General features: G+C 67.1%; 56 protein-coding genes and 3 tRNA genes (1 of these 59 running past the window's edge). 11 read left to right on the top strand and 48 right to left on the bottom strand.

Translation table 11 applies throughout. The annotated features are described in order from the left end of the window. Positions 1–103: the 5' end (the start) of an FAD-dependent oxidoreductase gene (locus tag LCL87_RS10520; protein WP_225019973.1), read on the bottom strand. 1109 nt of this gene lie to the left of the window's left edge; 103 of the gene's 1212 nt are visible here — the first part of the coding sequence; the start codon lies at positions 101–103; its stop codon lies beyond the left edge, outside the window. A 181-nt stretch (positions 104–284) separates the two neighbouring features. Between LCL87_RS10520 and LCL87_RS10515 the strand changes: the two genes are divergently transcribed. The 6 genes from LCL87_RS10515 to LCL87_RS10490 are packed head-to-tail and all read left to right on the top strand — an operon-like array spanning position 285 to position 3451. Then, a complete protein-coding gene (locus tag LCL87_RS10515; RefSeq protein WP_225019359.1) occupies positions 285–764 on the top strand; it encodes an Asp23/Gls24 family envelope stress response protein in 480 nt (159 codons plus the stop codon). Continuing rightward, positions 761–1081 carry an Asp23/Gls24 family envelope stress response protein gene (locus LCL87_RS10510; protein ID WP_225019357.1) on the top strand — a complete coding sequence of 107 codons (321 nt, stop codon included), beginning with the start codon at positions 761–763 and terminating at the stop codon, positions 1079–1081. Before LCL87_RS10515 ends, LCL87_RS10510 begins: the two co-directional genes overlap by 4 nt. Next, entirely contained in the window at positions 1078–1257 is a 180-nt protein-coding gene (locus LCL87_RS10505; protein ID WP_005518282.1) for a hypothetical protein, read from the top strand. Before LCL87_RS10510 ends, LCL87_RS10505 begins: the two co-directional genes overlap by 4 nt. Beyond that, a complete protein-coding gene (locus LCL87_RS25850) occupies positions 1250–2203 on the top strand; it encodes a DUF6286 domain-containing Asp23/Gls24 family envelope stress response protein (protein WP_225019355.1) in 954 nt (317 codons plus the stop codon). The genes LCL87_RS10505 and LCL87_RS25850 overlap by 8 nt, the downstream gene beginning before the upstream one ends. Then, positions 2200–2817: a hypothetical protein gene (locus LCL87_RS10495; protein WP_225019354.1), complete on the top strand. Its 618-nt coding sequence runs from the start codon at positions 2200–2202 to the stop codon at positions 2815–2817. The genes LCL87_RS25850 and LCL87_RS10495 overlap by 4 nt, the downstream gene beginning before the upstream one ends. Before the next feature lie 4 nt (positions 2818–2821). Next, the gene (locus tag LCL87_RS10490) at positions 2822–3451 is read left to right on the top strand and encodes a pentapeptide repeat-containing protein (protein ID WP_225019352.1); all 630 of its coding nucleotides are present in this window, start codon (positions 2822–2824) and stop codon (positions 3449–3451) included. Here LCL87_RS10490 and LCL87_RS10485 read toward each other — a convergent pair. Beyond that, positions 3445–3816 (bottom strand): nuclear transport factor 2 family protein, encoded by a 372-nt coding sequence (locus LCL87_RS10485; protein ID WP_225019350.1) that lies wholly within the window; start codon positions 3814–3816, stop codon positions 3445–3447. The two genes, LCL87_RS10490 and LCL87_RS10485, sit on opposite strands and share 7 nt — an antisense overlap. Positions 3817–3918: 102 nt before the next feature. Between LCL87_RS10485 and LCL87_RS10480 the strand changes: the two genes are divergently transcribed. Then, on the top strand, positions 3919–4800 hold the full coding sequence (locus LCL87_RS10480) for a LysR family transcriptional regulator (protein ID WP_225019349.1): 882 nt from the start codon (positions 3919–3921) through the stop codon (positions 4798–4800). 72 nt (positions 4801–4872) lie between these two features. Continuing rightward, entirely contained in the window at positions 4873–5352 is a 480-nt protein-coding gene (locus tag LCL87_RS10475; RefSeq protein ID WP_225019347.1) for an ester cyclase, read from the top strand. Between the two features lie 13 nt (positions 5353–5365). Here LCL87_RS10475 and LCL87_RS10470 read toward each other — a convergent pair whose 3' ends face one another. The 8 genes from LCL87_RS10470 to LCL87_RS10435 form a co-directional block, all read right to left on the bottom strand. Further along, a complete protein-coding gene (locus tag LCL87_RS10470) occupies positions 5366–6850 on the bottom strand; it encodes an FAD-dependent monooxygenase (RefSeq protein ID WP_225019345.1) in 1485 nt (494 codons plus the stop codon). A 130-nt stretch (positions 6851–6980) separates the two neighbouring features. Continuing rightward, positions 6981–8171, bottom strand: a complete 1191-nt coding sequence (gene tuf, locus LCL87_RS10465; RefSeq protein WP_225019343.1) for an elongation factor Tu — start codon at positions 8169–8171, stop codon at positions 6981–6983. 89 nt (positions 8172–8260) lie between these two features. Beyond that, the gene (gene fusA / locus LCL87_RS10460) at positions 8261–10363 is read right to left on the bottom strand and encodes an elongation factor G (RefSeq protein WP_225019341.1); all 2103 of its coding nucleotides are present in this window, start codon (positions 10361–10363) and stop codon (positions 8261–8263) included. A 153-nt stretch (positions 10364–10516) separates the two neighbouring features. Beyond that, positions 10517–10987, bottom strand: a complete 471-nt coding sequence (gene rpsG, locus LCL87_RS10455; RefSeq protein WP_050065722.1) for a 30S ribosomal protein S7 — start codon at positions 10985–10987, stop codon at positions 10517–10519. Then, positions 10987–11361 (bottom strand): 30S ribosomal protein S12, encoded by a 375-nt coding sequence (gene rpsL / locus LCL87_RS10450; protein WP_114718788.1) that lies wholly within the window; start codon positions 11359–11361, stop codon positions 10987–10989. Before rpsL ends, rpsG begins: the two co-directional genes overlap by 1 nt. A gap of 297 nt (positions 11362–11658) precedes the next feature. Continuing rightward, positions 11659–12213 carry a DUF3558 domain-containing protein gene (locus LCL87_RS10445; RefSeq protein WP_225019339.1) on the bottom strand — a complete coding sequence of 185 codons (555 nt, stop codon included), beginning with the start codon at positions 12211–12213 and terminating at the stop codon, positions 11659–11661. A gap of 1 nt (position 12214) precedes the next feature. Further along, positions 12215–12745, bottom strand: coding sequence for a DUF3558 domain-containing protein (locus LCL87_RS10440; RefSeq protein WP_225019337.1), 531 nt, complete (start codon positions 12743–12745; stop codon positions 12215–12217). Positions 12746–12786: 41 nt separating this feature from the next. Beyond that, a complete protein-coding gene (locus LCL87_RS10435) occupies positions 12787–13401 on the bottom strand; it encodes a TetR/AcrR family transcriptional regulator (protein ID WP_225019335.1) in 615 nt (204 codons plus the stop codon). Positions 13402–13610: 209 nt separating this feature from the next. Here LCL87_RS10435 and LCL87_RS25845 point away from each other — a divergent pair, with 209 nt between their 5' ends. Next, positions 13611–13742 carry a hypothetical protein gene (locus tag LCL87_RS25845; protein ID WP_510850736.1) on the top strand — a complete coding sequence of 44 codons (132 nt, stop codon included), beginning with the start codon at positions 13611–13613 and terminating at the stop codon, positions 13740–13742. 64 nt (positions 13743–13806) lie between these two features. Here LCL87_RS25845 and LCL87_RS10430 read toward each other — a convergent pair whose 3' ends face one another. The 12 genes from LCL87_RS10430 to LCL87_RS10375 all read right to left on the bottom strand — a co-directional run bounded on the left by LCL87_RS10430 (position 13807) and on the right by LCL87_RS10375 (position 28546). After that, on the bottom strand, positions 13807–14595 hold the full coding sequence (locus LCL87_RS10430; RefSeq protein WP_225019334.1) for an enoyl-CoA hydratase family protein: 789 nt from the start codon (positions 14593–14595) through the stop codon (positions 13807–13809). A gap of 13 nt (positions 14596–14608) precedes the next feature. Continuing rightward, complete coding sequence (locus LCL87_RS10425) at positions 14609–15772, bottom strand: acyl-CoA dehydrogenase family protein (protein WP_225019333.1); 1164 nt, start codon at positions 15770–15772, stop codon at positions 14609–14611. After that, positions 15769–17790, bottom strand: coding sequence for an ATP-binding protein (locus tag LCL87_RS10420; RefSeq protein WP_225019332.1), 2022 nt, complete (start codon positions 17788–17790; stop codon positions 15769–15771). Before LCL87_RS10420 ends, LCL87_RS10425 begins: the two co-directional genes overlap by 4 nt. Positions 17791–17800: 10 nt before the next feature. Next, positions 17801–19399 (bottom strand): carboxyl transferase domain-containing protein, encoded by a 1599-nt coding sequence (locus tag LCL87_RS10415; protein ID WP_225019331.1) that lies wholly within the window; start codon positions 19397–19399, stop codon positions 17801–17803. Then, on the bottom strand, positions 19396–20544 hold the full coding sequence (locus LCL87_RS10410; protein ID WP_225019330.1) for an acyl-CoA dehydrogenase family protein: 1149 nt from the start codon (positions 20542–20544) through the stop codon (positions 19396–19398). Before LCL87_RS10410 ends, LCL87_RS10415 begins: the two co-directional genes overlap by 4 nt. Next, positions 20541–22289 (bottom strand): acyclic terpene utilization AtuA family protein, encoded by a 1749-nt coding sequence (locus tag LCL87_RS10405; protein ID WP_225019329.1) that lies wholly within the window; start codon positions 22287–22289, stop codon positions 20541–20543. The genes LCL87_RS10410 and LCL87_RS10405 overlap by 4 nt, the downstream gene beginning before the upstream one ends. After that, positions 22286–23077: a TIGR03084 family metal-binding protein gene (locus LCL87_RS10400; protein ID WP_225019328.1), complete on the bottom strand. Its 792-nt coding sequence runs from the start codon at positions 23075–23077 to the stop codon at positions 22286–22288. The genes LCL87_RS10405 and LCL87_RS10400 overlap by 4 nt, the downstream gene beginning before the upstream one ends. Positions 23078–23185: 108 nt before the next feature. Next, a complete protein-coding gene (locus LCL87_RS10395) occupies positions 23186–23539 on the bottom strand; it encodes a hypothetical protein (RefSeq protein ID WP_225019326.1) in 354 nt (117 codons plus the stop codon). A gap of 145 nt (positions 23540–23684) precedes the next feature. After that, positions 23685–25196: a DHA2 family efflux MFS transporter permease subunit gene (locus tag LCL87_RS10390; protein ID WP_225019324.1), complete on the bottom strand. Its 1512-nt coding sequence runs from the start codon at positions 25194–25196 to the stop codon at positions 23685–23687. Beyond that, on the bottom strand, positions 25193–25663 hold the full coding sequence (locus tag LCL87_RS10385) for a MarR family winged helix-turn-helix transcriptional regulator (RefSeq protein WP_225019322.1): 471 nt from the start codon (positions 25661–25663) through the stop codon (positions 25193–25195). The genes LCL87_RS10390 and LCL87_RS10385 overlap by 4 nt, the downstream gene beginning before the upstream one ends. 152 nt (positions 25664–25815) lie before the next feature. After that, complete coding sequence (locus LCL87_RS10380) at positions 25816–26781, bottom strand: NADPH:quinone oxidoreductase family protein (RefSeq protein WP_225019320.1); 966 nt, start codon at positions 26779–26781, stop codon at positions 25816–25818. 70 nt (positions 26782–26851) lie between these two features. After that, on the bottom strand, positions 26852–28546 hold the full coding sequence (locus LCL87_RS10375) for an FAD-dependent oxidoreductase (RefSeq protein WP_225019318.1): 1695 nt from the start codon (positions 28544–28546) through the stop codon (positions 26852–26854). Positions 28547–28771: 225 nt separating this feature from the next. Here LCL87_RS10375 and LCL87_RS10370 point away from each other — a divergent pair, with 225 nt between their 5' ends. After that, positions 28772–29578, top strand: coding sequence for an acyl-ACP thioesterase domain-containing protein (locus LCL87_RS10370; protein WP_225019316.1), 807 nt, complete (start codon positions 28772–28774; stop codon positions 29576–29578). Here LCL87_RS10370 and LCL87_RS10365 read toward each other — a convergent pair. From LCL87_RS10365 to rplJ, 16 genes are all read right to left on the bottom strand, one after another. Beyond that, on the bottom strand, positions 29575–29775 hold the full coding sequence (locus tag LCL87_RS10365) for a hypothetical protein (RefSeq protein ID WP_225019314.1): 201 nt from the start codon (positions 29773–29775) through the stop codon (positions 29575–29577). The genes LCL87_RS10370 and LCL87_RS10365 overlap by 4 nt on opposite strands. A gap of 117 nt (positions 29776–29892) precedes the next feature. Next, entirely contained in the window at positions 29893–33852 is a 3960-nt protein-coding gene (locus tag LCL87_RS10360) for a DNA-directed RNA polymerase subunit beta' (RefSeq protein ID WP_225019312.1), read from the bottom strand. A 121-nt stretch (positions 33853–33973) separates the two neighbouring features. Continuing rightward, the gene (gene rpoB / locus LCL87_RS10355) at positions 33974–37480 is read right to left on the bottom strand and encodes a DNA-directed RNA polymerase subunit beta (protein WP_225019310.1); all 3507 of its coding nucleotides are present in this window, start codon (positions 37478–37480) and stop codon (positions 33974–33976) included. Positions 37481–37870: 390 nt separating this feature from the next. Further along, a complete protein-coding gene (locus tag LCL87_RS10350; protein ID WP_225019308.1) occupies positions 37871–38620 on the bottom strand; it encodes a mammalian cell entry protein in 750 nt (249 codons plus the stop codon). 69 nt (positions 38621–38689) lie between these two features. Beyond that, entirely contained in the window at positions 38690–39310 is a 621-nt protein-coding gene (locus LCL87_RS10345) for a mammalian cell entry protein (RefSeq protein WP_225019306.1), read from the bottom strand. Positions 39311–39350: 40 nt separating this feature from the next. Further along, positions 39351–40601, bottom strand: coding sequence for an MCE family protein (locus LCL87_RS10340; RefSeq protein ID WP_225019304.1), 1251 nt, complete (start codon positions 40599–40601; stop codon positions 39351–39353). Further along, positions 40601–41830 (bottom strand): MCE family protein, encoded by a 1230-nt coding sequence (locus LCL87_RS10335; RefSeq protein ID WP_225019970.1) that lies wholly within the window; start codon positions 41828–41830, stop codon positions 40601–40603. Before LCL87_RS10335 ends, LCL87_RS10340 begins: the two co-directional genes overlap by 1 nt. An 11-nt stretch (positions 41831–41841) precedes the next feature. Then, on the bottom strand, positions 41842–43089 hold the full coding sequence (locus tag LCL87_RS10330) for an MCE family protein (protein WP_225019302.1): 1248 nt from the start codon (positions 43087–43089) through the stop codon (positions 41842–41844). A 1-nt stretch (position 43090) separates the two neighbouring features. Continuing rightward, positions 43091–44086, bottom strand: a complete 996-nt coding sequence (locus tag LCL87_RS10325) for an MCE family protein (RefSeq protein ID WP_225019301.1) — start codon at positions 44084–44086, stop codon at positions 43091–43093. After that, a complete protein-coding gene (locus tag LCL87_RS10320; RefSeq protein WP_225019968.1) occupies positions 44083–45150 on the bottom strand; it encodes an MlaD family protein in 1068 nt (355 codons plus the stop codon). Before LCL87_RS10320 ends, LCL87_RS10325 begins: the two co-directional genes overlap by 4 nt. A gap of 8 nt (positions 45151–45158) precedes the next feature. Then, complete coding sequence (locus LCL87_RS10315) at positions 45159–46490, bottom strand: MCE family protein (RefSeq protein WP_225019299.1); 1332 nt, start codon at positions 46488–46490, stop codon at positions 45159–45161. Further along, a complete protein-coding gene (locus LCL87_RS10310) occupies positions 46487–47347 on the bottom strand; it encodes an ABC transporter permease (RefSeq protein ID WP_225019297.1) in 861 nt (286 codons plus the stop codon). Before LCL87_RS10310 ends, LCL87_RS10315 begins: the two co-directional genes overlap by 4 nt. Before the next feature lie 4 nt (positions 47348–47351). Beyond that, on the bottom strand, positions 47352–48146 hold the full coding sequence (locus LCL87_RS10305) for an MlaE family ABC transporter permease (protein ID WP_005518234.1): 795 nt from the start codon (positions 48144–48146) through the stop codon (positions 47352–47354). An 11-nt stretch (positions 48147–48157) separates the two neighbouring features. Then, entirely contained in the window at positions 48158–49207 is a 1050-nt protein-coding gene (locus tag LCL87_RS10300) for an ATP-binding cassette domain-containing protein (protein ID WP_237692017.1), read from the bottom strand. 230 nt (positions 49208–49437) lie between these two features. Beyond that, entirely contained in the window at positions 49438–49824 is a 387-nt protein-coding gene (rplL, locus tag LCL87_RS10295; RefSeq protein WP_225019293.1) for a 50S ribosomal protein L7/L12, read from the bottom strand. An 84-nt stretch (positions 49825–49908) separates the two neighbouring features. Further along, positions 49909–50466, bottom strand: coding sequence for a 50S ribosomal protein L10 (gene rplJ / locus LCL87_RS10290; protein WP_225019291.1), 558 nt, complete (start codon positions 50464–50466; stop codon positions 49909–49911). Positions 50467–50882: 416 nt separating this feature from the next. On the opposite strand from rplJ, the gene LCL87_RS10285 reads away from it, so the two are divergent. Then, positions 50883–52496, top strand: a complete 1614-nt coding sequence (locus tag LCL87_RS10285) for an MFS transporter (RefSeq protein WP_225019290.1) — start codon at positions 50883–50885, stop codon at positions 52494–52496. Positions 52497–52576: 80 nt separating this feature from the next. Here the strand turns inward: LCL87_RS10285 and rplA are convergent, their stop codons facing one another. The 10 genes from rplA to LCL87_RS10235 form a co-directional block, all read right to left on the bottom strand. Beyond that, on the bottom strand, positions 52577–53290 hold the full coding sequence (rplA, locus tag LCL87_RS10280) for a 50S ribosomal protein L1 (RefSeq protein WP_225019288.1): 714 nt from the start codon (positions 53288–53290) through the stop codon (positions 52577–52579). A 128-nt stretch (positions 53291–53418) separates the two neighbouring features. Beyond that, positions 53419–53853 carry a 50S ribosomal protein L11 gene (gene rplK, locus LCL87_RS10275; RefSeq protein ID WP_225019287.1) on the bottom strand — a complete coding sequence of 145 codons (435 nt, stop codon included), beginning with the start codon at positions 53851–53853 and terminating at the stop codon, positions 53419–53421. Between the two features lie 77 nt (positions 53854–53930). Continuing rightward, the gene (nusG, locus tag LCL87_RS10270; protein WP_225019286.1) at positions 53931–54728 is read right to left on the bottom strand and encodes a transcription termination/antitermination protein NusG; all 798 of its coding nucleotides are present in this window, start codon (positions 54726–54728) and stop codon (positions 53931–53933) included. Between the two features lie 60 nt (positions 54729–54788). Further along, positions 54789–55277, bottom strand: coding sequence for a preprotein translocase subunit SecE (secE, locus tag LCL87_RS10265; protein ID WP_225019285.1), 489 nt, complete (start codon positions 55275–55277; stop codon positions 54789–54791). Positions 55278–55307: 30 nt separating this feature from the next. Then, positions 55308–55380: transfer RNA gene (locus tag LCL87_RS10260), tRNA-Trp, on the bottom strand. Between the two features lie 163 nt (positions 55381–55543). Further along, positions 55544–55969 carry a (3R)-hydroxyacyl-ACP dehydratase subunit HadB gene (gene hadB / locus LCL87_RS10255; protein ID WP_005518222.1) on the bottom strand — a complete coding sequence of 142 codons (426 nt, stop codon included), beginning with the start codon at positions 55967–55969 and terminating at the stop codon, positions 55544–55546. Beyond that, positions 55956–56441, bottom strand: coding sequence for a (3R)-hydroxyacyl-ACP dehydratase subunit HadA (hadA, locus tag LCL87_RS10250; protein ID WP_237692034.1), 486 nt, complete (start codon positions 56439–56441; stop codon positions 55956–55958). Before hadA ends, hadB begins: the two co-directional genes overlap by 14 nt. Positions 56442–56591: 150 nt before the next feature. Next, positions 56592–56759, bottom strand: a complete 168-nt coding sequence (gene rpmG / locus LCL87_RS10245) for a 50S ribosomal protein L33 (RefSeq protein ID WP_003941903.1) — start codon at positions 56757–56759, stop codon at positions 56592–56594. A gap of 63 nt (positions 56760–56822) precedes the next feature. Continuing rightward, a tRNA-Met gene (locus LCL87_RS10240) sits at positions 56823–56895 on the bottom strand. Positions 56896–56940: 45 nt separating this feature from the next. Beyond that, a tRNA-Thr gene (locus LCL87_RS10235) sits at positions 56941–57013 on the bottom strand. Positions 57014–57260: the final 247 nt, after the last annotated feature.

The following is a 57260-nucleotide window of genomic DNA, read 5'->3' as shown; positions in this document are numbered from 1 at the left end:
ACCCGGACTGGCGCAGTTCCTCCGCCGCGCGGACGGCGGCCAGCCCGGCCCCGACGATCACGACCGGACCGACGATCTTCTCGGTGCTGCTCATCCCTGCCATCCCCTCGGACTGCTCGGACCACTCCGACCACTCGAACACAACTAGAACATGTTCTACCAAATCGCCGGGATGCGCGACACCCCGTCGCCCGGCGCCGGCATCTCCGGCGTCACGCCACCCCAGTCACTACAGTTGATTTCGACCGGCGCCGCATCGGGAGGGCGCCGGAAGAGGAGCGACGATGACCACTGATCCGGGATCCCCCACGTCGAGCACGGGCAGCGCTCCGGTGCAGTTCGGGGCGGGCCCGTCATCCGACCTGATCAGCTCGCAGGGCCGGACGATCATCGCGGACGCCGTCGTCGCGAAGATCGCCGGAATCGCGACCCGCGAGATCGACGGCGTCTACGACGTCGGCGGCGGCACCGCCCGCGTCGTCGGCGCGCTGCGCGACCGCATCCCCGGTGCGCGCGTCAACCACGGACAGGGCGTCGCCGTCGAGGTCGGCGAGAAGCAGGCGGCGATCGACATCGGCATCGTCGCCGAGTACGGCGTCGCGCTGCACGAACTCGCGGCCGGGATCCGCCGCAACGTCATCGCGGCCGTGGAGAACATGACCGGGCTCGAGGTCACCGAGGTCAACATCACCGTCTTCGACGTGGTCCTGTTCGACGAGAACGATCCCGGCGCCGAGGCGGACGCCAAGCCGAGGGTCCAGTGACCGATACCGGCGTCCGGGCACCCGAGGTTGCGGAACTCGCCGCCGCGGCCGCGCTCGCGGTGCCCGGGGTGTCGGGCCTGCACGGCGGCGAGTTCGGCTCGGTCGCGACGTATCTCCCCGGACGGCGGGTCACCGGGATCAGCATCGGGGACGACGCCTGCGCCGTCCACGTGACCCTGCGCTACCCGGCCGACCTGATCGCTACCGCCGACCGCGTCCGCGACGCCGTCCGCGCGATAGTCGGAGTCCCCGTGGACGTGACCATCGAGGACCTGACGGACGAACTCCCCCACGACGAGACAGGACCACGGACATGAGCAGCACGGGCATGGGACTGATCGCAGGCCTACTCCTCGCCCTCGCCGGAATCCTCGGCGGTTTCAGCGGATTCGTCTTCGCGGTACTGCTCGGCGCCGTCGGCATGGCGATCGGAGCGCACCGCGACGGACACCTCGACCTCGGTGCCCTGCTCCGGTCCCGCGGTCGTGGCTGAATCCGGCGCCGACGATCCCGGCACGCGCGGACGGCTCGTCATCAAGGATCGGGCCTACGAGAAGATCGCGACCACCGCGGCACTCCAGGTGCCCGGCGTCGTCGCGCAGGGCGGCGGGCTGACCCGCTTCACCGGACGCGATCTGCCGCGCGCCGACGTCTCGACCGCAGACGCGTCCGTGGCACTGAACCTACATCTCGGCGTCCGCTGGCCGTGCGACGTCGCGGAACTGACCCGCCGGGTCCACCGCGAGGTCGGCAAGCAGATCGAGGACCTCACCGGCCGACCGCTGCACCGCCTCGAAGTTCTCGTCGCGGGCACCGAAGCCCTGCCCTCCGACGAGTCCGACGTCGTCGCGTGCCCGACGCCCGCGCCCGCCGACACCGTGACGCCGCCGCGTCCGCCGACCGCCGCGCCGGCGGCCGTCCCCGCCGCCGTCGTGATCGCGATCGGACTGCTCGGACTGGCCGCCGTCGCCGCCCGCGAACTGCTGATCGCCCGCGGCGCTTTCGGTGGCGCCCCCTGGCTGCGGAACACGTTCGAGTGGATCGGCCGCCTGCACTGGGAGCAGTGGCTCGTCCCGGCCGCCATCGCTTCGCTCGCCGTCGGGATCCTGTGCGTCCTGCTGGCGCTCGCTCCGCGGACCCGCACCCACGTCGCGCTCCGGACGGCCACCGGCGCCCCGACCACGTGGATGCGCCCGGTCGACGTCGCCCGCATGTGCAGTGCGCGGGCGAGCACCGTGCCCGGGGTGGCCGTCGCGCACACGACGGTCGATCGGCGGCGGTCCACCGTCCACGTCCGACCGGACGACGCCGTCACCGGGCCGGCCGTGCCGGCGCTCGAGCAGGCCGTCGCCGACGCCGTCCGCGCGAGCCTCGAGGTCCTCGACCGCCCGCTGAAACTTCGGGTGAAAATCCGCGCGCGTGACCGGCGGCGGACGTGAAGCGCGGACCGGCGGCGCTCAACCGCCTCCTCGTCCTCGTGATCGGTCTCGTCCTCGCCGGCGTCGGAGCGACGGCCCTCGCGTGGGATCGCGGCGTCCCGACGGTGCGCGACGCCGTCGGCCGTCTCGACCGCGATCGCATCGGCGCCGTCCCCGACGAGCCGTGGTGGCACTGGGCGCTCGGCGCGACGATCGGCGTCTGCCTCGTGCTCGGGCTCGTCGTCCTGGTCGTCGATCTGAGCCGCCGCAGGGCCGCGCCCACCGGGATGCTCGAGTCCGCCACCGACACCCCCGTGTCGATCGACCTGGGTCCGATCGCAACCGGCGTCGCGGCGGAACTGGGCCGACAGCCCGGAGTTCGGCGCGCCCGCGGCCGAGCGCTGTCGGATCGGGGCCTGGCCACGATCCAGATCACCGTCGAGGCCGATCCGCGCACCGACATCTCGGGCCTGGCCGACGCCGCGGAACGGGTGGCCGCGACCACGACGGCGGCCCTCGGTGGCTCGACGATCGCGGACGTCGCGGTGCGTGTACTGCTTCATCTGGACCGAACCGACCAACCGCCGGCACCCGCCCCTCGAACGCAGCCCGACGTCGAGGCTGGAGGAGACTGACACCATGCGCGACACGGATTCCGAACTCTCGACCGACGATGCCTACTTCGAGGGGGAAGACTTCTCCGACGCGGAGTTTTCCGGCGAGACCTGGCAGCACCGCTCCTACGTGGGCTGTCTCTTCCGGGACACCGACCTGTCGGGGCTGGTCACCGAATCGGTGACCTTCACCGACTGCGACTTCACCGGCGCCGACCTCACCGGTTCGCAGCACAGCGGATCCGCGTTCCGGAACTGCCACTTCGAGTACACCCGGATGTGGGACAGCACGTTCCGCCACTCGAGCTTCCTCGGATCGGTGATCCGCGACTCCCGGATCCGTCCGCTCACCCTCGAGGAAGTCGACTTCACGCTCGCCTCGCTCGGCGAGATCGACCTGCGGGGCGTCGACCTGTCGGGTTGTCGGCTGCGGGAAGCGAACCTCGTCAAGGCCGACCTGCGCAAGGCGATCCTCCGCGGCGCCGACCTCACCGGGGCCCGCACCGGCGAGCTCCGCCTCGACGACGCCGACCTCGAGGGTGCCCGCGTGGACCCCGCGCTGTGGACGTCGGCGAAGCTCACCGGCGCCCGGATCGAGATGAACCAGGCCGTGAGCTACGCGGCCGCGCAGGGGCTGCGCGTCGCCGGCTACTGACTCGGCCGCACGAACTCCGGTTGATCGAGTACCCGCAACCAACTGCCGTCGGGCTGACGTCGGACGACTTGCGCGCGAGCGCCGGCCCCGTCGCGCGGCGGCGTCGACGTCAGCGCGAGATCGCCACTGACGAGGGTCGGCAGGGGCGACTCCGGCACGAAGCGTGGCGCGTGCTCGAGCACCTGAGCCCACAGGTCCCTGATCGCCGAGCGGCCCACCGTGAACGAGCCCGGCGGGTAGGCCATGACCGCGTCCTCCTCGTAGAGTGCGGCGACACCGTCCGCGTCTCCGGCGTTCGATCGCTCGACGAACAAGCGGGTGAGGTCCTCGGGGGTCATCGCCTTCTCGACGTGTGCTTTCGTCATCGTTCCGTCCTCGCGGGTGTGTCTGAACCGTCACCACGAGCCTCGACCACATCCGATCAGAACTCCAACAGATAGTTCTTCTCGAAACTAGAATCCAGAGTTATGGAACTGCGCCAGCTCGAATACTTCGTGGCGGTCGCCGAGGAAGCCAACTTCACCCGGGCCGCCGCGCGCGTACACGTCAGCCAGTCGGGCATCAGCGCGCAGATCCGCCAGCTCGAGAACGACCTGGGCGCTCCCCTGTTCGACCGCTCGACGCGCATCGCAACGCTCACGGTGGCCGGTGAGGCCGCACTCGCACACGCCCGTGCCGCGCTGCTCGCCGTCCGTGCCGTCCGCGACGCGGTCGACGACGTCAATCACCTGATCCGGGGCCGACTCGAAGTCGGCATGGTCACGGCCTGCACCGTGACACCGCTCTTCGACGCCCTGTCCGCGTTTCACCGGGCGCATCCGGGCATCGACGTGAACCTGAGGGAGGACAACTCCGATCGGCTCGTCGACGGCGTCCGTAGCGGCACCATCGACCTCGCGCTCGTCGGGGTCGCGGGTGACGTGCCCGCCGATCTCGCCTCCTCCACGCTCGTGCGTGAACGACTGGTCGCGGCGGCGCCCGCGGGTCATCGCCTGACCCGACAGTCGTCGGTGACGCTTGCCGAGGTGTGCGCGCATCCTCTGATCGCACTGCCGCCCGGCACCGGTATCCGCGCCGTCCTCGACCGGGGGTGCGCGGAACAGGCGTGCCGGCCCGACGTCGCGCTGCAGGCCAGTGCCCCGGATGCCGTTGCAGACCTCGCGGCCCGAGGACTGGGCGTCGCGATCCTGAGCGAGTCCATGGCCGCGTCGTACCCGGACCTGGAATCGCGGGTGATCACCGACGTCACCGTCGACGCAGTGCTGGCGCTCGTGTGGAAGCAGGAGGCCTCGCCTGCGCTGCGCGAACTCCTGACGCACACCCGCAGTGCATTCGAGGTCCACCCGTAAGCCCCGAGCGCTGAAGCCTGCTCGCTTTATCGTGAGGGTGTGTGACTCGCACGCTCGGTGAGGAGCAGATCCATGGCCGACACCCCGGCTTCCACGGACCCCCAGGACGTGGTCGACTTCCAGTTCGAGGAGGTCGTCAACAATCGGCGCCACGATCTGGCACCTCTCGTATTCCATCCCCGGATGGCGATCCACCGGATGGGTGTTCAGGGCGCGGTCCGGCACCTGCTGACGTCCGGATCCGACGACCCGGACGTCGTGCTGGAGGGATCCGAAGCCGGATTCGACAACGTCGGCGCAATCCTCGAGTCCGCCTTCCCCGACTTCAGGCTCGTCGTGCGCGATCGGATCGTCCAAGGGGACGTCGTGGTCACCCACGCCACCTTCGTGGCCACCCACACGGGCGACTTCCTCGGGATTCCCGCGACGGGCCGCCGGATCGAGTTCGACGAGGTCCTGATCATGAGGGTTCGCGACGGCCTGATCACCGAAGTGTGGGCGCTCGCGGACGAACTGTCCCTCCTCGGGCAACTCGGCGCGATCGGCCGCTAGCAAGGCTGCGACGTCACGGACGTCCGGTCCAGGCACGGTGAGCGGTGGCCCAGCCGGACGGACCGCGGTCCTGGACGCTCGGACCGGCCCACGCGATGTATCCGTCCGGCCGGACGAGCAGCGCGGGGCCCCGGTCCGTGCGTCGGGCCTGCACGAGGTGGTCGGCCGCACCGGTGTGCACGGCGGGAGCGTCGTTCTCCCGGATCAGGACGAAGCCCGGGCGTTCCCGCTGGACCGTGGTCAGGCGCCCCTCGTGCAGAGGTATCTCGGTGGCGCGCGTGCCGACCAGTCGGTGTCGGCCTCTACGGCAGGGATACCGGAGCGTCACGCCGGAGAAGCTGCCCGCGACCACGTTCCGGCTCGGCGGGAATTTCAGGACCAGCGGGGCGACGACGGCGCGCAGCGCCCGCGCCGGAGCGGGCCGCAGGGTGGCGGCGCGCAGCATGAGCCCACTCTGCAGCAGTACCCGCTTCCCTATCGGATGCCGCTCGCGGTGGTAGGTCCGCAGGATGCCAGGGTCGGCGCCGCCCAATACAGCGTCCAGCTTCCAGGCCAGGTTGGCGGCGTCCTGGATGCCGGTGTTCATGCCCTGACCTCCCATCGGGGAGTGCACGTGTGCGGCGTCGCCTGCCAGGAACACCCGCCCGTGCCGGTAGTCGGCGACCTGCCGCTCGTCACAGTGGAAGCGGGACGACCACGCGAACTCCTCGACCCCGACATCGCGTCCCATGGCCCGAGCGAGGTCGGCGATCACCTCGGTCTCGTCCACGGGTTCGGTGTCGGGCAACTGACGTGCCCGATTCCACGTCATCGACCGGAACCAGTTGGGCCTCGCGCTGCCGTAAGGGGCGAGGAAGCCGAAGCAGTCCTCGGTGACGCCGAGTCGGAGTCCCGATCCGGCCGGCGGCCGGCTCAGCCTCACATCTGTGAGGGCCACGGACGACAGCACCGTCTCACCCGGGAAATCGACCCCGAGGAGGCCGCGCACCGTGCTGTGCGCGCCGTCCGCCCCGACGACGTACCGGGCGCGCCACAGGTCGCTGTCGACGCCGCCCTTGGGCCGCGTCGTGACCGTCACACCGTCGGTGTCCTGGTCCAGAGCGGTGACCTCCGTGCCGCGCCGCACCGTCGCCCCCTGGGCTTCGGCGTACCGCGCGAGGACTCGGTCGACATTGGTCTGCGGGGTGATCGCCACGAACCGGTACCGCGAGGGAAGGTGGCTCAGATCGAGCGCCGCGCCGGCGAACAGGTTGATGCGCGAAGCGGTGCCGGCGCCCGCGAGCACTTCGTCGGCCAGGCCACGACTGTCCAGCACCTCGAGGGTCCGGGGCATCGTGACAAAGGCCCGGCTCGACGGATTGATCGACGGCCACCGCTCCAGAACGACGACCCGGCGGCCGGCGCGAGCGAGGTCCCCCGCAACGGTCATACCGGTGGGTCCTCCCCCGACCACCAGTACGTCGGTCTCGTGCGTGTTCAACGATTTTCGAGAGGCCATCGCCATTCCTCGTCCGACACCGACTGGGTCGGACCGAATGCTACGCCGCCGAAAATCGTCTGCCCCTGCAAACGCCGAAGGGCGCCCACTCCCGAAGGAGTGGACGCCCCAGGCGTCAGTGAGAACTAGCTCACTTGATGATCTTCGTGACGCGACCGGCGCCGACGGTGCGGCCACCCTCACGGATCGCGAAGCGCAGGCCCTCGTCCATGGCGACCGGCTGGATCAGCACGACGGACATCTCGGTGTTGTCACCGGGCATGACCATCTCGGTGCCCTCGGGCAGGGTCACAACGCCCGTCACGTCAGTCGTACGGAAGTAGAACTGCGGACGGTAGTTGTTGAAGAACGGGGTGTGGCGGCCGCCCTCGTCCTTCGACAGGATGTACGCCTGGCCCTCGAACTCCGTGTGGGGAGTCGTGGTGCCCGGCTTGACGACAACCTGGCCGCGCTCGACATCTTCGCGCTTGATGCCACGAACCAGCAGACCGACGTTGTCGCCGGCCTGGCCCTGGTCGAGCAGCTTGCGGAACATCTCGATGCCGGTGACCGTGGTCTTGGTCGAGGTCGGGCGGATGCCGACGATCTCGACCTCTTCGTTCACGTTGACAACGCCACGCTCGATACGACCGGTGACGACGGTGCCACGACCGGTGATCGTGAAGACGTCCTCGACGGGCATCAGGAAGGGCTTCTCGGTCTCACGGACCGGGTCCGGGATCGACTCGTCGACCGCGTCCATCAGATCCTCGATGGACTTGACCCACTTGGCGTCGCCCTCGAGAGCCTTCAGAGCCGAGATCGGGATGACCGGAGCATCCTCGTCGAACTCCTGGCCGGCCAGCAGCTCGCGGACCTCCATCTCGACGAGCTCGAGGATTTCCTCGTCGTCGACCATGTCGGCCTTGTTCAGTGCGACGAGGATGTAGGGCACGCCGACCTGGCGAGCGAGCAGCACGTGCTCGCGCGTCTGCGGCATCGGGCCGTCGGTGGCGGCCACGACCAGGATCGCGCCGTCCATCTGGGCTGCGCCGGTGATCATGTTCTTGATGTAGTCGGCGTGACCCGGGGCATCGACGTGAGCGTAGTGACGCTTCTCCGTCTGGTACTCAACATGCGAGATGTTGATCGTGATGCCGCGAGCCTTCTCCTCGGGAGCCTTGTCGATCTGGTCGAACGCGAAGCTCTCGTTGAGGTCCGGGTACTTGTCAGCGAGCACCTTGGTGATGGCCGCGGTCGTCGTGGTCTTGCCGTGGTCGACGTGACCGATGGTGCCGATGTTCACGTGCGGCTTGGTCCGCTCGAACTTCGCCTTCGCCACTGGATGTCCTCCTGGACTGATTGTGCTTGCGGTATGCAGCAGTGCGGTTGGTTATTACGTTGGTCGTGCTTCGGCCGACGAAACCGAGGTTACTCGCCGGTCGCCTTGGCGATGATTTCCTTCGAGACGTTCGAGGGAACCTCTGCGTAGGAATCGAACACCATGGAGAAGTTCGCGCGACCCTGGGTCTTCGACCGCAGGTCACCGATGTAACCGAACATCTCCGAGAGCGGAACCAGCGCCTTCACGACACGGGCACCACTGCGTTCCTCCATGGCCTGGATCTGGCCACGGCGGGAGTTGAGGTCGCCGATCACTTCACCCATGTAATCCTCGGGCGTGGTGACCTCGACAGCCATGAGGGGCTCGAGAATGACCGGGCCGGCCTTGCGGGCGGCTTCCTTCAGCGCCTGCGAACCGGCGACCTTGAAGGCCATTTCCGAGGAGTCGACGTCGTGGTACGCGCCGTCGAGCAGGGTCAGCTTCAGGTTCACGAGCGGGTAGCCGGCGAGAACACCGTACTGCATCGCGTCCTGCGCACCGGCGTCGACCGAGGGGATGTACTCGCGCGGAACGCGGCCACCGGAGACCTTGTTCTCGAACTCGTAGCTCGCACCGTCTTCGCCGATGAAGGGCTCGAGGGCGATGATGACCTTTGCGAACTGGCCCGAACCACCCGTCTGCTTCTTGTGGGTGAACTCGTGCTTCTCGACCGGACGGGTGATCGTCTCACGGTACGCGACCTGCGGCTTGCCGACGTTGGCCTCGACCTTGAACTCGCGACGCATACGGTCGACGAGGATGTCGAGGTGGAGCTCGCCCATGCCGCCGATGACGGTCTGGCCGGTCTCCTCGTCCAGCTCGACCGAGAAGGTCGGGTCCTCTTCCGCGAGCTTCTGGATCGCGGTGCCCAGCTTCTCCTGGTCGGACTTGGTCTTGGGCTCGATCGAGACCTGGATGACCGGGTCCGGGAACGTCATCGACTCGAGGACGATCGGGTTCGCCTGGTCGCACAGGGTGTCACCGGTCGTGGTGTCCTTCAGGCCGATCATCGCGTAGATGTGGCCCGCGACGGCCTCGTCGACCGGGTTCTCCTTGTTGGCGTGCATCTGGAAGAGCTTGCCGATGCGCTCCTTCTTGCCCTTGGTCGCGTTGAGGACCTGGGCACCCGGCTCGATACGACCCGAGTAGACGCGCACGAAGGTGAGCTTGCCGAAGAACGGGTGCGCAGCGATCTTGAAGGCCAGAGCCGAGAACGGCTCTTCCTTGCTCGGCTTACGCGTGAGGACGGTCTCCTCGTCGTTCAGCTTGTGGCCCTCGACCTCACCGATGTCCAGCGGGTTCGGGAGGTAGTCGATGACCGCGTCGAGCATGGGCTGAACGCCCTTGTTCTTGAACGCGGAGCCACACAGCACCGGGTACAGCTCGGAGTTGACCGTCATCTTGCGGATGGCGCCCTTGATCTCCTCGACCGTGAGCTCCTCGCCGCCGAAGTACTTCTCCATGAGAGCTTCGTCGGACTCGGCAACGGTCTCGAGCAGCTTCTCGCGGTACTCGGCAGCCTTGTCGGCCAGATCCGCGGGGATCTCCTCGATGGTGGGCTCAGCACCGGTCGGCACGACGCCGCGCCACGTGATGGCCTTCATCTCGACGAGGTCGACGACACCGTCGAAGTCGTCCTCGGCACCGATCGGCAGCTGGAGAACCAGCGGCTTCGCGCCGAGACGGTCGATGATGGTCTGCACGGTGAAGTAGAAGTCCGCGCCCATCTTGTCCATCTTGTTGACGAAGCAGATGCGCGGAACGTCGTACTTGGCAGCCTGGCGCCAGACCTGCTCGGACTGGGGCTCGACGCCCTCCTTGCCGTCGAACACTGCGACAGCGCCATCGAGGACGCGCAGCGAACGCTCGACCTCGACCGTGAAGTCGACGTGGCCGGGGGTGTCGATGATGTTGATCTGGTTGTTGTTCCAGAAACAGGTGACAGCAGCGGAGGTGATGGTGATACCACGCTCCTTCTCCTGCTCCATCCAGTCGGTGGTCGACGCACCGTCGTGGGTCTCACCGATCTTGTAGTTCACACCGGTGTAGAAGAGGATGCGCTCGGTCGTGGTGGTCTTGCCGGCATCGATGTGCGCCATGATGCCGATGTTGCGGACCTTGTTCAGGTCGGTCAGCACTTCCTGTGCCACAGGATTCTTCCCCGCTCGTTGCTCGTGTCGGTCCGGGTCTGGACCTCGTCTTTTTGTGTTGTCAGCCGGCCCGGGTGACGGAACCGACACAGTAGTGACAACGCCAGGCCGAGGGATTCGGTGCCGGTGAGGCTCCCTCGGCCTGGCGTGGTGTCACCAGCGGTAGTGCGCGAACGCCTTGTTGGCTTCAGCCATCTTGTGGGTGTCCTCGCGACGCTTCACGGCTGCACCGAGGCCATTGCTGGCATCCATGAGCTCGTTGGCGAGACGCTCGACCATGGTCTTCTCACGACGTGCACGCGAGAAGGTCACCAGCCAGCGCAGGGCCAGCGTGGTGGAACGGCCCGGGCGAACCTCGACCGGAACCTGGTAGGTGGCGCCACCGACGCGACGGCTGCGAACCTCGAGGGCGGGCTTGACGTTGTCGAGCGCGCGCTTGAGGGTGACGACCGGATCGGTGCCGGTCTTCTCGCGAGCCTGCTCGAGGGCACCGTAGACGATGCGCTCGGCGGTGGACTTCTTACCGTCCAGCAGGATCTTGTTGACGAGCTGGGTGACCAGCGGCGAACCGTAGACCGGATCCGCGACGAGCGGCCGCTTGGGAGCGGGACCCTTACGAGGCATCAGCCCTTCTCCTTCTTCGCGCCGTAGCGGCTACGCGCCTGCTTGCGGTTCTTGACGCCCTGGGTGTCGAGCGAGCCACGGATGATCTTGTAGCGCACACCCGGGAGGTCCTTCACACGACCGCCGCGGACGAGCACCATCGAGTGCTCCTGCAGGTTGTGGCCCTCACCCGGGATGTAAGCGGTGACCTCGACGGAGCTGGTCAGGCGCACACGGGCGACCTTCCGCAGCGCGGAGTTCGGCTTCTTCGGGGTGGTGGTGTACACGCGAGTGCACACGCCACGACGCTGCGGGCTGCCCTTCAGGGCCGCGGTCTTGACCTTGGCGGTCTTGTCGCGGCGGCCCTTGCGGACCAGCTGGTTGATGGTTGGCATGTACCGGCTTTCTTTCTTCGGTTCCAGTCTGCTCTGTCGAGCAACCCTGGCTGTTCTGAAATTAGGGATCCATCGGTTGGGGCAAGAAAGCAACTGCCCCGCACCCATCCTCGTGCACACGAGGTCGGGCGTGTCGCGTACCCCCACACAGGCAGCCGGATGCTCGCAACTGCAGAAACCGCAGAATTGCGTGCACGGCAATGCCCCGCATAGGCACACAGATCGGCCCGATCACGTCGGACACGACCCCCAACGATACCCGGCGGCGCTGTTGGAGGTCAAAGCGGGTCGGACATGCTATGCCGCGAGGTTCAGTGTGGACTCGACCAGCGCCGATGCGGCCGCGCACGGATCGGCTCCGCCACCGGCCCGGTACTGGACCCACCATCCGACGACACCACCCGCCGGGAATCCCGCCGTGACACCGCAACTGGCAGGATCCGCGGGCGGCCGTGAGAGCACGGCGCGCCGGCCGCCGACGGTGATGTCCTCCACCTCGTACCCGAGCCGTTCGGACGTCTCCGCCTCGACTGCGAGGGTTCCGGTCTCGAACCAACTGAACGTCACCCGGACCGGGCCGGTGGCGCCGCTGACCGTCCAGCGGCAGATCGCGCCCAGGAATCCGCGCTCGATTGTTTCCCCGCCGACGATCTCCGCGATCCGGTCGGGAGCGACGACGTCGCACTCGGTGAGCAGGGACGCGTAGTCCGACGAGTCGCCGGCGCCGAAGCCCTGCGGCACCGGTGTGCCCGTCACGGCCTCACCGCATCCACCGAGCAGAAGGACGGCCGCCGACGCGACGACCCCCGTCCGCGCGACGCGCCCGAATCTCGGTATCTCGGCTAGCCCCATCTCACTGCCCCCTCGTCACGGTCAACTCGGCGAGATGCCGGGCCGCGGCACACGGATCAGCGGTGGGGTCGGACTTCCCGTAGGAGATCGACCAATGCACGAAGTCGTCCCCGAACTGGACTCCCAGTTCGCACAGCCGGCTCGACAGCGACGACTCGAACCCCGGATGCCCGCCGATATCGATGTCCGCGGCGGGGCGTCCGATCATTTCGCTGCCCGCTCGCTCGCGACCGATCGGGCTGCCCCGATACCAGGAGAACGAGAAGTGTGGCGCGTTCCTGTCCTGGTCCGGCGACGTCTGCCACTCGCACCCCACGGAGTTCCGGACCACGCCGGCGAAACTCGGGACCCCGACAGCCGCGGCCACTTCCTCGTCCGTGACCGAACCGCACTCACCGAAGAAGGGGCCGGCCACTACCGTGCCGGACTCCGCACCGGACGCGTCGGCGGGACCGCCCCGGCCGCAGCCGGCACCGAGCAGCGCGACCGCCACGAGAACCGCAACCGGACACCCCAGCCTTCTCGCCGCCATGACGCGGAACTGTACCGCCCGCACCCCGCCCGGATCGGGCGTCACACCACCGGATTCGCTGCCCCCAGCGGGGCGAGCGCGGCATCGAGTTGCGCGGCCCAACTGCTCACGATGTCGGCGCGGCGCCGGGAGTCGTCGGTGAGCACGTCGGCGAGGCCGAGTCCACGAGCGAGGTCGAGCGTCGCCTGCACGAGTCGCCGCACCGCGGGGTCCGAGTCGTCCACGCCGAGACTCTCGACGGCTGTGCGATGCGCGATGCGCCCGAAGCGTTCCTCGAGCGGCAGCACGCGGGCCCGCAGTTCCGGGTCGGCCGCCGCCGCGGTCCACACCTGGAGCGCGGCCTTGAACAGAGTGCCGGTGTAGTAGTCGACGAGGCGCGTCACCACGGCCTCGGTGCGCCCCTCCCCCGCCGGCAACTCGGTGACCTCACGTCGCGCCTGCTCCATCCGGCTGTCGAACATGAACTCGAGCGCGGCGGTGATGAGGTCCTCCCGCGTCGGGAAATGATGCTGTGCCGCGCCCCTCGACACCCCGGCGCGTTGCGCGACGACCGCGACCGTGGTGGCCGACCAGCCGAACTCGGCCAGGGAGTCGACGGTGGCCTCCAGAAGCCGGTGCCGTGTCAGGCGGCTTCGATCCTGTTGTGGTGCGCGCATCGGCGGGGTCCTCTCCGGTGTCTTGCGGTGTCGCTCGGGTGCGAGGCCCACCTTGTGAGTGGACACCCGCGGGAGTTCAAGTAAACACTGCGCAAATTAGGGTAACCTTCGTCACATTCGCATTGCGGAAGGGTCTCGGGCACGTTACTAATTCTCCCAAGGGAAGGGTTACCTTCCTTCCGCATCGCATCAACCCACAGGAGTGCACCATGGGATCCACCGAGATCATCGACTTCTTCGGTTTCGTCACCGACTTCGCCGACGCTGCCGGCGACCTGTTCACCGCCCTGACCTTCTTCGCGGGCTCGCTCGAGACCGTCTCGGGCTTCCTCCCGGCCTGAGGCTGATCCCAGCACCGAGCGCAACGGGGCCCGTTCCGATCACGGAACGGGCCCCGTTCGCATCTCAGCCCCCGGCCGCCCACGACGGTTGCCGCTTCTGCAGGAAAGCCGTCATGCCCTCGATGGCCTCCGGGCTGCCGAAGAGCCGGGCAGACTGCGCAGCAAGGGATTCCCCGAAGGCGTCGAAGTCCGCGAGCATCCTCGCGGTGGTGAGCTTCTTGGACTCCGACAGGCCCTGCGGCGAGCACTTCAGCAGCGTCTCGACCAACCCGGCCACCGCGTCCTCCGTGTCCTGCACCGCCTCACTGATCAGTCCGACGGCCTCCGCCTCGTGCGGACCGAACTTCTCACCGGTGAGGAAGTAGCGGCTCGCGGCACGCGACGTGAGCCGCGGAACCACGGTCAACGAGATGATCGACGCGGCCAGTCCCAGTCGCGCCTCCGTGAGTGCGAACGTACTGTCCGGTCCGGCGACGACGATGTCGCACGCACCCACGAGGCCCATGCCGCCGGCTCGGACGTGACCGTCCACGCGGCCGATCACGGGCTTCGGTAGCTGGATGATTGCTCTCAGCAGCTCCGTCATCTGCCGGGTCCGCTCCGCGGCGAGCTCGGCCGGACTCACGTCGGGGCCCACCGCGCCCGCTTCCGACAGGTCCGCGCCCGCACAGAACGTGCTCCCGGTGTGCGTGAGAACGACTGCGCGCACCCCGGCATCGGCCTGCGCGTCCGCCAGCCCCTGCCGCAGCTGAGCGACGAGCGTGCTCGAGATCGCGTTGCGGTTGTGCGGCGAGTCGAGCGTGAGCGTCGCGACACCACCAGCGACTTCGTAGCGAACTTGACGATCCGTCATCTTCGACCGCCCCCTAGTACGACTTGGGGAGGCCCAGGGAGTGCTGGGCGACGAAGTTGAGGATCATCTCGCGGCTCACCGGCGCCACGCGACCGATGCGTGCGGCGCCGAGCATCGCCGCCAGGCCGTACTCCTTGGTGAGTCCGCCGCCACCGTGCGTCTGGATCGCCTGGTCGAGCGTCTTGATAGCGGCCTCGGCCGCCGCGTACTTGGCCATGTTCGCGGCCTCTGCGGCGCCGAAGTCGTCGCCGCCGTCGTACAGCGTCGCGGCCTTCTGCATCATCAGCTTCGCCAGTTCGAGTTCGATCTTGCACTGCGCGAGCGGGTGGGCGAGTCCCTGGTGGGCACCGATCGGCGTCTTCCAGACCGTCCGCTCCTTCGCGAACTTCACGCCGGCCGCGAGCGCCCACCGCCCCATCCCGATCGCCATGGCGGCACCGAGGATGCGTTCGGGGTTCAGTCCGGCGAACAGCTGCATCAGCGCCGCGTCCTCCGACCCGACGAGCGCGTCGGCGGGCAGGCGGACGTCGTCGAGGAACAGCGTGAACTGGTGGTCCGGCTCGATGATGTCCATCTCCATCGGCGTCGCGACGAAGTTCTCGGCGTCGGTGGGCACGATGAACAGCGCGGGCTTGAGCTTGCCGGTCTTGTGGTCCTCGGTCCGCGCGACGATCAGCACCGCGTCGGCCTGGTCCACGCCGGAGATGTAGACCTTGTTGCCGCGCAGGATCCAGTCGTCTCCGTCCCTTCGCGCCGTGGTGGTGATCTGGTGCGAGTTGGAACCCGCGTCGGGCTCGGTGATGCCGAACGCCATGATCTTGGAGCCGTCGGCGAGCGCGGTGAGCCACTCCTGCTTCTGCGCGTCGGTACCGTACTTGCCGATGATCGTCCCGCAGATCGCGGGCGAGACCACCACCAGCAGCAGTCCGGCGCCCTGTGCGGCGAGTTCCTCCTGCACCAGCGCGAGTTCGTAGATGCCTGCTCCCCCGCCGCCGTACTCCTCGGGCAGGTTCACGCCCAGGAAGCCGAGCTTGCCGGCCTCGTTCCACAGTTCGGTGAGCGGTTCGCCCTTACGCGCCTTCGGCAGCACGTAGTCGACGTAGTTGAAGCGCTGGGCGAGCTTGGACACCGCCGCCCGCAGCTCCTTCTGCTCGTCGGTTTCTATGAAGCTGCTCATGCGGATTCTCCTTCTGCCCCAGCCTCGTTCGATGCCGGCGCTTCCACGACTGCGAGAACGGAACCGACGTCGACCTGCTGACCGACGACGACGGGTAGTTCGGCGAGCACGCCGGACGCGGGCGCCTTGACGGTGTGCTCCATCTTCATGGCCTCGAGCCACAAGATCGGCTGTCCGGCCTCCACACGGTCTCCTTCCGCCGCGCCGAGTCGGATGACCGCACCCGGCATCGGCGCGAGCAGCGAGCCCTCCGCGACGACGCTCGACGGGTCGACGAAGCGCGGAATCGCGGTGAGCGACACCGGCCCGAGCGGCGAGTCGACACACACGGTGTCGCCGTACCGGGCGACGTCGAAGCGGCGCTGCAGACCCGCGACGTCGAGCACGACGTGATCCGACGCCGACGACACGAGCGCCACGTCGTCGAATCCCTCGGCGTGCAACCCGGACCGAGTCAGCAGGTAGCGGACGTCGTGGTCGCCGTGGACTCCGCTGTACCGCTTGATCTGCGGCTGCGACGGCAGGTTCCGCCAGCCACTCGGCAATCCGCCGACGACGGGAGCGGTGGTCCGGTTCGCGGCGGCGTCGGCCAACGCTGCGGCCAACGCGGACAACGACTCGGCCTCCTCGTCGGCCAGAGGTCGTGCCAGCACGTCGAGCCCGTGGGTGTCGAAGAACGCGGTGTCGGTGTCGCCCGCGAGGAAGGCCGGGTGGCGGAGGACGTTGACGAGCAGGTCCCGGTTGGTCTGCAGCCCGTGCAGGCGGGTGCGGGCCAGCGCCGACGCGAGCACCTGCGCGGCCTGTGCGCGGGTGGGTGCGTACGAGATAACCTTGGCGAGCATCGGGTCGTAGAAGACGCTCACCACCGACCCGTCCTCGACACCCGAATCGAGGCGCACCCCGGTCCGGTCCAGGACCTCGAACTCGACTGCACTGCCGGGCAGTTCGATCCGTTCGACGGTGCCGCTCTGCGGACGCCAGCCGTGCGCGGGGTCCTCGGCGTAGAGCCGGACCTCGATCGAATGGCCCCGGATCGCGGGCGGCTCGGCGCGCAGTTCCGCGCCGGACGCCACCTGCAACTGCAGCTCGACGAGGTCGAGTCCGGTGGTGCACTCGGTGACCGGGTGCTCCACCTGGAGCCGGGTGTTCATCTCGAGGAAATAGAACTCACCTCGCTCGTCGGCGAGGAACTCCACGGTGCCCGCGCCCTCGTAGCCGATCGCGTTGGCCGCCAGCCGGGCCGCATCGAACAGCCTGGCGCGCATGGACGGAATGCGTTCGACAAGTGGCGACGGCGCCTCCTCCACCACCTTCTGGTGGCGACGCTGGATCGAACACTCGCGCTCGCCGATCGCCCACACGGTGCCGTGACGGTCGGCCATCACCTGCACCTCGATGTGACGTCCGGTCTCGAGGTAGCGCTCGCAGAACACCGTCGGGTCACCGAACGCGGACTGCGCCTCGCGGCGAGCGGCCTCGATCTCGCGGGGCAGCGCCGACAGTTCGCGCACGACGCGCATGCCGCGTCCGCCGCCGCCGGCCGACGCCTTGACCAGTACCGGCAGGTCGGCCTCGGTGACCGTGGCCGGGTCGAGTTCGGCGAGCACGGGGACGCCGGCCTCGTCCATGATCCGCTTGGATTCGACCTTCGAGCCCATCAGCTCGATCGACTTGACGGGCGGACCGATCCAGGTGAGCCCGGCCGCCTCGACGGCCTGCGCGAAATCGGCGTTCTCGGAGAGGAACCCGTATCCGGGGTGGACGGCGTCGGCTCCCGCCGCGTGCGCCGCGGCGATCAGGGCGTCGGCGCGCAGGTACGTCTCGGTCGGCGTCGCGCCCGGCAACCGGACCGCGGCGTCGGCCTCGGCGACGTGGGGGCTCGCCGCATCCGGGTCGGAGAACACCGCGACGGTCCCGATGCCCGAACGCCGGCACGTCGCGAAGACGCGGCGGGCGATTTCGCCGCGGTTCGCGACCAGGACGGATGTGATCGCGGAGTTGCTGACAGTGGTACTCACAGGTTCTGCCTCACATCCGGAAGACGCCGAAGTTCTCGGTGCCCTCGATCGGGGCGGTGGTGATGGCCGACAGGCACATCCCCACCACCGTGCGGGTGTCGCGCGGGTCGATGACGCCGTCGTCGTACAGGCGCCCGGACAGGAACATCGGCAGCGACTCTGCCTCGATCTGGTTCTCGATCATGGCCCGCATGCCGGCGTCGGCCTCCGCGTCGAACGCCTGCCCGCGCGCCTCCGCGGCGGCCCGGCCGACGATCGAGATGACGCCCGCCAGCTGGGCACCTCCCATGACCGCGGACTTGGAACTGGGCCACGCGAACAGGAAGCGGGGGTCGAACGCGCGTCCGCACATGCCGTAGTGGCCGGCGCCGTACGACGCGCCGAGCAGGATCGAGATGTGCGGCACGGTCGAGTTGGCGACCGCGTTGATCATCATCGATCCGTGCTTGATCATGCCGCCCTCCTCGTACTCCCTGCCCACCATGTATCCGGTGGTGTTGTGCAGGAACAGAAGTGGCGTGTTCGAGCGGTTCGCGAGCTGGATGAACTGGGTGGCCTTCTGCGACTCCTCGCTGAACAGCACGCCGCGCGCGTTGGCGAGGATGCCGATCGGGTAGCCGTGCAGTTCGGCCCAGCCCGTGACGAGCGAGGATCCGTACATCGGTTTGAACTCGTCGAAGTCGGAGCCGTCGACGATCCGGGCGATCACCTCGCGCGGGTCGAACGGGATCTTCAGATCCGCCGGCACGATGCCGATCAGTTCCTCGGGATCCTCGAGCGGTTCGATCACCTCGGCGCGCGGCGCCGGGCCCTCCTTGCGCCAGTTGAGTCGCCGGACGATGCTGCGGCCGATACGGATCGCGTCCTGCTCGTCGAGGGCGAAGTAGTCGGCCAGACCCGATGTGCGCGCGTGCATCTCGGCGCCGCCGAGCGATTCGTCGTCGGACTCCTCACCGGTCGCCATCTTCACGAGCGGCGGACCGGCCAGGAACACCTTGGAACGTTCCTTGATCATCACGACGTGGTCGGACATGCCGGGGATGTAGGCGCCGCCGGCGGTGGAGTTGCCGAACACCAGCGCGATCGTGGGGATGCCGGCCGCCGACAGCTTGGTGAGGTCGCGGAACATCCGTCCGCCGGGGATGAACACCTCCTTCTGCGTCGGCAGGTCGGCGCCCCCGGACTCGACGAGCGAGATGACGGGGAGTCGGTTCTGGACGGCGATGTCGTTGGCGCGGAAACCCTTCTTGAGGGTCCACGGGTTGGACGTGCCGCCGCGGACCGTGGGGTCGTTCGCGACGATGAGGCATTCGACGCCGCTGACCACGCCGATCCCGACGATCGTGGATGCGCCCACCGGGAACTCGGTGCCCCACGCGGCGAGCGGGGACAGTTCGAGGAACGGCGAATCCGGGTCGAGCAGCAGTTCGATGCGCTCGCGGGCCAGCAGCTTGCCCCGCTTGTGGTGCCGCTCGACATACTTTTCGCCGCCCCCGGCAAGGGCTTTCGCATGCTCGACCTCGAGTTCGGCGAGCTTGGCGGTCATCGACTCGGCCGCCGCCGCGTACTCGGGCGACTTCGTGTCGAGTGCCGACTTCAGGATTGTCACGACTGATACCCCAATCGCTTGGCCGCCAACGAGGTCAGGATCTCGGTGGTCCCGCCCCCGATTCCCAGAATGCGCATGTCCCGGTACTGCCTCTCCACTTCGCTCTCCGCCATGTAGCCCATGCCGCCGAACAACTGCACGGCTTGATTCGCCACCCATTCCCCGGCCTCGACGGCCGTGTTCTTCGCGAAGCACACCTCGGCGACGAAGTCCTCGTCCGACGTGAGCGAACGTTCGACGAGGGTGCGGGTGTAGACGCGCGCGACGTCGATGCGCCGCGTCATCTCGGTGACGGTGTTCTGCACCGCCTGCCGCGAGATCAGCGGGCGCCCGAACGTCTCGCGGTCCCGGCACCACTGCAGTGTCAGGTCCAGGCAGCGTTGCGCGCTCGCGTACGCCTGCGCCGCCAGCGCGATGCGCTCGGTGAGGAATGCCTGCGCGATCTGCACGAACCCGGAGTTCTCCTCGCCCACCAGGTTCTCCACCGGCACCCGGGCGTCGACGAACGACAACTCCGCGGTGTCCGACGCCCGCCAGCCCATCTTGTCGAGCTTGCGGGCCACCTCGAATCCCGGTGTGTCCTTGTCGATCACGAGCAGCGACACTCCGCCGGCGCCGGGGCCGCCGGTGCGCACCGCGGTGACGACGAAGTCGGCCCGAACCGCCGACGTGATGAACGTCTTGGCGCCGTTGACGACGTAGTGGTCGCCGTCGCGCACCGCGGTGGTGCGCAGGTGCCCGACGTCGGAGCCGCCGCCCGGTTCGGTAATCGCGAGCGAACCGATCTTCTCGCCCGCGAGGGTGGGCCGCACCCAGCGGTCGATCTGCCGCGGGTCACCGGCCGCGATCAGATGCGGCAACGCGATCCCGCATGTGAACAGTGACGCGAACAGTCCGCCGGACGCGCCGGCCTGGTGCATCTCCTCGCAGATCACGACCGCGTCGATCAGGTCGCCGCCGTCGCCGCCGACCGTCTCCGGGAAGCCGGCACCGAGCAGCCCCAGCGCGGCCGCCTTGCGGTGCAACTCTCGCGGGATCTCGCCGTCGCGCTCCCAGTCGTTCAGGTGCGGCAGGATCTCCTGTTCCACGAAGCCCCGGACCGTCTTGCGGAGTTGTTGCCGTTCGGGTGTGTCCCACACACTCATGCGTGTCCTTCCGAAAGCTCGTCTGCGTAGCGGGGAACGAGGGCCACCGGGATCTCGATGTGCCGCGAGCGCAACCACTCGCCGAGCCCCTTGGCCTGCGGATCGAAGCGGGCCTGCGACGCGACGCCGCGGCCGAGGATGCCCTCGATCACGAAGTTGACGGCCCGCAGGTGTGGCAGCACGTGCCGAGTCACGTTCAGGCCCTCGGCCTCCGGGAGCATTCGTCGAAGCTCCTCGACGGTCAGCGCGTGGACCAGCCACCGCCACTGCTCGTCGGTGCGCACCCACACCCCGACATTGGCGTTGCCGCCCTTGTCGCCGCTGCGGGCCGCCGCGACCGTGCCGAGCGGCACCGTGATCGCGTCGTCGACGGTGAGCGGCTGCGGCAGTGACGGTTCCGGCACGTCCGCGAGCGCACGGGTGACGGCACTCGGGGCGATGTCGACGCGACTGCCGTCGGGCAGGACCGCGACGTGCGGCACCTGACCGGCGTCGACGTAGCCGGGCGTGAACACCGCGTAGGGCTGACCGTGCGACGGCGGCGCGGTGAGCGTGAAACCTGGATAGCTCGCGAGGGCCAGTTCGACGGCCACCGACGAGAACGCCCGACCCACGACGTTCGGATCGGTGTCCCGGACCGTGCAGCGCAGCAACGCGCTCGCGGCCTCCTCGGTGTCGGCGTCCGGGTGGTCGGTCCGGGCCAGCGTCCAGTCGAGTTCCTGCGGCTTGGTCTGCAGCCACGAATCCATCTGCCGCCGAACCAGTTCGGCCTTGGCCTCGATGTCGAGACCGGTGAGCACGAACGTCGCCTCGTTGCGGAAGCCGGCGAGGGCGTTGAGCGACACCTTGTACTGCGGCGGCGGGGCCTCACCGGTGACGCCGGAGATGCGGACGCGATCCGGGCCGTCGCCGGTGAGCACCACCGAATCCATGCGGGCGGTGACGTCGGGGTTCGCGTAGCGGCCGCCGGTGATCTCGTACAGCAACTGCGCGGTGACGGTGTCGACGGTCACCGCTCCGCCGGTCCCGGCATGCTTGGTGACGACCGATGTTCCGTCGTCCTGGATCTCGGCGATCGGGAAGCCGGGTCGGGTGAGGTCGCCGATCTCGGTGAACCAGGAGTAGTTGCCGCCGGTGGCCTGGGTGCCGCACTCGATCACATGCCCGGCGACGACTGCACCGGCGAGGCGGTCGAAATCGTCACGGGCCCAGCCGAAGTGCGCGGCCGCAGGTCCGACGATCACCGAGGCGTCGGTGACGCGACCGGTGACGACGACGTCGGCGCCCGCATTCAGACACTCGACGATGCCCCACGCGCCGAGGTACGCGTTCGCGGTGAGCGGCGTCTCCGGGCCGGCCTGCCGGTCGAGCCCCAGTTCGGCGACTCGCGCGATGAGGTCGTCGCCCTCGACGTGCGCGATCCGCGCGTTCAGTCCCAGCCGGTCGGCGACCTCGCGCAGCGCGCCCGCGAGCCCGGCCGGATTGAGCCCGCCGGCGTTGGCGACGATCCGCACGCCCCGGTCGAGCGCGAGACCCAGGCAGTCCTCGGCCTGCCGCAGGAACGTCTTGGCGTAACCGCGCGCGGGGTCCTTCATCCGGTCCCGACCGAGGATCAGCATCGTGAGTTCGGCGAGGTAGTCGCCGGTCAGGTAGTCCAGCTCGCCGCCCTCGAGCATCTCGCGCATCGCCGAGATGCGGTCGCCGTAGAAGCCGGAGCAGTTGCCGATGCGCACCGGGGCGTTCACTGGGCGGCCTTCGCGTCACGGCCCGCGCCGGACGGCCCGGCGAACGCCTGCGCGATGTCGAGCCACCGCTCCGCGTCGTCGCCCGTCGCCCGCAGCGCCGTGTCGCGGCGGTGCACCCGCTGGGTGACGAGCAGGCAGAAGTCCTCGGCCGGGCCGGTCACCCGCTGGGCCGCATGCTCCGGGCCCCACGCCCAGACTCCGCCGTCCGGCGCGGTGAGTTCCACCCGGAACTCGTCGGCGGGCGGCGTCATCTCGTTGACGCTGTACGCGAAGTCCCGCGTCCGCACACCCAATCGCGCGATGTGCGCGAGCCGATCCGTCGGCTCCGACTCCGCGCCCAGCGCCGCGGCGACGTCGCGGCCGTGCGCCCACGTCTCCATCAGCCGGGCCGTGGCCATCGAGGCCGCACTCATCGGCGGCCCGTACCACGGCAGCTTGGTGCCGACCGGAACGTCGCGCAGGACCTGAGCGAGGCGGTCACGACACTCCCGCCAGTCGGCCAGCAGTTCCTTGGGCGGACGCTGCGCCTCGGCCTCGGCGCCCTCGTCGACGAAGCCGTACGGGTTCTTCCACGCCTCGGCGAGTTGCGCGGTGAAGGCGTCCTCGTCGGTGGCGGCCAGCAGCGCGGCCCGATCGGTCCACGCGAGGTGGCCGATCTGGTGCGCGACGGTCCATCCGTCGGCCGGGGTCGGCAGGGCCCATTCCTCGTCGGGCAGGTCGGCGACGAGCACATCGAGTGCCGCACCTTCCGCACACAGGTCGTCGACGATCTTGTTCAGGTCAGCCACATACCCTCCTCGGATGCTGAGATCAGCATCACACCGAGGTGATTAAAAATCAAGCATGACTGATTGTTTATTCTCGATGCACGTTCGTCCGGTACCACTCCGGACCGGTCACGCCGTCAGATGAGCCGCCACACCCCAGGCCCGCCGGCCACCACTGAGGGACCACCGCGCGTCGGGCGCCCGCGTGACGGGGTGCTGCCGTTCGACCGTGAAGTTCGTGATGGGCAGTCGCTCCACCATCACCGAGTCGGCCAGCATGTTCCCGACGATGCCCTGCTCGAACATCGAGAACGCCGTGTGATTGACCGCATGAACGGCAACCTGCAGCGCCGAGAGTGCGGTGCGGTGTGGACCGAACTCGGCGAGCGTGTGACCGCCGCCGATCGTGGTGCCGACCACCGCGTAGTAGTGCCAGTGCGAAGGATTGTCCGGGTTGTGCGTGACGCCAGGCTCTTCAGCCATGATGCGCCCCTTCCCTGCTCGAGGCTCCTGTCGTGACGATAGAACCGGCCACTGACAGGATCGGGGCGACGCGCCGACCCGAACTCGGACAACGCGAAGAGCCCCCGAGCGACGAATCGCTCGGGGGCTCTTTCGAGTGCGGATGTCAGTGCATCATCATGGGCTGAACTTCCTCGGTGGTCGCGGCAGTGCGACGACGCGGCAGGAAGAACGCCGGAATCAGCGTGACGAGGACGAGAACGAACGCCACCATGAACGTCGCGCCGAACGAGTCGGCCGAATCGTTCAGCATCTGCGCGATGCTGCTCGGGTCGGTCGGCGGGGCAGCGTCCTTGCTGAGGCCGTGAGACGTCATCTGGTTCGTCAGCACCACCGACATCGTGGCGGTACCGATCGAGCCGGCGGTCTGCTGGACGATGTTCATCAGGGTCGAACCACGGGCGATCATCTCGTGCTTGAGCGTGACCATTGCGGCCGTCATCAGCGGCATCATCGTGCAGCCCATACCGAGGCCCATCACGAACAGCGAACCCATCAGGAGCGGGTAGGACGACGTCGCGGTCAGCTGCGTGAACGTGAACATGCCCAGCGCGATCAGCGGCAGACCCGTCAGGACGATCTTGCCGGGGCCGATCTTGTCGACCAGTCGGCCGGCGATCGGCATCGTCACCATCGCGCCGATACCCTGCGGCGCCAGCAGCAGACCCGCCGCCATCGCGGACTCACCGCGCACCTGGATGAAGTAGCTCGGGAAGAGCAGGCCCGCACCCATGAACGCGATGATGAACATCGTGGTCGTGAGCACCGCGACGGTGAGCTGCCGGTTCTGGAACAGGTGCAGGTCGATCAGCGGGTGGTCCTTGCGCAGGGCGTGGAAGACGAACCCGACAATCAGCACCAGGCCGATGCCGATCGGGATCAGGACCTCCGGGGACAGCCCCTTGCCGTGCTCGGGGATCGACGAGACGCCGTACAGGAACAGCGCCAGACCGGGCGAGAGCAGCAGCATGCCGACGAAGTCGAAGGGCTGCGACGGGCTCGGCTCGTCCTTCGGCAGCAGCTTGAACGCCGCAGCCAGGGCGATGATGCCGATCGGCAGGTTGATGAGGAAGATCCAGTGCCAGCTCGCGGCGTCGATCAGCCAGCCACCGACGATGGGGCCGGCGATCGGACCGAGCAGCATCGGGATGCCCAGCACGGCCATGACGCGACCGACACGCTCGGGGCCGGCCGCGCGGGTCATGATCGTCATGCCCAGCGGCATCAGCATGCCGCCGCCCAGACCCTGGATCACGCGGAACACGATCAGCGACGTGATGTCCCACGCGAATGCACAGAGAACCGAACCGATCACGAACAGCACCAGTGCGCCGATGTACAGGCGCTTGGTGCCGAACCGGTCCGCGGCCCAACCTGTCACGGGGATGACGGTCGCGAGGGCGAGCGTGTACGCGGTCATCGTCCAGGCGACCACCGCGTAGCTGGTCTCGAACGTCTCCGCGAACGTCGGCAGCGCGACACTGACGACGGTGACGTCGAGGATGGACATGATGGCGCCGAGCACCACCACGGAGGCGATCTTGAGGACCGCACCGTCGATCTTGTCCGACTCCGGAGCCCCGGCTGGGGGTCCGGACGTCGCGTTGGGCGTCGTCATGTACAAAATTCCTGACTTCGGGCCCGCAGGGCATCGCCCGCGAGTATGGGTTGAAGGGCCTCGAGCAACCGCCGGCGGTCCGGTTGGTCCAACCGGCCCGCGAACGCTCGGAGCTCGTCACGCTTGTCCTCGAGGTGACGGGAGACCAGGCTTCGCCCGGACTCCGTCAGCGAGACCCGTTTGATCCGACGATCCCCCGGGTCCTCACGGCGCAGCACAAGTTCCTGACACACCAACTGGTCGATGTTGCGGCCTGCGGCAGCCACTGACATCCGCAGACACTCGGCGACCTCGTTGATCGCGATCGGCTCGCCGTGCTGCGCCAGCACGAAGAGCGCACGAACCTGCGAGAACGACAGATCCATCGCGATGAGGGTGTCCATCGACTCGGACTCCCCCATACCCAGGAGACGCATGATGAACTCCTCGAGCACGGTGTAGACGTCGTCCGGAGTCACATCAGCCACGGGCTCGAATAGTAGCGACCATGCAACTATTGCGGAAATGCAATTACCCCCACGGCGGCCGTGAAACCGCGACCCGTCAACGACACCACGCGGCCCCTACCTGCGGCAACAGATTTTCCGGGCAGGAAGGGGCCAGGTGACGAGGAACACAGTCAGTCCTGCACGAGGACAGCCTTTCCGAGCACCCGACCTGCCTCCAGATCCACGAGCGCCTCGGCGGCCGACGCCAGCGGGTAGCGAGCCTTCACGACGGGGCGCAATCCCGACCGCACGCGCTTCACGAGTGCAGCGTGTGTCTCCGCGAGCGCCGACGGCTCGTGCCGCAGGAACTCACCCCACGCCGCGCCGACGATGCTGATGTTCCGGAACAGGACGCGGTTCACCTTGACAGTCGGGATACCCCCGCCCGCGAAACCGATCACGACCAGACGCCCCTCCGGAGCCAGCGCGCGGACGGCGTCGTCGAACGCGTCCCCGCCGACCGGATCGACCACGACGTCGACGCCTCGGCCGTCCGTGAGCTCGCGAACCTGCGCGGCCCAGCCGTCGGACAGCCGGACCACCTCGTCGGCACCGATCTCACGCAGGAAGTCGTCGGCACCGTCCCGGCGGACGACCGCGATCACCCGGGCCCCGTGCGCCTTCGCCAACTGGATCGCCGACGTGCCGACCCCGCCGGCCGCACCGAGGATCGCCACGGTCTCCCCCGGCTGCAGCTTCGCCCGACGGCCCAGAGCGAACTCCATCGTCTGATAGTTGATGATCAGCGACGCGGCTTCCTCGAACGTCAACTCGTCCGGGATCGGGAGCACCAGATTCTGGTGGACGGCGACGCGCTCGGCGTAGCCACCGAGGCTCGACACGGCGAGGACCCGCTGTCCCGGCTCGAAGCCGCTGTCGTCGGGCGCACTGAGCACGACGCCCGCCACCTCGGTGCCGGGCACGAACGGCGGTTCGGGCCGGATCTGGTACTTGCCGTAGCTGATCAGCAGATCGGGGAAGCACACGCCGCTGGCCTTGACGTCGATGAGCACCAGCCCCGCCGCGTCCGGCTCGGCGACCTCCTCGACCACGATCGCCGACGGGCCTGCCAGGTCCGTGACCACCACTGCGCGCACTTCCCACCTCCGAATCCGCCGGGCCGGCGTCCGGTGGACGCTGCGCCCTGCGCGTGACGCTACCCCGGAGTCACCCGCCGAACAGCGCGCGACGCCTACGTCCGACCACGATCATTTCCGCGGTGTCCGTCATCTTCACCCGCGGCCGTCCCGACGCCAGTCCCCTGTCACGCTCGGCCCGGTCGATCGCCTCCCAGCCCCGGCGCGAGATCCGCTCGGGCCGGACGCGTGCCAGCAGCTTGCCGAGATCCTTCCGCCCACCGGTCGGCGCCGCGAGACGCCGAGCCTCGAAGTCCTCGACGATCCGGGCCACGGTCTCCTTGGCGCACGACTTGTTGGTCCCGATGACCCCACTCGGACCCCGCTTGATCCACCCGGTCACGTACACGCCGTCGACCGGCTCTCCCGCACCGACGACGACACGCCCGCGGTCGTTCGGAATCACCCCGCGCCGATCGTCGAACGGCACGTCGGCGACCGGACGTCCCCGGTAGCCGATCGAGCGCAGCACGAGCGAGGCGTCGACTCGCTCGGTTCGGGCGGTGGGGTGCGCCGCGAGACCACCGGCGGCGTCCTCGACCAACTCGTTCGCGACGACGGTCAGACCCTCGACACGCTCGGTGCCGAGTATCTCCGTAGGCGAGCTCAGGTACCGGAACACGATCCGCCTGTTGCCCGGGGTCGGGGTCCGCTGCGCGAATTCCTGCGCGAGGCGCACCTTCATCGCGACGGCCGGTTCGGTCTCGCCCGCGTCGACGAGCGCCTGCGAGCGGGGATCGAGTTCCACCTCCGCGGGATCGATCACGACATCGATGCCGGACAGCTCGCCCAGGGCCAGGAATTCGGGGTTGGAGTAGGCCGCCTGCGCGGGACCTCGCCGGCCCAGCAGCACGACCTCACGGATGTTGCTGCGGCGCAGCGCCTTCAGTGCGTGATCGGCGATGTCGGTCTTCGCCAGTTCGTCCGGGTCCATCGTCAGGATGCGCGCGACGTCGAGCGCGACGTTGCCGTTGCCGACGATCACCGCGCGCTCCCCGGAGAGGTCGAACTCCCGGTCCGCGTAGTCCGGGTGGCCGTTGTACCAGGCCACGAACTCGGTCGCGGCGTGGCTGCCGGGCAGGCCCTCGCCGGGCACCCCCAGCGCCCGGTCGCTCGACGCGCCCACCGCGTAGATCACCGCGTGGTGGTGCGCCAGCAGATCGGCGTGGCTGATATGCCTGCCGACCTCGACGTTGAGATGGAACTGGAACGCGTCGCGGCCGAGCGACCACTCGAACATCTCGGTCACCGCCTTTGTGCCCGGGTGATCCGGCGCGACGCCGGCGCGGACGAGCCCCCACGGGGTCGGCAACTTCTCGAACATCTCGACCTCGACGTCGGAGCGCTTGAGCAATTCCTCCGCCGCATAGCAGGCCGCGGGCCCCGCCCCGACGACCGCGACCCGCAGGGTGCCGAGGTCGCGCACGGGCAGCGTCGCCGGCGTCAGCGGAATCCAGTCCGGCTGCAGCGGGTGGCGCGTGTAGTAGTCGGCGTTGATCTCGCGGTACCGCTGCAGCGACTCGCTCAGCTGGTCCTCGGGGAAGATCGCATTCACGGGGCAGGCGTCGACGCACGCGCCGCAATCGATGCAGGCCTGCGGCTCGATGTACAGCATCTCGGTTGTCGCGAACTCCGCTTCCTCCGGCGTCGGATGGATGCAGTTCACCGGACACGCCGACACACAACTCGCATCGTTGCAGCACGCCTGGGTGATGACGTAGGCCATGTTCGATTCCCGTCTCGAGCGCCACATCGGACGTGATGCACGCCCACCGCCGTCACCGATGTGACGCCCTTCATGTGACTATGAGTTACAGTTATGGGACTGTACGCGGCGCCGGACGATCGAACAAGCACCCTCGGCCGAATCCGGTGACTCGCCGAATCCGGTGACTACAGGGCCGCGAACTGTCACAATCGCTGGCGACAACCGCCGAACCGAGGGAACACCGTGGCTTCCGAGCAGATCGCCCCCGCAACGCAGAGCGTCACGACGGCCGGCCCGCTGGCACCGGCACCCCCGCCCGAGCAGTGCTTCGAGACCTCGCGTCCGATCCGCACCGGGGACGTCGACACCGAGAATCGACTGCGGCTCGACGGCATCGCCCGCTATCTCCAGGACATCGGCTCAGACAACCTCGCGGCGTTCGGGTACGACGAAACCGACCCGCTGTGGATCGTCCGGCGCACCGTCATCGAGGTGCACCGCCCCGCCGTGTGGCCGGACCGCATGACCCTGCGCCGCTGGTGCGCCGCACATTCGACGAGATGGTCGGCGATGCGGGTCCGACTGACGAGTACCGCGGGCGCCCTGATCGAGACCGAGGGATTCTGGATCGACATCGGCGCGGACACCGGCATGCCGACCCGGATCAGCGACGGCCTGCTCGAGAGCCTGGGACGGACGACGGACGAGCATCGCCTCCGCTGGAAGCCGTGGTTGCCGGCGACGCCACCCGACGCCGACGACTGGGACGATCACGAACGGACGTTCCACCTGCGGACCACCGACATCGACCCGTTCAATCACGTCAACAACGCGACGTACTGGCACGCGGTCGAGGAATGCCTCGCCGATCGACCCGAGTTGCGGGAGGCTCCGTACCGGGCGGTGGTCGAGCACCTCAGCCCGATCTTCGCCCGAGATCACGTGCGACTCCGCACGGACGGCGACGACACCTCACTGTCGGTGTGGTTCCTCGTCGAGGGCGAGGTGCGCGCCGTCGCGCGGGTCGAGAAGCTCGAGAGCCCTGGCTAGAAGACCTTCTTGGCGACCACTGCGATGCCGGCGATCAGCAGGGTCACCAGCAGCGCCGTCCCGAAGCCGGTGAGCCACCACAGCACGCCGAAGACGACCACGGCCGGGGCCGCGACGATCGCCACGATGGCTGGACTCTCCTTGACGACCTCGAGTGCCGACTCAGCCTTGACACGGTCGATCTTCTTGCCGGCCATGATGCCCTCCACGTGTCCAATTCGTCCGGTTACAAGAACATTCTTCCTTCCCCCAGAATGCCCGAAGGTCCCGCCCCCCTGTCGGGGACGGGACCTTCGGATCGAACTCTCTACGGGCTAGCGGTAGTCGCTACCGAAGCCGTAGTCGTCCAGCGGAACCGCGGCACCGGTACCGGTGCCGAAGCCCTCCGGGCTGTAGTACTGGTCGTCGTAGGACGGAACCGCGTACGCAGCCGCACGTGCCTCCTCGGTGGGCTGAACCTGGATGTTCCGGTACCGGTTGATGCCGGTGCCGGCCGGGATCAGCTTGCCGATGATCACGTTCTCCTTGAGACCGATCAGCTTGTCCGAGCGGCAGTTGATCGCCGCATCGGTCAGCACGCGAGTGGTCTCCTGGAACGAAGCCGCCGACAGCCACGAGTCGGTCGCCAGCGACGCCTTCGTGATACCCATCAGCACCGGACGTCCGGCCGCGGGCTCGCCACCCTCGGCGACGACGCGGCGGTTGGACGCCTCGAACTCCGCACGCTCGACCAGCGAGCCGGGCAGGAACTCCGTCGAGCCCGAGTCGATGATCGTGACGCGACGCAGCATCTGGCGCACGATGACCTCGATGTGCTTGTCGTGGATCGACACACCCTGGCTCCGGTACACCTCCTGGACCTCGTTGACGAGGTGGATCTGCACCTGACGCGGGCCCATGACACGCAGCACGTCGTGCGGGTCGGCAGCGCCCTCGAGCAGCTGCTGACCGACGTCCACGTGGTCACCGTCCGACAGCAGTCGCTCGGAGCCGTCGTCGTGCTTGAAGACACGCAGACGCTGACGCTTCGACAGCTTGTCGTACACGACCTCTTCGCCACCGTCGTCCGGGACGACCGTGATCTTGTAGAAGCGATCGTCGTCGTCGAGCTGCACCCGGCCGGAGACCTCGGTGATCGGGGCCTTGCCCTTGGGGACGCGGGCCTCGAACAGCTCCTGGACACGCGGCAGACCACCGGTGATGTCGGCCGCGCCGGCCGCACCACCCTGGTGGAAGGTACGCATCGTCAGCTGGGTACCGGGCTCACCGATCGACTGTGCCGCGACGATACCGACGGCCTCGCCGATGTCGACGAGCTTGCCGGTCGCCATCGAGCGGCCGTAGCACGTTGCACACACACCCGTGGCGGTGGTGCAGGTGAGGACCGAGCGGACCTTGACCTGCGTGATACCCGCCGCGAGCAGCGCGTCGATCGCCGGATCGCCCAGGTCGTGTCCACGCTCGACGACAACGTTGCCGTTCTCGTCGACCGCGTCCGCGGCCAGGGTGCGGGCGTACGTCGAGGTCTCGACGTGCGCGTCGCGGATCATCGTGCCGTCCGCTGCCTTCTCCGCGATCGTGGTGAGGATGCCGCGCTCGGTGCCACAGTCGACCTCGCGGACGATGACGTCCTGCGAGACGTCCACCAGACGACGGGTCAGGTAACCCGAGTCGGCGGTACGCAGAGCGGTATCGGCCAGACCCTTACGAGCACCGTGCGTGTTGATGAAGTACTCGAGAACCGTCAGGCCCTCCTTGAAGGAGGACTTGATCGGACGCGGGATGAACTCACCCTTCGGGTTCGTCACCAGGCCCTTCATACCGGCGAGCGAGCGAACCTGAGTCATGTTGCCGGCGGCGCCGGACTTCACGATCATCGGGATCGGGTTGTCGTCGGGGAAGTGGGCCTCCATGGCCTTACCGACCTCGTCGGTGGCCTCGGACCAGATCTTCACCAGGGCGCTGTTGCGCTCGGTGTGGTTGAGAGCACCGCGCTGGTACTTCTTCTCGATCTGGTCGGCCTGCGCCTCGAACTGCTCCATGATCTGAGCCTTCTCCGGCGGCACGAGAACGTCGGAGATCGAGACCGTCACGCCGGACCGGGTGGCCCAGTAGAAGCCGGTGTCCTTCATCTTGTCCACCGTCTGCGCGACCACGATCATCGGGTAACGCTCGGCCAGATCGTTGATGATCGTCGCCTGACGCTTCTTCGGCATCTGCTCGTTGATGAACGGGTAGTCCGCCGGGAGCAGGTCGTTGAACATGACGCGACCGAGGGTCGTCTCGACCATCCAGCCGTCGCCGAAGCTCCAGCCCTCGGGGAACAGCTCCGCCTCGATATCGCGCGGCGGACGCTGATGCGTCAGGCGCATCTTGATTCCCGCCTGCACGGACAGCACGCCACGGTCGACGGCCATCTGAGCCTCGGCCGGCGAGCTGTAGACACCCTGCTCCGGCTGGCCGTCGGCGGCCGGCTGGTAAGCGCCGATCGCACCCTCGACCTCACGGGTCAGGTGGAACAGACCCGTCACCATGTCCAGACGCGGCATGGCGAGCGGACGACCCGACGCCGGCGACAGGATGTTGTTCGACGACAGCATCAGGATGCGGGCCTCGGCCTGCGCCTCTGCCGACAGCGGCAGGTGCACGGCCATCTGGTCACCGTCGAAGTCGGCGTTGAACGCCTCACACACGAGCGGGTGCAGCTGGATGGCCTTGCCCTCGACGAGCTGCGGCTCGAAGGCCTGGATGCCGAGGCGGTGCAGCGTAGGTGCACGGTTCAGCAGCACGGGGTGCTCGTTGATGACCTCTTCGAGGACGTCCCACACCTGCGGACGCTGACGCTCGACCATGCGCTTCGCGGACTTGATGTTCTGCGCGTGGTTGAGGTCGACCAGACGCTTCATGACGAACGGCTTGAACAGCTCGAGCGCCATGAGCTTCGGCAGACCGCACTGGTGCAGCTTGAGCTGCGGACCGACGACGATGACCGAACGGCCCGAGTAGTCGACGCGCTTACCGAGCAGGTTCTGACGGAAGCGGCCCTGCTTGCCCTTGAGCAGATCGGACAGCGACTTCAGCGGACGGTTGCCCGGGCCCGTGACGGGCCGGCCACGACGTCCGTTGTCGAACAGCGCGTCGACGGACTCCTGCAACATCCGCTTCTCGTTGTTGACGATGATCTCGGGTGCACCGAGGTCGATCAGTCGCTTGAGGCGGTTGTTGCGGTTGATGACGCGGCGGTACAGGTCGTTCAGGTCGGACGTCGCGAAACGGCCACCGTCGAGCTGGACCATCGGGCGCAGCTCCGGCGGGATCACCGGGACGGCGTCGAGGACCATGCCCATGGGCGAGTTGCCCGACTGCTGGAAGGCAGCCACGACCTTGAGGCGCTTGAGCGCACGCAGCTTCTTCTGACCCTTGCCGCTGCGGATGGTCTCGCGCAGAGACTCGGCCTCGGCCTCGATGTCGAAGTTGCGCATCAGGATCTGGATGGACTCCGCGCCCATCGCACCCGTGAAGTACTCGCCGTAGCGGTCGACCAGCTCGCGGTACAGGCCCTCGTCCACGATGAGCTGCTTGACGCTCAGCTTGGTGAACGTGGTCCAGATCTCGTCGAGACGGTCCAGCTCGCGCTGCGCACGGTCACGGAGCTGACGCATCTCGCGCTCGCCGCCGTCCTTGACCTTGCGACGGACGTCGGACTTGGCACCCTCGGCCTCGAGCTCGGCGATGTCCGCTTCGAGCTTCTGGGCGCGGGCCTCGAGATCGGCGTCGCGCTGATCGGCGACAGTCTTCTTCTCGACCTCCATCTCGGCCTCGAGCGTGGAGAGCTCGTTGTGACGCAGCTCCTCGTCGACACCGACGATGACGTAGGCAGCGAAGTAGATGATCTTCTCGAGATCCTTCGGAGCCAGGTCGAGCAGGTAACCGAGACGGCTCGGCACACCCTTGAAGTACCAGATGTGGGTGACCGGAGCGGCGAGCTCGATGTGGCCCATGCGCTCACGACGCACCTTCGCGCGGGTCACCTCGACGCCGCAGCGCTCGCAGATGATGCCCTTGAAGCGGACGCGCTTGTACTTACCGCAGTAGCACTCCCAGTCCCGGGTGGGGCCGAAGATCTTCTCGCAGAAGAGGCCGTCCTTCTCGGGCTTGAGCGTGCGGTAGTTGATGGTCTCCGGCTTCTTGACCTCGCCGTAGGACCAGTTGCGGATGTCCTCCGCGGTCGCGAGACCGATGCGGAGTTCATCGAAGAAGTTGACGTCGAGCACGTAACTTCCTTTCCCCAGAGGGATTGTGGATCAGCGGGTGAGATCCGCTTTTCCTGACTGCCAATTCAAATGTGCTCTAGCGCCCCCGGGCCGCGACGGATCGCGGCCCGGGGACCGAAAACTAGTTCGCGAGATCGTCCACGGTCGCGGCCTCGTTCCGGGACAGGTTGATGCCCAGGTTCGCGGCGGCACGCTCGAGATCCTCGTCGTCGCCGTCGGCCATCGCGATGGCTGCGCCGTCCGAGGACAGCACCTCCACGTTGAGGCAGAGCGACTGGAGCTCCTTGAGGAGAACCTTGAAGGACTCGGGGATGCCCGGCTCGGGGATGTTCTCGCCCTTGACGATGGCCTCGTACACCTTCACGCGGCCGACGACGTCGTCCGACTTGATGGTGAGCAGCTCCTGCAGGGTGTAGGCGGCGCCGTACGCCTGCATCGCCCAGCACTCCATTTCACCGAAGCGCTGGCCACCGAACTGGGCCTTACCGCCGAGCGGCTGCTGGGTGATCATCGAGTACGGACCGGTCGAACGAGCGTGGATCTTGTCGTCGACCAGGTGGTGCAGCTTGATGATGTACATGTAGCCGACCGACACCGGGTACGGGAACGGCTCGCCGGAGCGACCGTCGAACAGGGTCGCCTTGCCGTCCGGTCCGACCATGCGCTCGCCGTCACGGTTGGGCAGCGTCGAACCGAGCAGACCGGTGAGCTCGTCCTCCTTGGCACCGTCGAACACCGGGGTGGCGATGTTCGAGTCGGCCGGTGCGGACAGCATCTCCTCGGGCAGCGTCGCCGCCCAGTCCGGACGCGAACCGTCGCCCGCGATCTGGACGTTCCAGCCGGTCTTGCCGATCCAGCCGAGGTGCGTCTCGAGAACCTGGCCGATGTTCATACGACGCGGAACACCGTGGGTGTTCAGGATGATGTCGACCGGGGTGCCGTCGGGCAGGAACGGCATGTCCTCCTGCGGGAGGATCTTGCCGATGACGCCCTTGTTGCCGTGGCGGCCGGCGAGCTTGTCGCCGTCCTGGATCTTGCGCTTCTGGGCAACGTAGACGCGAACCAGCTCGTTGACGCCCGGAGGCAGATCGTCGTCGTCCTCGCGCGAGAACACGCGGATGCCGATGACCTTGCCGGACTCACCGTGCGGAACCTTGAGGGACGTGTCACGAACCTCGCGGGCCTTCTCACCGAAGATCGCGCGGAGCAGGCGCTCCTCCGGGGTCAGCTCGGTCTCACCCTTCGGGGTGACCTTGCCGACCAGGATGTCGCCGTCACGGACCTCGGCACCGATGCGGACGATGCCGCGCTCGTCGAGATCGGCCAGCACCTCGTCGGAGACGTTCGGGATGTCCCGGGTGATCTCCTCGGCACCGAGCTTGGTGTCGCGGGCATCGATCTCGTGCTCCTCGATGTGGATCGAGGTGAGGACGTCCTCCTCCACGAGGCGCTGCGACAGGATGATCGCGTCTTCGTAGTTGTGGCCCTCCCACGGCATGATCGCCACGAGCAGGTTCTTGCCGAGCGCCATCTCACCGTTCTGGGTGCAGGGGCCGTCGGCCAGGACCTGGCCCGACTCGACCCGCTGTCCCTCGTCCACGATCGGACGCTGGTTGGCGCACGTGCCCTGGTTCGAGCGCGCGAACTTGCGCAGGCGGTACGTGGTGCGGCTGCCGTCGTCGGCCATGACCGTCACGTAGTCGGAGGAGACCTCCTCGACCACACCGGTCTTCTCGGTGACGATGACGTCGCCGGCGTCGACCGCGGCGCGCAGCTCCATGCCGGTACCGACCAGCGGGGACTCGCTGCGAACCAGCGGAACCGCCTGACGCTGCATGTTCGCACCCATGAGGGCACGGTTGGCGTCGTCGTGCTCGAGGAACGGAATCATCGCGGTCGCGACGGAGACCATCTGGCGCGGCGAGACGTCCATGTAGTCGACGTCGGAGGACGAGACGAACTCGACCTCGCCGCCCTTACGACGGACGAGGACGCGCTCCTCCGTGAAGTGGCCCGACGCGTCGACCGGCGAGTTGGCCTGCGCCACGACGTGGCGGTCCTCCTCGTCCGCGGTCAGGTAGTCGACCTGGTCGGTGAGCTGGCCGTTCTCGACCTTGCGGTACGGGGTCTCGATGAAGCCGAACGGGTTGACCCGCGCGTACACCGACAGCGAGCCGATCAGACCGATGTTCGGACCCTCAGGGGTCTCGATCGGGCACATGCGGCCGTAGTGCGACGGGTGGACGTCTCGCACCTCGAGGCCGGCGCGCTCACGGGACAGACCGCCGGGGCCCAGCGCCGACAGACGACGCTTGTGGGTCAGGCCCGACAGCGGGTTGTTCTGGTCCATGAACTGCGACAGCTGGGAGGTTCCGAAGAACTCCTTGATCGCGGCGACGACCGGGCGGATGTTGATCAGGGTCTGCGGCGTGATCGCCTCGACGTCCTGAGTCGTCATGCGCTCGCGGACGACGCGCTCCATGCGGGACAGGCCCACGCGGATCTGGTTCTGGATGAGCTCGCCCACCGTGCGGAGACGACGGTTGCCGAAGTGGTCGATGTCGTCGACCTCGACGGGGACCTCGACGCCGCCCGGAGCGGTCATCATCGTGTCGCCGGCGTGCAGGCGCACCAGGTACTCGATCGTGGTGACGATGTCGTCCTCGGTGAGGGTCGACGCCTCGATCGGCAGGCCGGTGTTCAGGCCCAGCTTCTTGTTGATCTTGTAGCGGCCCACGCGAGCGAGGTCGTAGCGCTTGTCCTTGAAGAACAGGTTCTCCAGCAGGGTCTGCGCGCTCTCCTTGGTCGGCGGCTCGCCCGGACGCAGCTTGCGGTAGATGTCGAGCAGGGCCTCGTCGGTGTTCTTGGCCGGATCCTTCTCCAGGGTGGCCATCATGATCTCCGAGAAGCCGAACCGCTCGCGGATCTCCTCGTCGGTCATGCCGAGCGCCTTGAGCAGCGTCGTGACCGGCTGGCGGCGCTTGCGGTCGATGCGGACACCAACGGTGTCGCGCTTGTCGACGTCGAACTCGAGCCACGCACCGCGGCCCGGGATGACCTTGACGCTGTGCAGGGTCTTCTCGGTGCTCTTGTCGATGGTGTCGTCGAAGTACACGCCCGGCGAGCGGACCAGCTGGGACACGACGACACGCTCGGTGCCGTTGATGATGAAGGTGCCCTTGTCGGTCATCATCGGGAAATCACCCATGAAGACCGTCTGGCTCTTGATCTCACCGGTGTTGTTGTTGATGAACTCCGCGGTGACGAACAACGGCGCCGCGTAGGTCATGTCCTTGTCTTTGCACTCGTCGACCGAGGCCTTGACCTCGTCGAAGCGCGGGTCCGAGAAGGACAGCGACATGGACCCGGAGAAGTCCTCGATGGGAGAGAGCTCGGCGAGGATCTCTTCGAGACCACCGGTCACCGCTCCGTCTCGGCGTGCGGCCGCGCGCTCGCGCCAACTCGGCGAGCCGACCAACCATTCGAACGAATCGGTCTGTAGATCGAGGAGCCCTGGGACCTCGAGGGGTTCGCGAATCTTCGCGAACGAAACCCTTCGGGGGGCTCCGGGGATTCCGGCAACTGCCTTGGTCTGGCTAGAGACTGCCAAGATGCGTCCTTCCAGCACCTCACGCGGGCCGCTCTTGCTGGTGCGACCGCCGCTGTATCTGCTTCTTCTGTGGGGCGAATTCGCTGGTCACAACCCGAACGAATCCTCGCCACAGGAGCAGGAAGTAATCACTTCGCCGCAGTGAGGTCGAGAGGTGGACAGGAGGCAGCCAGCGCAACGTCCAAAAGTACACCCAAACTCAGTAGATGTCGAGTCGGGCAGCAGAAAGGACACCCGTCGGGGTGCTGCGCGCGTGTGAGACGCGTGAATGTTCACGGATAGAGTGACGCGAGATCATCGTCGCGTCAAGCCTGGGTCCCGGTGATTCGATCACGGACCGTCCGGGGGTGGCAGTACATGCGAATCGCCGGCCACAGGAGGCGCTGACCGAATCTGTGGGACGCCGGACTATTGATCCGCGATATCAGACAATAGCCACACGCCGCCCACTTTTTCCATCCGAACGATCAACGGGCCCGACGCACTGTCCTGAGCGACCCCGTTCGACTCGGCACTCACCGTCACGTTCGTGATCAATTCGGCCCGGTCACCGTCGAGGACCTTCACCCCGACGTCGGTCACCTGGACGGTCGTGGACGTGCCGCCCTGCTTCACCGCTGCCACGGTGGGATCGATCGTCTTGTCGAACTCCCCACGCATGTTCTCGGTGAGCACCTTGCGGGCCTGCTCGGGATACGCGTCGATCGTGTCGGGGCTGTAGGTGTAGAGCGTGTTGAGGGCGGAGCGCGCCGCCTCCGTCACCTCGGCGGTGCCGCCCGCATCGACGTACGCGGTGTTCGCGACCTCCGCACCCGGCTTGAAGGCCGCGATCACCGCGAATACTGCGAGCACGACAGCCGCCGCCCCGAGGACGGCCACGAGCCGCCACTTCGGGCCACCGAACCGCGATGCACCGGCGCCGGGTTCGTCCTCCCCCGGCGTCGGCGACACGCCCGGCTTCGCCAGCGACACCCCCGCCACCTTCGGACGGACCTCGTCGACGACCGCGACCCCGACCGCCGTCGCACCGTCGAGGTCCGACACGGCGTCGACCGCGGTCGGTCGAACCTCGCTCGCCGGGCGCCCGCCGCCGGCACCGGCGATCTTCGGGCGCCGTCCGGACGACGCAGGCTTGGCGTTACGGCGAATGGGAGGCATGACGCGGAACTCCTTCCGGCGGGCGGTTCGATCGCTTCCGCCCGGGATGTGCAGAGAGATTTGGGGCGACTACCGGCCGCCGGTGTCCGGCTCGGGAGCCGGAGCGGGTGCCGCGGGATCCTGTGCAGGTGCCGGGGCCGCAGGCGACTCCTCGAGCACGGCAGCGTTGCCGAGGTTGACGGACTTGGATGCCCGCCACACCCCGTCGTCGCCCTCCTCCATCGTCAGGCGCATCGTGACCCGCACCTTGCGCGATGTCTGATTGGGCCAGGACGTGGTGGTCGCGAGGACGACGATCGCGTCGGCGACACCGTCGTCGGTGTTCAGCGAGGTCAACGACGCCCCCAGCACCTCCGACTCGCTGCGCGCACCGGTCTGCTGAGTCTGCTGCGCGAGCTGGTCGCGGGTCGCGCTCAGATCGTCGACCAGGCCACCGGTGATGGACGACTCGATGTCGGCGAACGACTTGTCGAGGTTCGCGGCGTCGAACGAGTTGAGATTGATGGCTGCCTGACGGGCGTCGGACAGCGCCGACTCCCGGGCCTCGGCGGCGGGCTTGTCGGACAGCGCGGCGTGCGCCCATCCGTAGCCGAACCACACCCCCGCCACGAGCGCACCGACGAGGAGCGCGCTCACCGCAACCGTGGCCGCGACCAGGGTGTTGTTGTTCTTGGTGGTGGTGTCCGTCACACGGCAACCTTACTCTCGGGTAACGAATGCTTGCCGAACGCTACCGGACCGGCACGACGCCCATCAGCGTCGCGATCTGCGTCGCGATGGGGTTCAGGTTCAGCTTGTCCGGGTCTGTCTTGGGTGTGCTGTCCCACGGCTGCGGGGTCTCCGGATCGGCGTAGATGATGCGATCGGCGCTGCGCACACCGGTGGGGTTGCCCTGCGGGACGGTGCACGCCACATTCGGGTTGAACGGGAAGTCGTCGACCGTGTCGTCGAAGTTCGGGTTCTCCGCCTTCATCCGCGCGAGGATCTCCTGCGTGCCCTCGTAACCCTGCGTACAGGGCACCGGGTTGTTGGTCTCGAGGACGAGGCCGAAATGGATCGTTCCGTCGTTCGGCGCCACCGCCGACGCGCCCGCCGACAGCGCCGGCAGGAACTGGAAGATCGGCTGCAAAGCGATGAAGGTGGGCGACACCGTCGTCAGCGTCGTCGTCAGGTTCGTCAGATTCGTGGTGAGGTCGTCACCACTGTTCGTGACGAGCTTGCCGACGGTGTCGGTCGCATCCTTGCCGGTGCCGATCAGGCGTCGGACATCGGGATCACTCGACTTCAGCTGCGCCGCGATCTGGTCCAGGCCGTCGCTGAACGTGCGGATCGCACCCGACTGTTCGGCCTGGGTGTCGAGGACGGTCCGGCCGTCGCTGATCAGCGCGAGCGTCTCCGGCAGCGCCTCGTTCGCGGTGTCGGTGAACCGGCCCAGGGAATCGACCAGCACCTGCAGATCGCCGCCCTTGCCGGCGAACGCCTTGCCGAGTTCCACGACCGTCGTGTGCAACGAGTCCGTCGGCACCGAGCGCGCCAGACGGTCGACGCTGCCGATCAGATCCTCCACCGGGATCGGCGTCGCGGTGTTCTTCTCGAGGATCACCGACCCGTCCGTCAGGAACGGCCCCTGGTCGGTATCCGGCTGCAGGTCCACGTACTGCTCACCGATCGCCGACCGGTTGGCCACTACGGCCTTCGCCGACGCCGGAATCGCGGGGGCGCCGTCGTCGATCATGAGTGCGACCGATACGCCGTCCTCGGTCAGCGTGAGGTCACCGACCCGCCCGACGGGCACGCCCCGGTACGTCACCTCGGCGTTGGTGAAGATTCCGCCGGAGTGCGCGAACTTCGCGTCCACCTGGAACTCACCGAAACCCAGCAACGTGTCGAGCCGGACGTATTTGGCACCGACGTATCCGATGCCGAGCACCGCGACGACGACGAACGCCACCAGCTGCCACTTGGCCAGACGCGAGACCATTACTCACCCACCCCCAACTGCTTCAGGACAGCGTCGAACGGGTTGACCGGCGCCGACACCGGCGCGGTGCCCGGCGCGGGAACCGGATTGGGCACGATCGGAGGGATCGGCAGGATCGACACCGTCGGCCAACCCGGTCGCGGACCGTTGCCGTTGTAGTACGGGTTGTCCGGGTTCACCGGAACCGGCGGGCCGTACTTCGGCGGGTAGTACACCGGGTCGGGCTTGCCCACACCCAGGTTCGACAGGGTGTCGCCGATCTGCAGATCGATCGACAGGAACACGTTGGCCTGGCCGCCGTGGATGGACGGGATGATCGAGTCCGGGAACGGGAACGTCGGAACCAACGGCGCCGACGTGATGAGGTCGGGCGTCGCCGCACCGAGTTCCTGCAGCGTCGGACGCAGGGCCCGCAGATCGGCGATCAGATCGTCCTTGGACCGGTTGATCACGTCCGCGCCCACCTGTCCGAGCCGATCGACCTGGCCGAGCATCTGCACCAACTGCGGCCGCTGCTCGGACAGGATCTCCACGCCCTCGGGCAGCTCGTCGAGGATCTTCTCGAGCTTCGCCGTCTGGTCGGACACCCGGCCACTGAGCGTGTCCAGTCCGTCGAGGGCCCGGGTGATCGAGTCGCGCTGCTCATCGAGACCGGCGATCAGCGTGTTCGCCTGTTCGAGCAGCCCGCGGACCTTCGTCTCGCGACCGTCGAGCGCCAGCTCCAACTCGGACACGATCGGCTGCAATTGCGCGACACCGCCACCGTTGAGCAGCAGCGACAGCGCGCCCAGCACCTGCTCGATGTCGGTGGCGTGTCGGGTGCGGTCCACGGGGATCGTGTCACCGCTCGCCAACCGGGCGGTCGACGCGTTCTGCGGCGGGGCCGAGATCGCGATGAACTTCTCGCCGAGCAGGTTCGACTGCTGGACCTCGGCGACCGCGTTGGCCGGCAGCACCACCGAATTGTTGACCAGCGTCTCCACCTGCGCGGTCCAGCCGTCGTCGGCGACCGAGATGTTCTCGACGCGACCGACCGGGACACCGTCGACCTTGACCGTCGACTGCGGCACCAGGTCCAGCACGTCGTCGAACTCGATCTTCACCCGCATCGGATCACTGCCGATGTCGGCGCCGCCGGGCAGCGGGATCGAGTAGATGCCGTCCGAACCGCACGCGCCGACCGTCAACGCGACGACGCACACTCCTGCCGCGACCGCGGCCGTCCTCATTCGTGTCGACTTCACGGCGTGCCCCCCTGCAGTTGCGTTGCGCCGCCGAGCCGCGGTGACGGGGTACCGGGGACCGTCCCGGGAACCGGGTCGCGCTGCAGGTTGTCACCGCTCAGGATGCCGAGCGGCAGGTTGAGCGTCGGGGTCTTCTGTCCCGCGGTCAGCTGGTCCGTGATCGTCTTGCAGTTGTCGATCAGCGGCTTCATCTGCCGGCCCAGTGCCTCGAACTCCGGATCGCCCGGCTTCAGCTTGGCGATGTCGATGAGTTTGCAGCCGAGGCCGAACGGGTCCTGCAGATCGGGCAGGTCGACGCGCATCTGCAGCGTGCCGGACTCGGCGTCGTGGGTGTTGACCAGGTTGCTGATCGCGAGCGGCAACGTCACCAACGCTTCCGCGAGCGAATCCCGCTGGTCGGCGACGGTCTGGGTGACCGTGGTCAGGCCCTCGATGTTGCCCTGCAGCAACTCCCGGTTGTTCTCGACGAACCGGGCCACATCCCCCAGCGCGAGCGAAAGCTGGTTGAGCGCGAGACCGAGGTTCTCCTTCTCCCCCGCCAGGTAGCCGCTGAGATCGGCCAGCTGCGTGTTGAATTGCCGCACCTGCGTGTCGTTGTCCGCGAGAGCGCTGACGAATACCTGCAGGTTCTTGACGGTGTCGAAGATATCGGCGCGGGAATCCGACAGCGTCCGGGCCGCCGCCGAAAGTTGCGTGAACGTGTTGCCCAACGCATCGCCGTTGCCGTCCAGGTTCGCGGCGGCGGTGTCGACCAGATTCGACAGGGCGCCGTCCTTGTTCGCGCCGTTCGGTCCGAGGGCCTCGGACAACTCGGTCACGCTCGCATACAGCTGGTCGACCTCGACGGGCGTCGCCGTGCGCTCGCGGGGGATGGTTGCGTCGCTCGGCATCTTCTCGCCGCCCGTGTAGACCGGGGTGAGCTGGATGTAGCGGTCGGACACCACCGACGGGGTGACCTGGGCGGCCTTCGCGTCGGCGGGGATGTCGACGCCGCGATCCACGGTCATCGAGACCTGGACCTGATCACCCTGCGGCACCACCGAGTTCACGGTGCCGACCTTGACACCGAGGACCCGCACGTCGGAGCCCTCGTAGATGCCGACCGACTTGTCGAAGTACGCGGTGATCCTGGTCGTGCCGGCGTTCTGGAAGAGCCACCACAGAACGCCCACCGCCACGACCGCGATCGCGGCGATCAGCGCCACCGGGATCCATTTACGGGTGCCTGCCCGTGCCTCACTCATGTCAGTTCCCCTCCATGGTGCGCAGCGGCTCGCGGTAGCCGGGAATCTCAGGCAGGCCGGGCGGGGTCAGGTTGGTGACGACCGAGTCGAACCACCGACCGTTGCCGAGCACGTTCGCGTAGATCCGGTAGAACGGGGCCGCCAGTTCGAGGGACTTGCTCACGTTCTGCTGGTTGGCGTTGAGGATGTCGATGACACCCTGCAGCTGCGTGAGCGCCGGAGTGATCTGCGCTTCGTTGTCCGCGACCAGACCCGTGAGCTCACGCGACAGGGTCTGGGTGCTGGTGAGCAGTTGCCCGATCGCCTGCTGTCGCGTGTTGAGTTCCTCCAGGAGGAGGCCGCCGTTCGCGAGGATCTTCTGGAACTGATCATTGCGATCGGCGAGGATCTGCGACGTCTGCTTCGTCGCCTCGAACAGCTTCTTCAGTTCCTGATCGCGTTTGGCCACCGTCTCCGACAGCCGCGCGACGCCGTCGAGCGAACCGCGGATCTCGTCCGGAGTGCCGGCGAAGGACTGGGACAGCACCTCGAAGCTCGATGCCAACTGGGTGGTGTCGATGTCCTCGAGAGTCGTGGCCGCATCGCTGAACGCATCGATCACGTCGTAGGGCGACGTGGTCCGCTCCAGCGGGATCCGGGTGCCCGGGTCCAGGACCTCGGTGCCCCGCGGATCGAGCGCCAGATACTTCTGGCCGAGGATCGTCTTGATCTGGATCGACGCCGTCGTCTGGTCTCCGACCCACGCGTCCTTGGTCTGGAACGTCACCAGCACGCGATCACCATCGAGATCGACACCCGACACCTTGCCGACCTTCACGCCCGCGACACGCACCTCGTTGCCGGGCTTGAGTCCGGCCGCCTCGGTGAACTCGGCGGTGTACCGATTGCCGGCACCGATGATCGGGAGGCTGTCGAGGAAGAACGCCGACATCGTCGCGAGCAGGATGACGACGATGCCCAGGGCACCGGTGACCGCGGGATTGCGCCTCTTGGTCATGGCTGCTCACCGTCCGCGTAGCAGCGGGGTGCCGCGTTGGTGTAGATCGGCTGGTTGATGGTCGGCAGGTTCGTCGGCAGGTTGAGCTGCGGCGCGGTGCCCGGCCCGGCGACGATGTCGATGCCGCACAGGTAGAACTGGAACCACGAGCCGTAGCTGCCGGCCCGGCCGAGCTTCTCCATCTTCACCGGCAGGTTCGCGAGCACCTGGTTCACGTCCGTGGACCTCTCGTTGACGTGCCCGGCCAGGGTGTTGAGGCCCGCGATCGACCCCTGGATCGACGGCCGCGTCGGCACCAGCAGATCCGCGGTGGCGGTGGTCAGGTCGGACAGCGACTGCACGGACTGACCGATCACTCCGCGGTCGGCGGACAGTCCACTGACCAGGCGTTCGGTGTTCACGATCAGCTGGTCGACCTGCTCGTCGCGCTCGTTCACCGTCTCGAGGACCCGGTTGAGATTGGTGATCAGGTCGCCGATCACCTTGTCCTTGTCGGCGATCGTGTTGGTCAGTGAGGCCGTGTTGGCCACAAGTTCCTCGATGGTGCCGCCCTCCCCCTGGAACACCTGGATGATCTGGTACGACAGCTTGTTCACGTCGTCGGCGCTGAGGGTCTGGAACAGCGGCCGGAATCCGTTGAACAGTGTCGTGAGGTTCACCGCGGGCTTGGTGCGGTCGAGGGGGATGGTCTCCCCCGCGTTCATCTTGAAGCCCTGCTGCCCGGTCCCCTGTTCGAGCGCGATGTACCGCTGACCCACGAGATTGCGGAAGCGGATGGTCGCTGTCGTACTCGCCGGCAGCCAGTCGCGGTCGGTGAGCGCGAATTTCACCTGCGCCTCACGGTCGTCGACGATCTCGATCTTCGTGACCTGACCGACGCGGACACCCGCGATGCGTACCTCGTCGCCCTTGTTCAGCGACGTCACGTCGGTGAATCGGGCGCTGAACTCGGTTCCTCCCCCGGACCCCGAGTTCGCGATCGTCAGTGCCAGTGCGCCCGTGGCGAGAATCGTCACGACCGCGAAGATCAGCAGTTTGGTGAGCGGCGCAGCCACCCCTCGCAGCTGTCGCTTCACTTGACGCTCACCTCTTTTCCACGGAGCGCGGGCGCGCCGATCGTCGTCGTCCAGCCCGGCACGTCCTCCGGTGCCATCCCCGTCGCCTGGCCGTACACCACCGCGAGGGTCTCGCGTTCGATGGGCGAACCTGCCAGCGTCGCGGTGGACGCGGGCGTCACCGCGTACTGGGGCGCCGCGACCTCGGGAATGTTCTGGTCACCGGGGTTGCGGGTCGGCACCTGGTACGACCCGTCGTGGATGGCTCCGCCCGGGTACTGGCCGATGTCGGTACCCAGCGGCGGCGCCTCGTAGCAGCGCGGCCCGCGAGTATCGATCAGCCGGGGCTCGTCCTGGTTCGGCAGGTAGCGTCCGCGCGGATTGACGAGCTCGATCGTGGCGCGCGCGCCCGGGTTCGGCGAGTTCTCGCCGGTGATCGCACCACTGCGCGCCGTCACGTCCGCGAAGTTCGCGAACGTACAGCCGAAGGTCCCGGAGAACCGCGCCAGAATCTCGAGTGCCTCCCGAGAGTCGGCCGCGATGGAGATCAGCGAGTCCCGGTTGGTCGTCAACAGATCCGCGGTACTCGAGCCAGTGGACGTCACCGACGTGATGAGCGCGTCGATGGACGGACGCTCCTGCACGATCGTCGCGTTGGTGGTGCGCAGGCTGTCGAGGGCGTCCACGAGCTGCGGCGCCGCGTCCGAATAGGTCTCGGTGAACGTCGCGAAACTCTGCAGCCCGGCCTGCAGGTCGGGCATGCGGGTGTTGACGCCGGCGAAGATCGTGTCGAGCTGGTCGAGCGTGACGCCGAGCTGCTCGCCGCGGCCGTCGAGCGCCTGCGACAACGCGCCGAGCGTCGACGCGAGACTCTCCGGCGGGATCGCCTGCAACAGCGGCAGCAGGCCGTCGAGCATCTTCCCGAGCTCGATCGCATTGCCGCTCTTGTCCTGATAGATGGTTCCGCCGGCCTCGATCGGGTTGGGGCTCGGGTTCTCCGGAATCACCAGGTCGACGTACCGCTCACCGAACAGTGTCTTCGGCAGCAGCCGGGCCGTGGTGTTGGACGGAATCAGGTCGGCCTTGTCGGGGTCGATCGCCATGACGGAGGTGACCTTGCCGTTCGAGGTCGACGCCTCGCGCACCTCGCCGACGATCAGACCCCGCACCTTGACGTCGGCGTTGCGCGGCAGCGCGTTGCCGACCGTGTCGGTGACCAGGTCGACCTTGACGACGTGCTTGAACGTCTTGTTGTAGCTGGCGATGGTCCCGCCCAGGAACAACGCGAGGACCAGGAAGAAGGCCACGCCCAGGACCCTGCGACGCAGCTTCGACGGCGACTCGATCATCCGGCCACCCGCACCGTCGTCGTGGTCCCCCAGATCGCGAGACTGAGGAAGAAATCGAGAACGGCGATGGTGACGATGGCGGTGCGCACCGCGTGGCCGACCGCGACACCGACGCCGGCCGGGCCGCCGCGCGCGTGGAACCCGTAGTAGCAGTGGATGAGGATCAGCACGAACGCGAACACCAGCACCTTGCCGAAGGACCACAGCACGTCCGCGGGGGGCAGGAACAGGTTGAAGTAGTGGTCGTACGAGCCCGACGACTGGCCGTTGAAAACCGTCGAGACGACACGGGACGCGAGGTACGCGGCGAGCAGACCGACGATGTAGAGCGGAATCACCGCGACGAACCCGGCGATCATGCGGGTGGTCACGAGGAACGGCACGCTCGGCACGGCCATCACCTCGAGCGCGTCGATCTCCTCGGAGATCCGCATCGCGCCGAGCTGGGCGGTGAAACCACAACCGACAGTGGCCGAGAGCGCCAGCGCGGCGACGATCGGCGCGATCTCGCGGGTGTTGACGTACGCCGACAGGAAGCCGGTGAGGACGGAACTGCCCAGCTGGTCGAGCGCCGCGAAACCCTGCAGACCGACGACGACACCTGTGAAGCCGGACATCATGACGATGACACCGATGGTGCCGCCGATGACCGCGAGGGCGCCGCTGCCGAACGTGACCTCGGCGAGTAGGCGCAGCATCTCCTTGCGGTATCGCCGCAGCGTGCGAGGCGTCCAGGCGATGGCGCGTGAGTAGAACGACATCTGCTCGCCGGCGTTGTCGAGCACGTCGAGCGGTTTGCGGGCCAAGCGGCGCGCACGCATCAGGGCATAGTCGCCCCGCCCCCTCGCGATCGTCATCGGGTCACGCCCCCTTCGCCGGAACGATCTGGAGATACACCATGGTCAGGATCAGGTTGGCGAAGAAGAGCACCAGGAACGTGATCACCACCGCCTGGTTGACGGCCTCGCCGACGCCCTTCGGTCCCCCCTTGGGCGTCAAACCCTTGTACGCCGCGATCACACCGGCGATGACACCGAAGATCGCCGCCTTGACCTCGGCGATATAGAGGTCCGGAAGCTGAGCCAGCGCGGAGAACGACGCAAGATAGGCGCCGGGGGTTCCGCCCTGGAGGATGACGTTGAAGAAGTAGCCGCCGGCGATACCCACGACGGACACGAGCCCGTTGAGGAGCACCGCGACCAGCACCATCGCGAGCACGCGGGGCACGACGAGCCGCTGCACAGGGTTGATGCCGAGCACTTCCATCGCATCGATCTCCTCGCGGATGGTCCGCGAACCGAGATCGGCGGTGACTGCGGAGCCCGCGGCGCCCGCGATCAGCAGAGCCGTCACGATCGGACTGCCCTGCTGGATCACGGCGAGAACACTGGCGGCGCCCGTGAACGACTCGGCACCCAACTGCTTGATCAGCGAACCGGTCTGCAGCGACACGACAGCACCGAACGGAATCGCGACGAGCGCGGTCGGCAGGATCGTCACGCTCGCGATGAACCAGGCCTGCTCGATGAATTCCTTGAACTGGAACGGTCGCTTGAACGTGTTGCGAACCACGTCGACGAACAGTTGGACGATGTTGCCGGCCTGCGTCAGCGCACCGTTGACAGGCTTCATCAGCGACGCTCTCGTGCCCCCCATACGCAGGTCCCCTACCCGCGCTCGAACGTGGTCTGCTCGAATCCACCATCGTCGTATGCCGGGATCACTTGCGTCGCACCGTCGTCGTTCATGCTTGCAAGGATGCCCTGCTGCGCTTCGACCGGCAGGGTATGCAGGATCTCGCGGACACGGGCCTGACGCCGGGCAACCGCCTGACGGACCGGCAGACCGGGTGTGGCCTGCATCTGCGGAACCACGCCGTAGACGTCGTCGGTACCGCCGTGGTGGTGACCGGCGTCGACGAGGGCCTGCTCGTGCGCCATCTGCGCGTCGTCCTTCTCCTCCGACATGCCGATCGGACCGATCTTGCTGCCGTTGAGGAACTGGTGCACGACCGGCTCGTCACTCGTGAGCAGCACCTCGCGGGGACCGAACATGACGAGTTGCTTCCGGAACAGCATGCCCAGGTTGTCGGGCACGGTGCGCGCGAGGTTGATGTTGTGCGTCACGATGAGGATCGTCGCGTCGATCTGCGCGTTGATGTCGATCAGCAGCTGGCTGAGGTAAGTGGTGCGGACCGGGTCGAGACCCGAGTCCGGCTCGTCGACCAGGATGATCTGCGGGTCGAGGACGAGCGCGCGAGCGAGCCCGGCACGCTTGCGCATACCGCCGGAGATCTCGCCGGGAAGCTTGCCCTCGGCCCCGACCAGGCCGTTGAGCTCGAGCTTCTCCATGACGATCTTGCGAATCTCGGACTCGGACTTCTTGGTGTGCTCACGCAGCGGGAAGGCCACGTTGTCGTACAGGTTCATCGACCCGAACAGCGCGCCGTCCTGGAAGAGCACACCGAACAGCTTGCGAATCTCGTACAGCTCGCGCGAGGAGCATTGGAGGATGTCGGTGCCGTCGATCACGATCGAGCCCTCCTCCGGGCGCAACAGACCGATCAGCGACTTCAGGAAGACGGACTTACCCGTGCCCGAAGGCCCGAGCAGCGCGCTCACCTCACCGGCGGGCAACGTGAGAGACACGTCCTGCCAGATCTTCTGAGAGCCGAAAGACTTTGTGAGCCCTTCGACTGCTACCTCGACTCCCACCATTACCTCCTGCGTAAGGAACGTCCCCCCACCGCGCGATCCACTGTGGGTTGCGTCACTCTATCGCATCGAAGTGTTATCCGTGACACCAAATCCTACTCACGGGTAAGTAAGGATCACAACCCTGTGATCACGATTCACCGAACCTCGCTTCCGGCAACGAAAGAGGGCCGCCCCCAACGGGAACGGCCCTCTTTCTCGATGCTTCGCAGGAAGCAGCGCAAATACTCGTCTTACTTGACGGTGATCTTCGCGCCGGCAGCCTCGAGCTTCTCCTTGGCGGCGTCGGCCGCGTCCTTGGCAACCTTCTCCAGGATCGCCTTCGGAGCACCCTCGACGAGGTCCTTGGCTTCCTTCAGGCCCAGGCCCGAGACGACCTCACGGACGACCTTGATGACCTGGATCTTCTTGTCGCCGGCCGACTCGAGGATGACGTCGAACTCGTCCTGCTCCTCAGCAGCGTCGGCAGCGGCAGCCGGGGCGCCCGCAGCAGCGACGGCGACCGGAGCAGCAGCGGTGACCTCGAAGGTCTCCTCGAACGCCTTCACGAACTCCGAGAGCTCGAGCAGGGTGAGCTCCTTGAACTGGTCCAGCAACTCTTCGGTGGTGAGCTTCGCCATGGTGGCGTCCTTCCTCTTAAGTCCTGTGTCGCCGATCCGCGACCGGACAGGTGGTGATGGTTGTGATGCGCAGGTGCGGATCAGCTATTCGGCAGCGGCGTCGGCGGGAGCCTCGACGGCCCCACCCTCCGCAGCCTTCTTCTCCTGCAGCGCGGCGGCCAGACGGGCCACCTGCGAAGCGGGAGCATTGAACAGGCCAGCGGCCTTTGCCAAGTTGCCCTTCATCGCGCCGGCGAGCTTGGCCAACAGGATCTCGCGGGACTCGAGGTCCGCGATCTGGTTGACCTGATCCACGGACAGCGCAGCGCCGTCCATGTACCCGCCCTTGATGACGAGTGCCTTGTTGTCCTTCGCGAAGGCCTTGATGGCCTTCGCAGCGTCGACCGGCTCGCCCTTGATGAATGCAATGGCGGTCGGTCCGACGAACAGGTCGTCAAGTCCCTCGACGCCCGCCTCAGCGGCGGCACGCTTGACCAGGGTGTTCTTGGCGACGGAGTAGGTGGCACCCTCTCCGAGAGCGCGTCGCAGCTGCGTCAGACTCGTGACCGACAGACCACGGTATTCCGTGATCACGGCGGCGGTCGAGTCCTTGAACTGCTCGGTGATCTCTGCAACTGCAGAAACCTTCTCAGGCTTTGCCATACTTCGCCTCCTCTCGTGACAGTCGTTGTTCCACTTCGGGCCGTGACATGCAAAACGCCCCGGTGCAGGGCACACGGGGCGTACACGAGGAGATCCATCCATCCGACCGGAGTCGGGCGCAGACAAACATCCCCCACCTCGTCCTCCTGCGTGGGCCGCCGGGCAATCCCGGACCTTCAACCGATCTCAATACTGATCTCGGTGACCAACGGTCTTTGGTAGAACATGTTTCGGGGCGGAATTCGCATCTAGCACCGAACTCCATCGGCCAGAGTAACGAAGCGCCGCGCAGGACGCAAAGCAGATCGACCGGATCCACCCGCTTTGTGTTGCGGCTCACATCCTGATCGGAATGTGCCCGACGGCGCACTTTTGAACGTAACCTCGAGTCACAGATAGTGAGTTAGGTTACGGCCATGACACTCACGACACCCGCTGTCACCGGCTCCGCGCTCGGACGCCGGCGCAGATTTCTCGCCCTGGCGGTGATCTGCCTGGCAGAGCTCCTCGTCGTTCTCGACAACACGATCGTCAACGTGGCCCTACCGTCGATCGGGGTCCAGTTGCGTACCGACGTCAGTGGCCTCCAGTGGGTGGTCGACGCCTACACGCTCACCTTCGCCGGACTACTGCTGGCCTGCGGCAACCTCGGCGACCGGTACGGTCGTCGCCGCGTCATGACGATCGGTCTCGTCGGGGTCGCAGTGATGTCCGTCGTCGGCGCGTGTGCCGACTCACTGGGCCAGGTGATCGCGGCCCGCGCCGCGATGGGTGTCTTCGCTGCCGCCGTGTTCCCGGCGACGCTCGCCCTGATCATCAATATCTTCACCGATGCCAGGGAGAAGGCGCTCGCCATCGCTGCGTGGACGGCGATGGCCGGATTCGCGATCGCGATCGGCCCCATCTCGGGTGGCTGGCTCCTCGAGCACTTCTCGTGGCACGCGGTGTTCTGGATAAACGTCCCGGTCGCGCTCGTCGCGCTCGTCGCGACACTTGTGCTGGTTCCCGAGTCGAAGTCGGAATCGACCGGCCGTCTCGACAAGGTCGGCATCGTGATGTCCGTCGTCGGTATCACCGGACTGGTGTGGTCCATCATCGAGGCGCCTCGCCATGGCTGGCTCTCCCCCGTCACGCTGGGAACCGCCGCGGTCTCGCTCGTCGCGCTCGGGGGCTTCGTGCTCTGGCAACTCCGTGTCGAGTCGCCGATCCTCGATATGCGTCTGTTCCGGGTCCGCCGATTCTCACTGCCGGCCCTCGCGATCGCCGTCGCCTACTTCTCGATGTTCGGGTTCCTCTTCCTCATCACCCAGTACTTCCAGGGGGTGCGCGAGTACACGCCCCTCCAGTTCGGCATCGCATCGCTGCCGTTCGCGATCTCGGTCGCGGTGGGCGCCCCGATCGCGACCCTGCTCGCCCAACGGATCGGGACCACGGCGGTCCTCGTCTTCGGTCTACTGCTGACCGGTGTCGGCCTGTACCTCGGCGGTCTGGTCGACGTCGACAGCAGCTATCTCGTCGACGTCCTGCCCGCGATGGTGTCGATGGCGCTCGGGTTGGCGATCGTCCAGGGCCCGGCGACCGAGTCGATCATGTCCTCACTGCCGCTCGACGAGGCCGGCGCAGGCTCGGCCGTCAACGACACGACCCGGGAAGTGGGCGGCACACTGGGCGTGGCCGTCCTCGGATCGATCGTGGCGTCGTACTACGTCGGCAAGGTCGCTCCGGTCATCGACAGCGTTCCGGCATCGCTGATGAACGACGACGAGAAGAGCTTCGCGCGATCCACGATCCTCAGCGTCCTCGAGATCCGGAATCGGGACATCCCCACGATGCTCGAACCCCAGCGTGAGCAACTGATCACCACGATGAAGATCGCCGTCCTGCAGGGCGCGCACGCGGCCTCGCTCCTCGCGACGGGTGCGGTGCTGCTGTGCGCGGTCGCCGTCGCGATCTTCCTGCCGTGGGCGCCGGCGGAGGGCCGCGCGACGATGCTCGCGTGGCGAACTCCGGAGCTTCAGGACCGGGCGTAACTCCCGAGAACGCCGAAGGCCGGCACAGAGAGAACTCTGTGCCGGCCTTCGATGTCGATCAGGTCGCGAGGTGTCGCGACTTACTCGCCGTCCTCGAGGAGGTTGCGGGTACGGTTCGGATCCACCGGGATGCCCGGTCCGGTGGTGGTCGAAACCGTGACCTTCTTGACGTAGCGGCCCTTTGCCGACGACGGCTTCGCACGGAGGATCTCGTCCAGCGCCGCACCGTAGTTCTCGACCAGCTTGGCGTCGTCGAACGATGCCTTGCCGATCACGAAGTGCAGGTTGGCCTGCTTGTCGACGCGGAAGTTGATCTTGCCGCCCTTGATGTCGGCGACAGCCTTGGCGACGTCCGGCGTAACGGTGCCGGTCTTCGGGTTCGGCATCAGGCCACGCGGTCCGAGGACGCGGGCGATGCGGCCGACCTTGGCCATCTGATCCGGGGTAGCGATCGCGGCGTCGAAGTCGGTCCAACCGCCCTGGATGCGCTCGATCAGGTCCTCGGAGCCCACGGCGTCCGCACCGGCAGCCTCGGCCTCGGCGGCCTTCTCGCCGACGGCGAAGACGACGACGCGGGCGGTCTTACCGGTGCCGTGCGGCAGGTTGACCGTGCCACGAACCATCTGGTCCGCCTTGCGGGGGTCGACGCCCAGACGGACGGCAACCTCGACGGTCGCGTCCATCTTGCTCGACGAGGTCTCCTTGGCCAGCTTCGCAGCCTGCAGGGGGCTGTAGAGCTTGTCCGCGTCGATCTTCTCAGCGGCGGCGAGGTACGCCTTGCTGCGCTTTGCCATTTCTTCTGTCCTTACTTCTCACCCTGGGTGTTCGGCCCGGGTGAATGGTTCAGTTGTGGTTACGGGCCTGGCAGGCCCTCCCACTGGGAGGATCAACCCTGCAGTGTCAGTGCAGGGCATCGCTTCGCTCAGCCCTCGACGGTGATACCCATCGAACGCGCGGTGCCGGCGATGATCTTCGCGGCCGCGTCGATGTCGTTCGCGTTGAGGTCTTCCTGCTTGGTCTTCGCGATCTCGCGCACCTGATCCATGGTCACGGACGCAACCTTGGTCTTGTGCGGCTCGCCGGAGCCCTTCTGGACACCAGCAGCCTTCAGCAGCAGCTTGGCGGCCGGCGGGGTCTTCAGCTTGAAGTCGAAAGTCCGGTCTTCGTAGACGGAGATCTCGACAGGGATCACGTTGCCGCGCTGGGACTCAGTCGCCGCGTTGTAAGCCTTGCAGAACTCCATGATGTTGACGCCGTGCTGACCGAGCGCCGGACCCACGGGCGGGGCAGGGTTGGCCTGACCAGCCTGGATCTGAAGCTTGATGAGCCCTGCGAGCTTCTTCTTCTTGGGGGGCATCTTCGTTCCTTGTTCTTACTGGGTGTGTTTCTTGCGTACTGCGTGCAAGTTTGTGTGGGTACCCGGTTCGGGGACCGCTAGATCTTCTGGACCTGGTTGAACGACAGCTCGACCGGGGTCTCACGACCGAAGATCGAGACCAGCACCTTGAGCTTCTGCTGCTCGGCGTTGACCTCGCTGATACTGGCCGGCAGGGTCGCGAACGGGCCGTCCATGACCGTCACCGACTCGCCGACCTCGAAGTCGACCTCGATGACCGGCTTGGACACGGCCGCGACGGCTGCCTCGCCCGCTCCTGCTGCAGCGGTGGCCGACTTCTTCTGGCCCTGCTGCGGCATCAGGAACTTCACGACCTCGTTGAGGGTCAGCGGCGACGGGCGCGAGGTGGCACCGACGAAACCGGTGACACCGGGGGTGTTCCGGACCGCGCCCCACGACTCGTCGTTGAGCTCCATGCGGACCAGGATGTAACCCGGCAGCACCTTGCGGTTGACCTGCTTGCGCTGGCCGTTCTTGATCTCGGTGACCTCTTCGGTGGGAACCTCCACCTGGAAGATGTAGTCGCCGACGTCCAGGTTCTGGACACGGGTCTCGAGATTGGTCTTGACCTTGTTCTCGTAACCGGCGTAGGAGTGGATGACGTACCAGTCACCGGGGGCACGACGCAGCGCGGCCTTGAACTCCGCTACGGGATCGACCTCTTCCTCGGCGACCTCGGGAGCCTCCTCCGCCACGACACCGTCCTCGGCCTGCTCGACGGCAGCGTCGTCCTCGACAACCGCCTCGTCGGCAGCCACACCGTCTTCGGTAACCGCCTCGGCCGAAACACGCTCCTCGGCCATGGCCTCGTCAGAGTCGTTCTCGGGGGTGCTCACTGGAGGCACTCTTCCTCTCGTCAATCACATCGTTCGGGAAACGCCGACGGACGTTCCCGGCTAGCCGAACAACCAGGAAATGCCCTTGCCGAACCCCACGTCGAGGAGGCTGATGAAGGTCACCATGAAGGCGACGAACACGAGCACGACACTGGTGTACGTGATCATCTGCTTGCGATTGGGCCAGATGACCTTGCGCAGTTCGGCAACAACTTCACGCAGGAAGCGGCGAATCCGCTTGAAGATGTTCTCCGCGCGGGGCTTGTCTGCCTTGGAGGTCTTCGCGACGGGCTTCGACTCCGGTGACTTCACGGAGGAGGCGGCGACTGCCTTCTTTGCGGGCTGCTCATCAGTGGAGCTGCGGCGCGCGGCACGCTTGCCACTGGGCTTACCCGAGGGAACGGCACCAGCGGACTCTGCAGATTCCGCAGCCTGGGATCCGTTCTGATCGGATCCGGCCGCGGGGCGAGAGCTCGCGCCGGCTTCGGATTCGCTGACGGCGCCGGGGTCCGTAGACCCAGGAGTGCCGTCGTTGCGCTCGTCGCTCACCGTCGTTCCTCTCAGTAGCCAGTCCGGGTGCAGGGGCGACAGGACTTGAACCTGCAACCTGCGGTTTTGGAGACCGCTGCTCTGCCAATTGAGCTACGCCCCTTTGGACGACCGATCGAACTGGTCGACCTATCTAGGTTTACATGACATGCGCGCCACCCCGTGGGCTGTTGCAACAGCACCGTAAGGCAGCGCGCAGCGCCTGAGTAACCCCAGAAACTCTAGTGTACTTCAAAGCCCCGGAACAAACCCAATCCGTCCGACACTCAGGCCAAACGGACCGTTGCGGTAGCCCGTCCGAAGATCTTACGTCCCTCGGATCGCGCCACGATCGCGACTACTGCGGTCTTGCTTTCGGCGTCCACCGACTTGATCTTGCCGGTGAACTCCACTTCGGCAGCCTTGTCGGCCGCCACATACACCGGACTGGTGAACCGAACGTTGTATTCGGTCACCGCACCCGGATCGCCGAGCCAGGACGAGACGAACCCGCCACCGAGACCCATCGTGAGCATGCCGTGCGCGACGACGTCCGGCAAGCCGGCCAGTCGGGCCACATGGTCGCTCCAGTGGATCGGGTTGGGATCGCCCGACACGCCGGCGTAGTTGACGAGATTTCCACGGGTCAGGGTGACGACGCGCTCGGGCAGTTCGTCGCCCACGGCGACGTCCTCGAACCTACGGAGCGACATGCATCATCACATCCTTGACCGCGTGTGCGATGTTCTCGTCCACCTCACCACCGGAACGTGCAACGAGCGTGGTCCAGGTGGTTTGGACCAGTTCGCCGTTCACGTCCGTGATGACGTTCTTGGTGACGATGATGTCACTGCCCGCGGCCTGGCGAAACGATTCCAGATACACGTCGCAGATCAACCGATCGCCAGCTTTCAGCGGCCTGTGGAAAACGAGCCGCTGATCGGTCTGCATGATCTGACTGAGGTCGTAACCGGTCACGACCTCTTCGAACAGCTTGCGCTGAGCCAGCATGCCTACGATCGAGACAAAGGTCGGAGGGGCGATGAGGCCGTCGTAGCCGAGGCCCTTCGCCGCCTCCTCGTCGTGATGAGCGGGGTGGTCGTCGAGTACCGCGCGAGCGTACTCACGGACCTTCTCCCGGCCGATCTCGTAGAAATCGGTGACACGGTAGTGATGTCCGACCATCGAGGCCGCGTGCGCGGCGGGGTCGGAGATCACCTCGGTCTCTCTCACGACTGTCTCTGTCACAGCGATTACCTGCCTGCCCTGTGGACGCAATCCTCGTTAGGGCAGTCTGACAGTGAACCTAACGCGCGAGCGCCGACTCCGAGAAACTTACTTGGACTCGCGGTGCGACTGGTGGGTTCCGCAGTTCGGGCAGAACTTCTTCAGCTCGAGGCGATCGGGGTCGTTGCGGCGGTTCTTCTTGGTGATGTAGTTACGGTGCTTGCACACCTCACAGGCCAAGGTGATCTTCGGCCGAACGTCAGTCGAGGAGGCCACGGGGACGCCTTCTTTCGCGTGAATCTGATCAGAAATAGATCAGGGTGGATCATTCGTCTTGTGTAGCGATGGCCGGACTTGAACCGGCGACACAACGATTATGAGTCGTTTGCTCTACCAACTGAGCTACACCGCCTCGGTGTCGAGTGTCGCGCGAATCTGGCGACACCACAATCCAGCGAGCCCCCTGACGGAATCGAACCGTCGACCTTTTCCTTACCATGGAAACGCTCTGCCGACTGAGCTAAGGGGGCGTGGCTGTCCCGCACATCTCTGCGCGCTGAAGCCTCCAGAAGATTACACAGACCTTCGCTCCAGACACAAATTGGCAGGTCAGACCGCGTAAAGCGGGCGTTCAGCCGCGCTGCGCAAGAGGAGCGGAAACGATCGCGCGACGTCGTCGACCTGGTCGAGTCGACGGACGACCTCGATGACCTGCGCGATTGCGGATTCCGGGAGCAGCCGGGTGCCGAAGGTGGTGGCGCGCGACCCGGTCGCGCG

It is taken from the genome of Prescottella equi (assembly GCF_020171745.1).
GTDB classification, from domain to species: Bacteria; Actinomycetota; Actinomycetes; order Mycobacteriales; family Mycobacteriaceae; genus Prescottella; species Prescottella equi_A.
Note: the sequence above shows the minus strand (reverse complement) of the source record. Positions and strands in the feature narration are given on the sequence as shown.

What these genes read in the sequence shown, in the direction of transcription:
- rplJ (WP_225019291.1), bottom strand. Translation starts at nt 50,466, where the DNA reads ATGGCAAAGCCTGAGAAGGTTTCTGCAGTTGCAGAGATCACCGAGCAG.
- LCL87_RS10330 (WP_225019302.1), bottom strand. Translation starts at nt 43,089, where the DNA reads ATGAGTGAGGCACGGGCAGGCACCCGTAAATGGATCCCGGTGGCGCTG.
- LCL87_RS10435 (WP_225019335.1), bottom strand. Translation starts at nt 13,401, where the DNA reads ATGCGCGCACCACAACAGGATCGAAGCCGCCTGACACGGCACCGGCTT.
- LCL87_RS10315 (WP_225019299.1), bottom strand. Translation starts at nt 46,490, where the DNA reads ATGATCGAGTCGCCGTCGAAGCTGCGTCGCAGGGTCCTGGGCGTGGCC.
- LCL87_RS10300 (WP_237692017.1), bottom strand. Translation starts at nt 49,207, where the DNA reads ATGGTGGGAGTCGAGGTAGCAGTCGAAGGGCTCACAAAGTCTTTCGGC.
- LCL87_RS25845 (WP_510850736.1), top strand. Translation starts at nt 13,611, where the DNA reads ATGGGATCCACCGAGATCATCGACTTCTTCGGTTTCGTCACCGACTTC.
- LCL87_RS10305 (WP_005518234.1), bottom strand. Translation starts at nt 48,146, where the DNA reads ATGGGGGGCACGAGAGCGTCGCTGATGAAGCCTGTCAACGGTGCGCTG.
- LCL87_RS10365 (WP_225019314.1), bottom strand. Translation starts at nt 29,775, where the DNA reads ATGGCCGGCAAGAAGATCGACCGTGTCAAGGCTGAGTCGGCACTCGAG.
- LCL87_RS10350 (WP_225019308.1), bottom strand. Translation starts at nt 38,620, where the DNA reads ATGCCTCCCATTCGCCGTAACGCCAAGCCTGCGTCGTCCGGACGGCGC.
- LCL87_RS10490 (WP_225019352.1), top strand. Translation starts at nt 2,822, where the DNA reads ATGCGCGACACGGATTCCGAACTCTCGACCGACGATGCCTACTTCGAG.
- rpsG (WP_050065722.1), bottom strand. Translation starts at nt 10,987, where the DNA reads ATGCCTCGTAAGGGTCCCGCTCCCAAGCGGCCGCTCGTCGCGGATCCG.
- LCL87_RS10485 (WP_225019350.1), bottom strand. Translation starts at nt 3,816, where the DNA reads ATGACGAAAGCACACGTCGAGAAGGCGATGACCCCCGAGGACCTCACC.
- LCL87_RS10285 (WP_225019290.1), top strand. Translation starts at nt 50,883, where the DNA reads ATGACACTCACGACACCCGCTGTCACCGGCTCCGCGCTCGGACGCCGG.
- LCL87_RS10425 (WP_225019333.1), bottom strand. Translation starts at nt 15,772, where the DNA reads ATGAGCAGCTTCATAGAAACCGACGAGCAGAAGGAGCTGCGGGCGGCG.
- LCL87_RS10375 (WP_225019318.1), bottom strand. Translation starts at nt 28,546, where the DNA reads ATGGCCTACGTCATCACCCAGGCGTGCTGCAACGATGCGAGTTGTGTG.
- LCL87_RS10310 (WP_225019297.1), bottom strand. Translation starts at nt 47,347, where the DNA reads ATGACGATCGCGAGGGGGCGGGGCGACTATGCCCTGATGCGTGCGCGC.
- LCL87_RS10470 (WP_225019345.1), bottom strand. Translation starts at nt 6,850, where the DNA reads ATGGCCTCTCGAAAATCGTTGAACACGCACGAGACCGACGTACTGGTG.
- LCL87_RS10505 (WP_005518282.1), top strand. Translation starts at nt 1,078, where the DNA reads ATGAGCAGCACGGGCATGGGACTGATCGCAGGCCTACTCCTCGCCCTC.
- LCL87_RS10445 (WP_225019339.1), bottom strand. Translation starts at nt 12,213, where the DNA reads ATGGGGCTAGCCGAGATACCGAGATTCGGGCGCGTCGCGCGGACGGGG.
- LCL87_RS10515 (WP_225019359.1), top strand. Translation starts at nt 285, where the DNA reads ATGACCACTGATCCGGGATCCCCCACGTCGAGCACGGGCAGCGCTCCG.
- LCL87_RS10395 (WP_225019326.1), bottom strand. Translation starts at nt 23,539, where the DNA reads ATGGCTGAAGAGCCTGGCGTCACGCACAACCCGGACAATCCTTCGCAC.
- hadA (WP_237692034.1), bottom strand. Translation starts at nt 56,441, where the DNA reads ATGGTCGGACATCACTACCGTGTCACCGATTTCTACGAGATCGGCCGG.
- LCL87_RS10430 (WP_225019334.1), bottom strand. Translation starts at nt 14,595, where the DNA reads ATGACGGATCGTCAAGTTCGCTACGAAGTCGCTGGTGGTGTCGCGACG.
- rplA (WP_225019288.1), bottom strand. Translation starts at nt 53,290, where the DNA reads ATGGCAAAGCGCAGCAAGGCGTACCTCGCCGCCGCTGAGAAGATCGAC.
- LCL87_RS10475 (WP_225019347.1), top strand. Translation starts at nt 4,873, where the DNA reads ATGGCCGACACCCCGGCTTCCACGGACCCCCAGGACGTGGTCGACTTC.
- rplK (WP_225019287.1), bottom strand. Translation starts at nt 53,853, where the DNA reads ATGCCCCCCAAGAAGAAGAAGCTCGCAGGGCTCATCAAGCTTCAGATC.
- LCL87_RS10410 (WP_225019330.1), bottom strand. Translation starts at nt 20,544, where the DNA reads ATGAGTGTGTGGGACACACCCGAACGGCAACAACTCCGCAAGACGGTC.
- rpsL (WP_114718788.1), bottom strand. Translation starts at nt 11,361, where the DNA reads ATGCCAACCATCAACCAGCTGGTCCGCAAGGGCCGCCGCGACAAGACC.
- LCL87_RS10335 (WP_225019970.1), bottom strand. Translation starts at nt 41,830, where the DNA reads ATGAGGACGGCCGCGGTCGCGGCAGGAGTGTGCGTCGTCGCGTTGACG.
- LCL87_RS10325 (WP_225019301.1), bottom strand. Translation starts at nt 44,086, where the DNA reads ATGACCAAGAGGCGCAATCCCGCGGTCACCGGTGCCCTGGGCATCGTC.
- LCL87_RS10440 (WP_225019337.1), bottom strand. Translation starts at nt 12,745, where the DNA reads ATGGCGGCGAGAAGGCTGGGGTGTCCGGTTGCGGTTCTCGTGGCGGTC.
- LCL87_RS10340 (WP_225019304.1), bottom strand. Translation starts at nt 40,601, where the DNA reads ATGGTCTCGCGTCTGGCCAAGTGGCAGCTGGTGGCGTTCGTCGTCGTC.
- LCL87_RS10390 (WP_225019324.1), bottom strand. Translation starts at nt 25,196, where the DNA reads ATGACGACGCCCAACGCGACGTCCGGACCCCCAGCCGGGGCTCCGGAG.
- hadB (WP_005518222.1), bottom strand. Translation starts at nt 55,969, where the DNA reads ATGTCGCTCCGTAGGTTCGAGGACGTCGCCGTGGGCGACGAACTGCCC.
- rplL (WP_225019293.1), bottom strand. Translation starts at nt 49,824, where the DNA reads ATGGCGAAGCTCACCACCGAAGAGTTGCTGGACCAGTTCAAGGAGCTC.
- LCL87_RS10480 (WP_225019349.1), top strand. Translation starts at nt 3,919, where the DNA reads ATGGAACTGCGCCAGCTCGAATACTTCGTGGCGGTCGCCGAGGAAGCC.